This window comes from Solwaraspora sp. WMMB335 (assembly GCF_049179075.1).
Taxonomy (GTDB): domain Bacteria; phylum Actinomycetota; class Actinomycetes; order Mycobacteriales; family Micromonosporaceae; genus Micromonospora_E.
In genome coordinates, this window is sequence record NZ_JBMHMF010000001.1 from 5345039 (window position 1) to 5402104 (window position 57066).

The following is a 57066-nucleotide window of genomic DNA, read 5'->3' on the forward strand; positions in this document are numbered from 1 at the left end:
GTAGGGGGCGGCGAAGATCAGCAGCCGGCGCAGCACCAACGTGCGCACCGCCCGGCTGACGGCCGGATGGGCTCGCCGCTGGTCCGAGGCGTCGTCCTCACTCACCGGACGGTCCGCCGGCGATCAGCGCCGCGTTGGTGTCGAACAGGGGTGCCTCGATCTCGGTCCGTACCGTGGTCACCTGGAAGAGCCGGTCGCCCACCATCCAGACGGCGCGTCCGGTGGCCTGGCGGGCCCAGCCGGATACCCAGTCGCGGGCGAATTCGCCGAGCCCGACCAACTCACTCAGCTCTTCGGCGATCGCCGGGTCCTGGGCGAACATCACCTTGGTGTCGCACAGCGCCATCATGTCCTTGGCGATCGCTACCTCCTGGCTACCGGCGGCCCCGACGCTGAGCAGGTCACTCGGCTTGTGCGCGACGATGATCTGGACCTCGCCGTCGTTGCGGGACAGCCGCAGGTCCGCGTCCAGGGACTGGACCGCCCCCATGCCCAACCGCATCTGACGCCAGACCTCGTCACGGACCACGATCGTGATCTCACCCGGTCGCCGCAGGTCCGTCATCGCCCGCGCCCACGAGTTGACACACGCCAGGGCGACACCGACCACCTCGTCACCGAGGTCGTCGAGGCGGCGCAGGGACAGCGACTGGATCGGCGCCGACCAGTTGAGTTTGACGTTGGTCTCCTCGTCGAAGAGCCCGGCCAGCGTCCCACGGACCAGGGTGCCGAGCGCGTCCGTCGCCTGGCGGGTCGCGTCGACCATGTCCTGGACGTTCGCGTACCGACAGGACCGCGCGAGGTCGGCGCTGGGCCGGGAGAGCGCGTCGTGGACCTCCGGGATGGTGACGGTACGCAGCCGCCCATTGCCGCGTGACCAGCCGGACAACTCGGCGAGCACGGTGGCCAGGGCGTTCTCGTCCGACGGCGAGACATCCACCCCCCGTACACCGATGAGGGCCTTGAGCAGCACCACCCAACGCGCGAAGATCAACGCGGCCCGGGTGTGCCGCTCCCGGTCCGGTAGTCCTTCCCAGCCGGAACCGAGCGGCCCCAGGTCGAGCGGGTTGATCCGGACCGGCAGGCCGAGGCCCAGCGAGATCGGCTCGGCGCCGACCGCCCGGCTCAGCGGCTCGTACTCGCCTTTCACGTCACCCGCGACGAGCACCCGTGCGCCGAACAGCATCATCCGCAGCAGCAGGGCCTTGACCGTGGTGGACTTGCCCTGACCGGGCTTGCCGAAGAAGATCAGGTTGGGGTTGGTGACGATCTGTTTGAGCACCCAGCCGACCGGGTCGACGTAGAAGGCACCGGCGGACAACGCGTCATACCCGATCAACGCGCCGGTGGGCGGCAGGCCGTTGGCGGTCAGGAACGGGAACACGCCGCCGATCTCGGCGGTCGACGCCCGATAGACGGCCAGTGGCGCGGGCACCGGCGACCAGCCGTATCCGGGCCGTGCATGGCCGCGGGCCGGCGCGGTCGGCCGCAGCAGCGTGGCCTCGTCCCGCCAGTTCGGGCCGGGAGCGGCGCGCGGGGCGGCCGGCAGCCGGCCGCCGAAGTCGGTCACCAGGCGCGGCAGCGACCGTCCGGTAGGGCCTCGCCGACGGGCCATCAGAAGACCCCCCGGTCCGGCAGCCCGATGCCCAACGGCAGGCAGGCGGCGACGAATCCGGTGTCGTGCGCGAGATCCAGTCGTAGCAGCCGGAACAGACAGGCCCGGGCGTCCGCTTCGAACCTGGCCGCGTGGTCGTCCACCGGCCATTCGGCGGGTACGGTGACGCTGGCCGCGCCCGCCATCCGCACCATCGTGTGTCCGGCTGCCAACTGGTGCTCGTGGGCGGCCACCTCGCCGGCCCGGCGCTGGTCGGCGCGCCCGATGCGCATGCCCCGCCGGTGTCTGACGTCGGCGGCCATCTCCTGGCGCCAGATGTCCTGTTCCACCTCACGGCTGGCCTTCGCCGGATCCCGTGGCTCGTAGTGCAGCGCCAGCGTGCGCCGTTCCCCGGGTGCCGACGGGGCGAGCAGTTGCGCGAGCGCACCGACCATGGTGGGCAGCTCGGGCAGCAGCAGCGTGAAGCTGACCGTGGTGTAGCCGTCGTGGGTATAGCTGCGCGGCGCCGGGATGGGCGCGGCCACCGGTCCGGCCGCCCCGACCGGCACTCCGGTGATCGTCGGGCGGCCGCGGGCCGCCTCCTGCCGGGCCGCCTCCAACGACATGGCCTCGCCAAGGTTGTATCCGGTGCGGATCGCGGCGGCGACGTCCTCAGTGTGCAGCCACCGGACCCGGGTGGCCCCCATCCCGCGCAGATGGCCCTCGACCTCCTGCAGGTGCCGGTAGAGCACCCGGGCCCGCCCGTTGACCCCCTTGCCGATCTGCGCGGCGCTGCGGCGAATCCGTGCCTCCGACACGCCGATGGTCACGTACACCTCGTGCCGGACAGCGGCGGAGACGACCGTGTCCTCCAATTGGAGGGCGACCTGGCGGGCGAGATCGGGCGCGTCGGGGGAGACGTTGTCCAGGACCCAGGCGACCCGCTCGGCACCGTCGTCCGGCACGGTCCGGATCAGGATCGAGACCCGGGAGATGTGTTCGCCCCGCGCGGCGGCCTCCAGCAGCGATCCGAGCTGGTTGGCGTACGCGTCCCGGGTCGAGTGGTCGACGGCGCCCAGACCGGGGTGGGTGAGCTGGGCGGTGGCCGACCAGCGACCGGCCTTCGGTTCCTGGATGATGCAGACGCGGTGCAGCAGCGGCCCGTACGGTGGCCCGTCATGCAGCCGCAGTGCGGCCAGTGCGCCGGGCAGGTCCGGCGACTGGAGCTGTTTCGGTGTGGCGGTGCCGGTCGACGCCGCAGACCGCCATAGTGACCAGCCCATTGCCCTCCCCCAGGAATACATTAGAAGATCGAAGAACCACCGTGCGGCCGGACGACCCCGGATGGGTACGACGACCAGCGCCACGGTTATCGCTGATATCGGCGTGAACCGGGCGGCACTGCCCCAGTCGCTTTGGCTGCCGGCGACAAACACTGGCAGTACGGCGGCCGTCACCAGCCCGAGTTGGATGCCGTCGAGGCCCATGAACCAGCCGAATGTCTCCCGCCGCCAGCCGCTGTAGACCCGACCACGCTCGGTTGTCGTACCGGTCATTGCTCATCGCTCGAATACGTCGGATCTCGGTAATTTTGCCCGTAGAGGTGTTGATTCACTGCGTGCAGCTGGGAATCGTTCCACTCATCTAGTGGCCTGTTATTCAATTCAGCTCGGAAATGCGCGTTGTTCGGGTGATCCAGAAAGTCCCGCACATCCCGCTCCCGTGCTCTCCTGGCTCTCTTTCGGTGTTCCTCCGGCAGCTCAAACGTCTGGTCCGGTGGCGGTGGTGGCGGTGGTGGCGGTGGTAGTGGTGGTAGTGGTGGTGGTGGTAGTGGTGGTGGTGGTAGTAGTGGTGGTGGTGGTGGATCGGCCCGTCCGGCGTCATCATCGCCTGGATCGCTGCCGTTCGGCCCGCCGCTCGGGTCGTCGTCGGGATGCGGCTCGGGTGACGCGCTGCGTCGCGAGCCGCGCGCCCACGGCATCGTCGGCGAACGCTCGTCCCCGAGGTTCGGGTCTTTGTGACCGACACCGTCGACGTCGAGCATGGCGCTTCCGAGCGCTCCGGCCGCCGTCGCGAAACTGTGCGCGTTGTGTCCGGCGCGTATGGCTGCATTCGCGATCCGACCGGTCCCCGCCCATGCCTTTCCTAGTCGACTCCGCCGACTGTGGCCGCCAGCGGCGGCGAGCGTGCCGCCGAACCGCCGATGGGTGCTGTGCTCGGCTCCGCCTTCCGAACTGCCAGCGGTGTCGTGCGTTCCGCCCCAACCGGGCATCCTGAGGCGGCTGGGCACAGATCGGGCGACAGCGCCAGACATCGAGTTGGGATCGATGAATGCGAACATCTTGAAGCAGGCGAACGGTGCGGCGCATGCGATGATCATGAGGACACCGGTGCCCAGCAGTTGGGCGACGGCTGCGTCAGTCCCGGCGGCTCCCTCGACGACCCTGGCCTGCGACACCCGGATGCCGATCACGATAGCGAACGCGGCGGCAGGATGACCGGCCGCTGCCGCCAGGAACAGCTTCAGCGTGAAGTACGGCCAATGCAGCGTCTTGTCGTTGACGAATCCCGCGACCACGATGGGTATCGTGGCGGCGGCGATGGTCGCCGCCGAGTTGAGCGCCAACCCCTCGATGCCGAGGACGAACCCCGAGGGGATCAGGGCGATCAGCGCGATGATGCCGAGCGTCATTCCGCCGACACCGTCGACGATCCGCTGATCAAATGACTGTTCCCCCAGGCCTTCCCAGCCATCGACCTCGAGACCTGCTTCGATGATCCAGTGTGCCAGCGCGTAGGTGGCATCGAACAGGGCGGTGACCAAGACGATCATGCCCACCGAGGCGACCGCGTACTGCATGATGCCGATCAGGAGGCGAGCGAAGCCGCGTCCGCCGTACCACACTATCCGGCCGATCTGGATCAACGACAATACGCCGACCAGCAGGGCGCCGATATACCCCGCGATGCCGCCCATGCTTTCCTGGACGAGATTGAGGTCGGGCCTCGTGTACCGCTCCATGGCGCTGAAGACGGCGGGGTACAGTTCACCCACCGTCCACTCGAAGAGAAACGCCATGATCTCCTCGACGATGTCCGGCGCCCAAAGACTTCCCGCAGCGGTCGCCGCCGCTCCGGCTGCTCCGGCCGCCCTGCCAGGATTGCGTCTCGCGGTACCGCTCAGACGCGTGGCAAGCTGACGTAGCGGAATACCTATCTGCATGACATCCAGCAACCTTTCTGGGCTTCCGGCTCCCGACCGCTACCCGCGAACCGTCGCGTCAGTCACCGACGACGAGGTCACGCCAGCCGCCCCGGACCGCGTCCGCGCTACCCGGCCAGGCCTGCGGTGCGTCGGCCGGTGCGGCACCCGGGCCGATCCACCACCGGTCCCCGGACCAGACCATCCGTTCGCAGCGCCCGATGGCACCTTGGCCGACCGACACGATGGTGAGGGACGCCTCGCCCAGCACACACGCCAGCACGAGGTCGGCCCCGACGGTGCCTTTGATCTGTCCCTGCACCACTGTGAACTCGAGTCGCGCCACCGCCAGCTCGGCTTCGCCCAGCTCCTGCCGGAACGCGCCGACCGCGAGCCACGGAACCCATTCCTGCTCCGGGATGGCCCCGGGCAGCGCTGCCCAGTCGTACACCTCGTGCACCCGGGTCATGTCCACAGTGCTCATCGCGACCTGGTCGATGGCGGCCAGCTGGGCCAGCGCGCCCTCCGGGGTACGCGGGAAGCCGGTGGGCACCGGCGGCCCGCCCACCACGATGGTGACCTGCGGCGGCGGGATCCGGATCGGTGGGCCGGCTTTCTCCGTGACCACTGGTTGTGGGTAGGCCGCTGACTCCGGTAGCTCCAGCATCGGCTCGGCCGCCAGGGCGTCCGCACGGGTCTGGACACCGTCCGGCGCGCTGTCGGTCGCCGTCTCGGTCGCGGGATCGCCGGCAGCGGTGATCCCGCTCGGATCAGCCGTGGTCTCGCGGTCTTCGTCGTCGCGCAGCGTGCCGGTGACCGCGCTGCCCAGCCCGAATGCCGTCGCGGCCAGCACGGCCGCCGCGACGACGAGAACCGCTATCGAGCTGGCCCGGCCCTGCCTGCCTTGGTGCATCGTGCTCGCCACGATTAGCTCATCAGTTCTTCCATCAGGGGGATGGCGATGACGTACAGCACACTGGCGCCGAAGCACGTGACGAGGGCCGCGGAGCCGAGCTTGCTGTACCCGGCGATTTGGGTCACTCTGCCGGCACCGATGCCGCCGACGGCGATCAGCGCGCTCGCGCCGATGACCGTCAGGACGCCGAACCGGATGTAGCCGATGATCTTCCTTACCTTTTCCCTGACTTCGTCTGGTACATCTGGACCGGCGTCGAGCTCGTCGGGCAGTTGGGCGGGGAGAACGAGCGACGGATCCAGCCAGCCGGACAGGTCCGGCAGTTGGCTCATGGACATGTGCAGCAGGTTCGCCAGCATCGTGACGATCTGGTACGCCAACATCTCATCGGCTCCTTTCCGCCGGGTGGGCGGCGCCACGCCTGGACGGCGAATTCGTCCGGGTGGCCGGCGCGGCCGAACGGTTGACGGTCTTCAGTAGCGCGGTCGCCGCCCGGACCGAGGCCGTGGGAGCGGGATCAGTCGTCCATCCGGCCACCGCGGCCTCGGACGACGCCGGCACGAACAAGGCCCGGTGGGCCAGCCGGGCGAGTTGGAAACCCATGACGTTTCGCGTCCGGGCCGGCCAAGAGCCGGCACCGACGACCGCGACGCCATGCGGCTGGACCAGGCCGAAGGGCTCGACGCCGGCCAGATACCGGGTCAGTACCCCTTCGGCGAGGGCGACCGACGCGGCGGTCGCGCGCATCACGATCATGGGGAACACCTCTCCTGGCCGGCCGGTGGCCCAGGTCAGCGGCCCCAGCCCGGAGTCGGGGACGGTGAGCGACCAGACATCCCAGCCGATGTCGACCACCGTGAGGTCGAACTCGTTGTGGTCGGCGGCGACCCACGAGGTGAGGGTGGGCAGTTCATCGGGTCGCATCGGGGTGCCGGTGCCGAGCAGACGGCGGACCGACACGCCGATTCCGCGGGGCAGGTGGCGGCTGGCGAGGCGGATACCGGCGGCACGCCGCGTGCCGGCCACCGAACGCCCTTCGACGTCGCATGCCCCGGCCAGACCGGACCGGGCCGGGTCGGCGCAGTCGACCAGCAGGACCCGTCGGCCGGTTCTGGCGGCGGCGTCGGCGACGGCGAGCGCGATCCCGGACGTTCCGGCCTGGGAATGGGCGCCCAGCACGGGAATCACCGCGCCCAGGCCCAGCGTGGTCGGGGCGAACGTCCGGCCACCATGCGGCGGGACGGCACGACGGCGGGACGGCGCGTCCGGCACGGCCGCCGCCCCGTCCACCGATCGGCCGTCCGCCAGCAGGGACATCGCAACCACGACTCCTGTCGTATGTAGTCTTTTCAGTGTGGGTGGCCAGAATCCCAAAGTCAACACAACCAACATAGCTCGTTTCTGGTACGGTCCAGAAAGCTACCCGGACGTCTTGTCTCAGGTCGGGAGGGACGGATGAGCGCCAGTTCCGAGGACGAGTCCAAGCGGCTGCTGTACCTGGTGCTCGCGATGGCCGGCGGCTGTGGTGGGACCGGCTGGCTCTTCTGGCTCGCCGGTCAGGTCTCCGCCTTCCTCACCGGCCAGGGCTGGCCCGACTCGTCGCCAAATGACATCGTGGCCATCCTCCGAGCCCTGGTGGCAACCCCGGGTGACCCGGCGCGGGCCTGGCCCGAACCAGCCGCCGGCCTGATCGGCCCCGCCTGGCTCGTCTACTCGGTCTTCCTGGTTCTTCTCCTGATCGCATCCGTCGCCGCTGTCGCGGCGATCCGGTTCGCCTGGGACTGGCGACGCCGGCGAGGGTTCCGGTGGGCACGGCTGGGGTTCGCCTCAGGCTGGGAGATCGCGCGGACGATCGGCCGCCGGCCGATCGTCAGACGGGCCCGGTTCACCCGGCCGACGATGGCGGGCAAGCCCGGGTTGCGCCCCGAGGACGTCGGCTACTGCCTGGGGCGCGACGTCCGGTCGCTGCGAAAGGTGTACAGCTCCGTCGAGGACGCGATGCTCGTGGTGGCACCCCCTCGCCAAGGCAAGGACGTCCACTTCGTGGCACCGTTCACGATCGACGCGCCGGGTTCGTGCATCGTGCTGAGCACCGAGCTGGAGAGCTTCACCACCACCTACGCGATGCGGACTGCGGTGGGCCGGGTCACGGTGTTCGACCCCAACAACCTGACGAACTGGCCGAACCGTATCCGGATGTGCCTGGTCCGTGGCTCCGACAACCCCAACACCGCGGACGACCGGGCCACGACCCTCGCCAAGTACGCGGGATACCACCTCGGTGGGGAGACCAAGGCGAACATCGACAGCGGCTACTTCTCGCCGACCGCGGTCATCGTCATCCTCCGGTGCTATCTGCACGCCGCCGCGCTGTCCGGCGGCACCATCGCGGACGTGCTGCGATGGGTCAGGCGGCAGACCGACCCGGAGCCGCTGGACCTGCTGCGGCGGGCCGAGGCGGCGGGGGCCGCCGCGCCCGGTTGGGCGGCGGAACTGGCCTCGTTGCTCGACACCGACCAGCAGACCCGGGCCGCGATGTGGGCGTCGGCGGCGCAGAGCCTGCGGTTCCTCTCCGACCCGGCGGTGCTGGCGAACTACACCCCGGGCCCGGACGAGGAATTCGACATCAAGGAGTTCGTCTCCGGCCACAACACGCTGTACTACCTGGTCAAGGAGACCGGGGCCAACCCGCAGACACCGGCCGTGCACATCCTCATCGAGACCATCTGGTCGAAGATGGCCGCGGCCGGGGCGCAGCTGCCCGGTGGGCGTCTGGAGCCACCCGCCACGGTCGAGGTGAACGAAGCCATCTACTGCGCGCCGATGAGCAGCCTGCCCCGATACATGGCGCTGCTGGGGAAGTCGTCGATCGCGGTGCACGTCTACCTGCGGTCCATCTCCCAGGCCCGGGAGAAGTACGGCGAGTCGGCGGTGCGCACCATGTGGGACAACGCGGCCGTCCGAGTCGTCGTCGGCGGTGCCGGCAACATCACCGACCTGGAGGAGGTCTCGAAGCTGCTGGGCAACGTCCGCCGTCCGTCGGGCCTGCTCAGTGACGCCAACAACGAGGTGCTCAGCCCGGTGCTGACCGCCGAGGAGCTCCGCACCATGGAGTTCGGCCGGGCGGTGGTGGTCGGCCGGGAGGTCCGCCCGATCGAGGTCAGGCTGACGCCGTGGTGGCGACGCCGGGACGCCAAACGGATCAAGGCTGGCAAGCAGTCGACGGAGCAGTTGGTGCTGCGCTACGCCGCCCCGCCGGCGGCGCCCCGCCGGCGGGAACAGGTGCCCGCCGGCGAATGGCCACCCGACCGTCGATAGTTGTATGTAGTATTCGAGCGAAGGTCTGCTCGCCGGCCACCATCGCCTGACCGGAGGAGGGTGAGATGTCCGCGACCGAACACGGCAGCCGATCGCGCCGGCTGGGCGCGTCGATCACCGGCGGCATCGTCGGGCTGGTGCTGCTCGCCATGGCGCTGAGCGTCGCCATCGCCGCCGACCCCGACCGGGAGGTCATCACGACCGTCCCGGCAGCGTGGCTGTTCAGCCGGGCAGAGGGCGAACTGGGTCGGGTCAACGGCGAGACCGCCCGGGTCGACACCCGGGTCGATCTCGACGACTCGGCCGGGCATCAGGTCGAGGTGAGCCAGACCGACCGGCACCTGATCGTGCGCGACGTGGACACCGGCACGGTCGGCGCGCTGGACCTGCTCACCCTGCAGATCTCGGCGTACCTGGACACCGCACCGGGCGAGGGCGTCGAAGTCGCGATGCATGACGGCACCGCGTACGTGATCGACCGGGTGCGCGGCCAGGTCCGCCAGGTGGACCCGGGCACCCTGGCACCGATCGGGGCGACCCTGCAACTACCGCCGGGCCTGCGGGGCGGGGTGTTCGACGGGGCCGGGCGGTTGTGGTTCGCGCTGCCCAGGGACGGCACGGTCGTCTCGCTCGCTCCGGCCGCCGACGGGGATCCGACGCCTCAGGTCCGCACCGAGACGATCGCCGATCCGAACCACGACCTGTCCGTTTCGGCGCTGGATGGCGGTGTCGCCGTGCTGGACCAGACCACCGGCCAGTTGGTAATCGTACGTGGCGAGCAGGTGGACCGTATCCCGGTGAAGCTGCCCGGGCCGGCGGAGGTGGCCCCTCGGACCACCGGCGACCGGATCCTGCTCACCGTGCCGGACGATCGCGAGGTCCAGGTCGTCAACGACGCCGGCACGGTGACCACGTTCACGGTCCCCGGCCGTGGCGCCGAGTTGGCTGCCGCGGTGCCCTGGGCGGGCCAGGTCTACGTGCCCGACAACGCCGCCGGTGTGGTGTACGTCTTCGGTCCCGGTGGCGCGCTGGTGCGTCAGATTCCGCTGCGCGGCGGTGGTGACCTGGAACTCGAGGTCCGTGGCGACCACCTGTACATCAACGCGCTGGACGCGGCGAAGGCCCAGGTCGTCGACCGGGACCAGAAGGTGTCTCTGGTCGACAAGTACCCCGATGACGTGGTGGGCGGCGATGCCCCCGTACCGGCGCCGAGCCCGACCGCGTCGGTGCCGCCCACCACCCCGACCCCGACCGCGTCCCCCTCTCCGGCCCGGACCACGCCGGAGACACCGTCGGAGCGGCCGGCGGGGACACCGCCGGAGCCGCCCGGCGCGCCGACCGACGTACGAGCGGCGGCCGGTGCCGAGTCGGCGTTGCTGACCTGGACAGCGGCGCGCCCCGGTGGCTCCCCGGTCCGCCGGTACGTCATCGAGGTCGCCGGCCGGCGGATCGAGGTCGCGGCGGACGCGCGCACGCAGCGCGTCACCGGCCTCACCAACGGCGTCAGCTACACGTTCCAGCTGTACGCCGTCGATGCCGCAGGTCGCCGGGGCGCCGTCGGCACGGCCGGACCGGTGACACCGCGCGCCGACACGCCCGACGTCCCGGCCGAGGTGACGGCGCAGGCGCTGCCCGACGGCACGGTCAAGGTGGCCTGGGCACCGCCGTCTGACGGCGAGGGCGGCCCGGTGGCCGGCTATCAGATCACGTCCGTCACGCCGGACGCGGCGGCGCGTACCTGGCAGGTCCCAGGCGGCCAGCGGACGTACGTCGTCGCGGCCGGGGAGCTGCCGTACGGCAGCCAGGTGGCCTTCACCGTGGCGGCGCTCGACGACGCGGGCACCAGTTCGCAGCCGTCCCCGTTGTCCGCCTCGGTGACCCCGTTCACCAGGCCTGATCCGCCGGCCTACCTGCAGGCGCGCACCACGAACAACCGTGGCGAGGTCGAGGTGCTGTGGGACGCGCCGGCGAACAACGGTCGGGCGATCACCGCGTACGTGGTGAGCTACCTGGGTCGCACCGAAACGGTGACCGAGGGGACGAGCATCTCGCTCACCGGCCTTCCCGCCGGCGCCGAGGTGCCCGTCTCGGTCGTGGCGTACAACGAGGCCGGGGACAGCGAGCCGGCCGGTCCGGTCACTCCCCGGACCGTGGCCAGCCCGACTCTGACGATCACCGGACAGACCCAGGGATCCGACCACATCACGGTGGACTTCACCTTCGACGACGGCGGTGCCAGTGCCCGCTGCGGGCTGACGGTCGCGGGTCTCGCGAGGGTGGTCGAAGCGAACTGCGACAGCCACAGCATCACGTACGACGGGTTGGTCTCCGGCGTCGCCTACCTGGCGACGGTGACGATCACCAACGTGGCGGGACGCGACGAGCAGCGCACCACGGTGGTGACCGCCCAGCTGCGCGGCACGGTGCGCTGCGTCAGTACGAACGGCTACTGCGACCAGGGTGTGGGCATCTACTCGGCGCCCAGGCAGGACAGCGGCGCCCGGACCGGCCGGGTCGGGCGCAATGGCGACTCGTTCCTTGCCAACTGCCAGGTGCGGGGCGGGGACGGGGACCAGTCGCCAAGTTCGGTGATCTTCGCCGGGCAGTACAACGACAACAAGCGGAGCGACATGTGGATCAGGATCGAGGGCGGCGAACTCTACATCCCGTGGGTCTGGTTCAACCTCGACGCCGGGGACGATCCCGGCGACCTGCCGCCATGCTGATACCAGTGGTCGGCGAGCCGATCTCGCGCGAGCCCGCCCAGCGGCCCGACGGCGTGGTCTGGCGCATCGAGGAGGCGGTGGCCGGGGCGGTGCTGGGCAAGCCCGACGCGGTCCGGCTGGCGCTGACCGCGTTGCTGGCCGAGGGGCACCTGCTGATCGAGGACGTGCCCGGCGTCGGTAAGACCACGTTGGCCAGGGCGATGGCGGCCGTGGTCGAGGGAGCCTGTCGGCGGATCCAGTTCACGCCGGACCTGATGCCGTCGGACGTCACCGGGCTGACGCTGTTCGACCAGGCGGCCGGCGAGTTCGAGTTCCACCCCGGCCCGGTGTTCGCCAACGTCGTCATCGCCGATGAGATCAACCGGGCCTCAGCCAAGACCCAGTCGGCGTTACTGGAGGTGATGGAGGAGGGATCGGTCACCGTCGACGGGATCAGCCACCCGGTGCCTCGGCCCTTCCTCGTGGTCGCCACGCAGAACCCGGTGGACCTGGACGGCACCTACCGGCTGCCCGGCGCCCAGCTCGACCGGTTCCTGATGCGGATTTCCGTCGGCTATCCGGACGAGGACACCGAGGTCGAGGTGGCGCGTGGCGCGGCGGCCGGGCGGCCGGTGCGCGACTGCCCGCCGGTCGCGGACATGCGCACCCTGCGAGAACTGATCAAGCTGACCGGCCGGATCCACGTCGCCGACCCGCTCTACCGCTACGCCGTACGGCTGGCCGCGGCCACCCGCGCCCACCCGCAGGTGCGGGTGGGCGTCAGCCCGCGCGGAGTCATCGCGCTGACCCGGGCGGCCCGCGCGTACGCCCACCTCGCCGGCCGCGGGTACGTGCTGCCCGAGGACGTCAAGGCGCTGGTCGAGCCGGTCTTCGCCCACCGGCTGACGCTCACCCAGGACGCGCGGGCACGTGAGGTGTCACCAACCACGGTGTTGCGGACGGTGGCGGAGAACGTACCCGCGCCGGTGCCGGTCCGGACGTGACGGTCACCGTACGCGGAATCGGAATGCTCGCCGCCGGGGTCGTACTGGTCTCGGTGGGTTGCTGGCTCAGCCATCCGGAAGCCGCCGCGGTCGGCGTCGCTGCGGTGCTCGCCGTGCCGGCGTCGCTGGTGGTCGGGTTGCTCCGCCCACGACCAACCGCGTCGCGCACGGTCGAAGCCGACCGGGTCGCCCGCGGCGACACCTGCCGAGCCACGCTGACCGTCGGCAGCGCGAGCCGGTGGTCGACCGTCGTCTCCGTCGACGACCGTTACGCTGTGGCCGCCCGGCAGGCAACGCCGCCGGATGCCCGCCGGATGCTGTTTCCCGCAGTGCGGTTGAGCCCGGGGGTGGCTACCGTCGTGCACTACGACGTACCGACCGACCGGCGCGGCCTGGTGCGGCTCGGGCCGCTGCGGGCCGGCTGGCACGATCCGCTCGGACTGACTCGGGTCGAGGGCGTCTGCGCCGGGCAGCACCTGGTACGAGTCCATCCGCGCCGGCACACGCTGGCGGCGATGCCGGACGGGCCCGCTGACGACGACTCCCGACGGGCCGGGCCGGCGTCGTTGGCCGGATCCCTGTCGGCGAGCCTTCGCCAGTACACGCCCGGCGACGACCTGCGTCACGTGCACTGGCGGTCCAGCGTCCGGCTGGGCGAATTGATGGTGCGCGAGCGGGCGTCCGGCGAGCGTCCGGCCGTACTGCTGCTGCTCGACGATCGGGCCGGGGTCCATCACGGGGACACGTTCGAGCACGCCTGCGAGGCGACCGGCTCGCTCGCCGCGTCGGCGCTACGTGAAGGCCGCCCGCTTCACCTGCTCACCGTCGGCGGGGTCCGGTTGGGCGGGCTGGCCGAGCTGGCCCCGTACCTGGACCTGCTGGCCGAGGCGGATCCGCACGCCGTGGGGGAGCTGAGCGCTGTGCTCGCCGGGACCCGGGGGTTCGGCTTTCCGGTAGGGGAAGGGCTGCTGGTCTACGTCACCGGGCGGTCCACCGCCGCCGACCTTGACGCGTTCGCGGGGCTGTCGGGCTTGTTCGCGAAGTCCGTCGCGGTGGCCTTCGGGCCGCAGCACGAGAGGCGACCAGGCACGAGCGTGCGTCTGCTGGCCGCGCGGGACGGGGCGGATTTCGCATCCCGGTGGACAGCGCAGTGAGCCGGGGTCGGCGGATCCTGATCGCCGTGCTGATCGCCGGTGCGCTCGCGGTGGCCGCCGGAGCCGCTGGCCGGGTCTATGCCGGAGCCGGCTGCACCGTCCTGATGGGCGGTGCAGCCGTCGGGTCGGTCGGCAGCGGGCTGGTCCTGGCCGGTCGGCGACAGTGGCCGGTGCCGTTCGTGTCCATGGCGGTGCTGTTCTGCTATGTCTGCCTCGCGGTCTGGGGATCGGCCCGGGTCGCGAACGTGGCCGGCTCCTTCCCCACCGTTCTCGTCGACGCCCTGCGTGGCGGCCGGTCGTTGGTCACCGCCCGGGTACCGATCCCGGTGGAGCCGACGACCGTCGTGCTGCCGGTGGTGGTGGTCTGGCTGGCTGGACTGGTGGCGGCGGAGTTGGCCCTGCGTGCCGGCCGGGTGGCCCTGGCCGGCTGCCCTGCCGTGGTGGTGTACCTCGTCGCGCTGATCCTGGCCGGTCCGCACGGTGACGTCCAGCCGTGGCGCGCGGTCGGCTTCGTGTGCCTGGTCGGGATGACGCTGCTGGTAGCCACAGCCGGGGTGCGCACGGTCGGCGGGGTGACCGCTGTCGTCGTCGGGTCGGTGCTGGTCGTCCCGGTCGTCGCACTGAGCCTGTCGCACCAGCCGGCCGACGTGCTCCGCGGGTCGGACGACCGTGCGGTGACCGACGTGCTGGACGGCAATCCGCTGGCCCGCATCTCCGGTTGGCTGGTGAATCCGGCCCAGCCGCTGCTCGACGTCGAGCTCGCCGACGTGGGGCTTGCTGACGACGCCCGGCTGACGTTGGCGGTACTTACCGAATTCGACGGGGTGACCTGGACGATCGGCGACCGGTACCGGAGGGTCGAGTCCGTGCTGCCGCCACCCGTGCCGCCGACGGGCGGGCCGCCGCCCGGTGGCGGCACGACAGTGACGCAGGAGATCGTCGTTCGCGAGCTGTCCGGTCGGCTGGTTCCCGCGATCAGTACGCCACGTCGGGTCAGCGGGCTGCGGCTCGGGTACGGCGTGCACAGCGGCACGCTGCTGAGCGACGAGACGCTGGTCGCCGGCACCAGGTACGTGGTGGAGTCCGAGGTTCCGCGACAGCGGACACCGGAGGCGGCTGCCGCACCAACCGGACCGGCCGTCTCCCGGTACCTGGAAACAGGCGATTCCGTGCCCGACGACCTGGTCGCGCTCGCCCGCGACATCTCGGCGGACGCGACGGGCGCCGATCAGAAGGCGGAGGCACTGCGGCGGTTCCTGCGCGAGCACTACGTCCACGTGCACGACGCGCCGAGCGGCCATGCGTACCCGAATCTGCGCTTCTTCCTGCTCGGACCGCAGCCGTACGGTGGTCGTGGCACGTCGGAGCAGTTCGCGGCGGCCTACGCCGTGCTTGGCCGGCTGATGGGCCTGCCGACCCGGGTGGTGGTCGGCTTCTCGGCCCGACCGGGCCGGACCACGGTGCGCGGTGCCGACGCGCTGGCCTGGCCGGAGGTGCTCTTTCCCGGGCTCGGGTGGGTGGCGGTCGACCCGTTGCCGGCGTTGGGGGCCGTGCCCCGTCCGCTGGACCAGGAGTTGCTGTCCAGCCCGAGACCGCAGCCGCCGGTCTCGCCGCCGGTCTCGTCCGCGACCCCGGCCGTCCGGCGACCGGCGGACGCTGGCGGGGCCGACCGCGCCGTCGACCGGCGCACCGGCCCGGTCGGCGGGCCATGGCTGTGGTCGGTAGGAGCCGGCTTTCCGCTGGCCGGCCTGGTCACGATGATGCTGGTCCGCTCTCGACAGACGCGCCGTAGGCTGCGGGACGGACCACCGTCGGACCGGGCCCTGGGCGCTTGGCTGGAGGTCCTCGACGCGTTGCGGCTGGTCGACAGGCCCCCGCCGGTCGGGCTGACCGCGAGCGAGGTGGCCGAATGGGCCGCTGGCGTGGACCGGCGGCACCGCCCGTTGCCGCCGGTACGCGACGTCGCCGCGCTGGCCAGCGCGGCGAGCTTCGCCCCGCTGGTCGTCGACGGACCTGCCGCGTCCCGCGCCGGGTCGACGACCCGAGCGTACGTGCGGGCGCTGCGCCGGGGCGCGTCGCCGTGGGTGCGGGCACGCTGGCAGCTGCACCCCGGTCCGCTGTACTGGCGGCACGGGGAGCCGGCGGGCGGCGGTCGTCGGACCGCCCGCCGGGCTCCGCCCGCCCGCGACACGGCGCGGAATGCTTGATCAGCTCTGGAACGGTCGTAGTATGTGGGCTATTCTTTGTTGTATGTCGGAGGGGGAAACAGCAGGTAACGACAACCGTGGCGGGCGAGCCGGAGACAGTGCCCGCACGGTCGGAACCGACGTCGATCACGATCCACGGCGGGCGCTGCTCGACCGGGCCGCTCAGGTGGTGGAGACCCACAAGGCGGACGGGAAGGGCCGGTGCCAGGGGTGTCTGACGGAGCGGGAAATGGCGGTGGCGTACCCGTGCGGACTGTGGCGATGGGCGGTACCGATGCTCGAAACGCACGGGGTCGAGGTCTGGGACGACGACTCGGCACCGGGTGGATCGGCACCGGGTGGATCGGCACCGGGTGGATCGGCACCGGGTGGATCGGCGGCGGACGGGGACGAGGACGGCACCGTCCGAGTCTTCGATGGCATGGTGCGGGGATACTTCAGAATCCTGACCGAGCATGCCGACGACCCGACACTCGCGTGTTGCCGGATCTGCCTGCGGACCTGCTGCCAGAGCTACCGGAGGGCCCGTAGCGAGTTGGTCCGGCTGGGGGTGCTGACCGAGGAGACGTGACGGCAGGCCATGCCGCAGCGGTAGGTGATGCCTCGGGGTCGCGGCCCGGCCCGTCCCGGGCAGGCAGCATGAGTGGCGCTGGAGTCGGAGGTGCTGGTGGGCCGGTACGTGATCACGATCTCGTCGGCTGACGACAAGACACGAACCACGGTTCGGGCGGAGATCTCCGGCCATGGTGCCCGGATCACGCAGCTGGTGGTGAGTGCCGGCTCAGGTGAGGAAGTCACCGTCCGGCAGGTTCCATCGATCGACCTTTCCCTGCTGCTGCGCGCCACACCGCACAGGGCTGGATCAGCCGGCTTCGCGCCACCGCCGCCCGACAGCGTGACACGGGTGTTGTATCATAAAAGCAACTATCGACTACCGCGTCGGCGCTCGACTGCCGTTCACCTATCGATGGGAGACGCGTATGGCGGCATCGGTCCCGGACCGGGCGCCGGGGTCCGGTCCCAACCGGCGGGTGCTCATCACGGCACCGGTGGGTGACTCCACCCGTCGGATGCTCGAGCGGCTTCCGAACGTACAGCTGCGGGAGGACCTGGCTACCCGGTCCGCCGCCCTGTCCGCGGTGTTGCCGATGCTTCGCCCGCACACCCTGGTCGTTGGTGCGAACGCCGTCGATGCCGCCGCCATCGCGGCCTGGGTCGACGCGCTCCGGCAGCACGGCGAGCTGAGGAAGCCGCTGATCATCCGGCGGGGGACCTCGCTCGCCTCGATCGATACCGTAGTGGCTGGCCTGTTGGGCGTCGACGTGGTCAACACGCCCGAGGTGAACGCGCGGTACGTGGCTCAGTTCGCCGTCGCCGCGCTGCTGGACGCGGACATGAACGCGGACAGGGGCATGGACACGGGCACGGACGTGACCGGCCCGCCGCGACGGCCCACCGTCCTCGGTCTGATCGGCGCGGGAGCGATCAACGGACGGGTGGCCCGGGTCGCGGCGGCCCGGGGACACCACATCCTGGTCTACACACCGTCACTGGCGGCGGATCCGCCGGCCGTGCAGATCTGGGCGGCCCACCACCGGGTACCGGACGACGTCGTTTCCGTCGCCGGCGACGTGGCCGCCGTGGCGGCCCGCTCCGACCTGCTCAGCATCGCCGTACCGATGGTCTCCGGCGGAGATCGTCCGACCCGGCACCTGGTCGACGTTACGCACATCAAGGAGTTCGCCGGCACGCGAATCGTCTCGGTGTCGGAGCCTGGCGTGTTCACCGAGAGCGCGGTCCTGGAGGCCTACGCCCGGCGGGACCTCGACGTCGTGTTCGACAACGCGCCGGCCCTGGTCGGTCCGCTGCGGCAGCGGCTCCTCGACCAGGTCCCGCAGGACGGGGGGCTGCGTCCAGGGTTCACCCTCAGCTCCGCCGCGATGAACGCACCCGGCTGTGCCGAGGAACTCGACCAGGCCGTGCTGACCGTGATCGCGACGGCGGAACTCGCCGAACTCGCCGAGCGGACGGTGGTCGACATCCCACCGAGGCACACCCCTGTCGACCCCGCTACCCGGCGGGGCGACGGGCGGGAGATCGTCATCGTCGGCGGCGGGATCGTCGGACTGACCATCGCGCTCGTGCTGCGTACCGTGGGGTGGCGCAACCTGCGGGTGTTGGAGGCTTCCGTCGAGGACGGCGCCGGCTCGCCCGGGGTGACCTTCGGTGGTGCCGATGCCCGCCATCTGTCCCTGACCGAGACGGTGCCGTACGCGGACGGCGCACGCCGGGACGTCCTGTCCCGGGCACCTGCCGACGGCGGCTGGCAGCTGCGGGATCCGGCCACCTTGTCCGATATGGAACGCGAGTGGTCGGCGTTGTTCGAAGGGCTCACCGACCGGCCCGGTCTTTGGGCGCTCACCACCGACCTGGTGGTAGGACTCAACCAGGTCGGGATGCGCGGCTGGGATGCGCTGTTCGCCCGTCACTCCCGGGCGCTCGGTGATCTGCGTCGGGACACCCGGCTGTGCCGCTGCTACCTGACCAGGGAGGACTTCGCCACCGGCTTTTACACGCAATCACGGCTGAGCCCGACGGTCCGCGCGCTCGCGTCGGACGAGATCGCCCGGCGGTGGCCGGCGCTCGCCACCGGACTGGGCAGGCTCGTGCCAGGAGCGCCCACGCCACGGCTGTGCGTCCATGGAGCCGTCGAGGTCGACGGCTCCTCGGTCAACATCCACCAGGTCGCCGGTGCCATCGGCGGACTGCTGGCGGCAGACGGCGTCGAAGTGCACGCCGGGTCAGCGGTGAGGCGTCTGCACGATCGTCCGGACGGCGTCGAACTCGTTCTCGCCGACGGCTCGACGACCAGTGCGGCGACCGTCATCGTCACCGTCGGCGGCCGGCAGCTGAACGAGCTACTCGGCCAGACCGCGGCCTCCGCCGGCGTCGTCCAGCAGGTTCTCGGCGCGTTCATCACGCTGCCGAACCCTGGCCTGCACCACCCGCTCAAGGTGCACGCACCGGAGCCCGTCGGGGTGGTGAACATCACCCTGTCACCGGATTCGTCGAAGATCTACGCCAGCGGTGGCTTCGGATACCTCGGCCTCGCCGAGGTGGATCCACTCCAGCGGCGGGTCGCGGACCTGACAGCCGCGCTGGAGGATGTCGTCGGACGGGTGTTTCCCACGCTACGCGGGCCGGACGCTGCACTGAAAGTGCTGGACCGTCGGCTCTGCGAGCGTCCGATGACACCGGACGGGCTGCCGGTGCTCGAGCCGGTCGAGGCGTTCGGCGGCCGAGTCGTGGTGGCGACCGGTACGAATTCGGCCGGCACGGTCGAGGCTCCCGCGCTCGGCATCCTGTTGGAAGGGCTACTCACCGGGCGTCGCGATGTGATCCACCAGCTGCTGCACCCCGGACGAGCCAGCCTACACACCTCCCGGTGGTCCACGAGTTGGCTGCCCAGATGACTTGGTCGTACAGATGACCGTCCTGCCGCAGGTGCCCGAGATCGCGGGCTATCACAACCTGACCACGATCAGCCGCCGGGACACCGCGCTCGTGCTGCGGTCCGTCGAGGCGGGACTCGACGAGACCGTGGCCGTCAAGGTGCTCGCCATCGATGGACATCCTCCTGCGACCGGGTACGGCGAGCGCGAACCGCGGGAGGCGGCACTGCTGTCCAACCATCCGTACATTGTCGACATCTTCAGGTTCGGTCAGACGAGCGACGGCAACCCGTACGTCGCGATGGAGTACAGCCCCGAAGGCTGCTACGCGAACCTGCTCGGTCGGCACGGCCGGCCGCCGATCGAAGAGGTCATCGAAATGGGCTGGCGAGTCGCGGAAGCACTGCAGGCCGCGCACAATGTCGGCGTCCTGCACGGCGCGGTGAAACCGTCGAACATCCTGCGGCTACCGTCCGGCCCGGTGCTGACGGACTTCGCCTTCGCCCGGGTTCCGTACGAGCCGGTCGCGACCGGTGGCCCGGGCCCGGTGGCACCGTACCACACCGCCCCTGAGGTGATCGCGGACGGTGAGCAGAGTCCGGTGTCGGACCTCTATGGCTTGGCGGCCACGATGTGGCATCTGTTGGCCGGCCGGCCGCTGTTCGCCAACTCGTACCATCCGGTACAGGACAGCGAGGACCTGCTGCGCGCCGTGCTGTCGGAGCAGGCGCCGCCGCTGGACCGCGGCGACGTGCCGCGTTGGCTACAGGTCGCGCTCGGCCGTGCCCTGGACAAGGACCCTGCCCGCCGCTATCCGAGTCTGACGGACTTCGCCGAGGTGCTCCACGGCCGAGGGACCGACACCGGGCCGGTCCAACGCCCGCAGCCGGCGGACCCGCTGCACATCGCTGGAAGCCGACGGGGGGTCAGCGCGCCGATCAGGCCGGGCGTCCTGCCAGGTCCGTTCACCCTACGGCCCGCCGATGGCAGGGCGGACCAGGTTCCGGACTCCCGCCCGCTGCGACCGGTCGACGCCGAAGACCGGGCTTCCCGTGACGCGGCCGAGCCGCTTCCCGACGACGGGATCCTGCCACCGCCGCGTTGGTCGCCAGCCGACGACCCGCGCGACGACCAGACCGATCACTTCGACGAGGACGCAGCGCCGTGGCTCGACGAGCCGATCCACCGCCGTCGACCGCCGTTCGCCGTCCTGGTGGCGGTCCTGGTGGCGGCAGCGCTCACGCTGACCGGCGTCGTGGTGTGGCGGGTCAACGTCGACGCGACCCCACCGACCACCACGCCGGGGACGGGAACGTCGGCGACCGCGACGTTGAGTCCAGCCGTCGAAGGGTCACCTGCCGACATCAAGCTGGTCGACGGGGCCAGTGAGATTACCTTGACCTGGACCGACACCACGGGTGGCACGGCACAGTTCGCCGTCCTGGGGGGACCGCGCAGCGCCGAACCGGTGTTGTTGAAAGTGCTTCGACCGGGATCCACCACGTTGACCGTGCAGGGCCTCAACGTGGGGCAGGACTATTGCTACGTGGTTCTGGCGATTCTCGGCACCGACCAGTACGCCCGCTCGGGGACGGTCTGCACGGAGCGTTCCTGACCAGCCCCGACAAGCAATTAACCCCCGGCACAGCGGAATTTGAGGTCAGCCTGGATCGGCGGCGAAAAGCAGGGGCTTTCGATCTCAGTGGATTGACACCGAGGTCGGACGCTTCATAGCACGTGTTGTATGTCGTATGTCTGTTCTCCTGAACCGGTCGCGCGGCGTCATGGCTTGCCTGTCGCGAATGGTTCCCGGCATCGCCTTTCATTAGCCGCCATCACCATCGTCGTCGCCGGGTCTGGGGTGGGCGGCATTGCTCTCGCCTCGAACGGATCGGCCGACGGCGCGTTGATCTCCGAGGACTTCTCGTACGGGTCGTTCGACACGAAGGGAGGTCTGTGGGCCGTCGAGGACGGTGCCCTTCGCCTCACCGAACCGGCAAACGGCACTCCGATCGGCAACCTCGCGGTCGGCACAGACGTTTCTCGTCGAGGTCACCGCAACGCGCGGCGACCGGTCGCGGCGCGTGGTTGCCAGCGGGCGGGACATCTACGCGGTCTCCGCGCCGCTCGTGGTGGCCGCGGCCGGCCACATCCTCGGTGCGTCGCCTCGTCGGTCCGGTGTCGTCACCGCCGGTGCTCTGGCGGACGCGCGCGAACTCCTCACCTCGCTGGATCCCCGGCACCTGACGGTCGAACTTCCCTACTGATCCGCCCCACCACGACACCGCATTGGATCGACAACCATGCCGGACAGGATCCCGCCCCGACGGCTCGCCGCCGACAGTTGGTACACCCAGGTGAGTCTGCAAGGACGGGTGGTCCAGATGTACGACGACACCGACCTGGTCGACATCGACCGATTGTCCCGACGTTACCTGGGCAGTCCGTTCACGGTACGTGACCGGCCGAGGGTCAGTGCGCGGATCGCGATCGACCGTCGGCACCACTGGGATCGACGATGGTGGACGATTGACATCCTCTCCACCACCGAAGGAAGGTAGCAGAGCCGAATCATTGAAGGTGGAATCGGCCGTCGACCGCCAGGGCCGCCAGTTGCCGCGCGGAGAACGGCAACTCGGCCAGCTCCGGCCGCGTGCCGTCCAGCGTCGCGCCCTGCGCGACGTAGGTCACCACACCGTCCGGATGCCGGTACGCAGCCCAACAGCGCGGTTGGGTCGCCCTCGAAGAGGACATCGTCGATCGGCGACGTCAGCGAATCCTGGTGACAGACCTCGGCCACCGGGCCATGCGTGAAGGGAATCGATCTTCGACGACCTCCGACAGGCGTGGGCTGACCAGGTCGACCTGGAGGACTTCGCTCGTCTCGAAGAACAGCTCACGGCGTTCGTCGGCGACCAGACGATCCGGGTGGATTCCCGGGCTGGATCTCGACGCCCGAGGGCTTGCCGGCTAACTCGTCGTAGCCTGATGGAAGAGCTGCAAGCGCTCTATGAGCGGAACCCGCGAGCAGTACGAGCGACGCGGCTGGTTGAGTCAGCTGCCAGGCTGTCTGGCGCATATGACGGCCGTTATGCGCCGGTTGGCGCCGGTGGTGTCGAAATGTGCAGGGTCGAGGTCGATGCCCTGTTCGAGACCGAGCCATTGCCGTAGGTGGTGGTGATCGGGGTGGCGGGGGTCGGCGAGCGTGTCGAGCAGTTGCTCGTAGCCTCCGGTGCCACCGCAGTCTTCCGGTGGGCAGGCGCGGGCGCCGTCCGTGCAGGCTGGGTATTGCCCGGCCGGTTCGGCCGGCACCAGCTTCTCCAGCAGCACCTCGTGCGTCCAGCCGTCACCAAAGTCGTACTCGTAGCCGAAGGTCTCCCCTTCTTTGCCGGCCAGGTCAAGGAGGGACGCCTCACGGTCGTCCTGTATCGGCAGATCGAGGTCGGGCGTACCGTAATTGCCGGTGGGGTGGATGAACATGTGCAGGTGGGAGTTGGTCCAGCCCATCGCGGCCTGGATGACACGGTCAAGCCGGTCCAGGCGCAAAGTGGCCGGTACGAGTAGACGCCGCCATACCGGCGGCTCGGTGTCCAGCAGTGTGACCTTGATCTGAGCTATCTGGTCACCGGGCCGCACAGCACCGAACCTGGCGCGCAGGACCTGCTCGGCAGCCGGGGAGAGCCGTAGCGTTCCGGTGTCGTCGCTCAGAACGCCGAGTGCGACCAACTCGTCGACGGCACGATGTAGGTCCCGGTCGGTGGCCTTGCGGATGCGGCCCAGTTGCTCGGTGGTGGCGTGTTCCAGGTAGTAGCGGGCTGTGAGCGTGGACCAGACCTGATCCTGCGCCTCATCGAGGGTCACCGCGCCACCGCCCTCGGCGATGCCGGCGAACAGCACGGCGATCCCGTCGGCGAAGTCCTCGCCGAGCAACGCGGCGAACCAGCCGGGCGGGCAGAGTGCCGGACCGAGCTGGTCGAAGGCCGCGAACATGGCGGCCCACAGAGCCTCCGGCCGATCCGTCAGGCGTTGATTCTTTTTCACCGGGACCAGTCGGCCGTGTACGACTCGCAAGAGCCCGGTCGCCTTGGCCCAGGCCACCACGATCGCCAACCTGGGAAGTTCAGCGCTGCTGCGGGTCCGGAACATCCGGGTGCCGATCATCGGGTCGATCTCGTCGCCGGTCTCCAGAAGACCGACCAGATGCCGGGCGTCGGCCATGGTCAACTGGCCGGTCTGGGTCAATCTACGGCCGGCGCCGACCCAGCGGCTCAACGCAACCACCTGATGTAAGGCGGGCGCAGACGCGGCCGCACCCGCCAGATCCCCTTCAGACATGCTGTGCACCGATCAGTTGGCCGGCTGCCATGGATCAAGAAGGCTGATGCCGGTGTCGACGAAGTCCTTGGTGCTTCGGGTGGCTAGAGACGCCACCTGTGAGCGGCAGATGGCGGCGATCTGAGCATCGAATCCCCTGATCGGATTACCCTGTTTCTCCCGGCTCGCGATGACGTCGGCGTAGCCGCCGGCGGCCCTCCGGCAGGCACGCGATGCCGTAAACATTCAGGCCATGTTCGGCAGGTGATGGCGACAGCGGGTTGAGTGACGGGCGGCTGGTTCGGTCCTGGGCTGTCTCATGTGGTTTGATCTTGGTGTGTCGGCGCTGGAGGATCTGTCTCGTGATGAGCTGATCGTGCTGGCCCGTGCGCAGGCTGAACGGATCGCTGAGCAGGACGCGCGGATCGCCGAGTTGACCGACCGGCTGGCCCGGTTGGAGCATCTGTTGTCGCGGAACTCGTCGAACTCGTCGTTGTCGCCGTCGCGGGACGATGACGCGGGTCGCACGCCGCCCCGGCCCCGATCCGGTGGTGGGTCGAAGCGGTCGCGGGGTAAGCAGCCGGGTGCGCCCGGGGTGAACCTGACCTGGCGTGAGGTGCCCGACGAGCGTCGTGATCGGTTCCCGGAGGGTTCGTGTGGGTGTGGCGCGGATCTGACCGCCGGCCGGGATCTGGGTGTGGTCGACCGTTACCAGCAGCACGAGATCCCGCTGGTGGCGGTGAGGGTCACCCAGTACGACCAGCACGCGGTGGCCTGCCGGTGCGGCATCGTGCACACCGCGACCCGGCCCGAGGGGTCCAGGTCCGGGCCGGTCGGGTACGGCCCGAACCTGCAGGCGTGGTGTGTCTACCTGATGGTGGTGCACTTCGTGCCGGTGCAGCGATGCCGGCAACTGGTGGAGTCGTTGACCGGGACCGCGCCGTCGGTCGGGTTCGTGCACGGCATGCTGACCCGTGCCGCCGTCCTGTTGGACGAGGCGGACAAGCGGATCCGAGCCCTGCTGACCGCCGCCTGTGTGGTGTGCGCCGACGAGACCCCGCTGCGTGTCGGGCCCGCCGCCGCGCCGGCGGGTCGGAAGAAGGCGGTGCGGTACCTGCTGGTCGCCTGCACGAGGTGGGTCACCCACTACCTGGTCGGCGGTCGGGACCTGGATACGTTCAAGGCGATGGTCATCGCCGACATGGCCGCCGGTTCGGTGATCGTGCACGACCGCTACCAGAACTACGACGCCGGGCCGTTCGCTCACCTGCTGCACCAACTGTGCTGTGCCCATCTGCTGCGGGATCTCGCCGGAGCCGGGGAGGTCTACCCCGGCGAGCACTGGCCCGCGCAGATCGCCGACGCGTTGCGGGGCCTGATCCACCAGGCGAACCTGGCCCGCGACGCGGGCGCCACCACGATCGGGCAGACGGTCACCGACGACCTGGTCCGTCTGTTCCGGCAGGGTGTCCTGGTCGGGTTGAAGGCCACGGACGCGCACGGCTCGCGGCCGGGTGAGCGCAAGGCCCGGCTGCTGCTGGAGACCCTGCACGACCGGCAGGCAGACGTGCTGCGGTTCACCACCGACCTACGAATACCGGCCACCTCGAACCAGGCCGAACGTGACCTGCGACCGGCGAAGATCCAGCAGAACATCTCCGGCCGGCTGACCAGCGAGGACCGCACCCGAGACCGGTACAAGATCCTCGGCTACGTATCGACCGCCGCGAAACACGGCCTCAACCAGATGACCGTCCTCCGCGACGTGTTCCTCGGCCGGCTCTGGATACCCGACCCAACACCCGCCACCGGCTGAAACGCCACCGCGATCACACGCGGCAATCACGCATGCCATCTCCGCATACCCGCTGAATGTTTACGCGATGCCGTGCCGGATCTCGGCGACGGTGACTGCGGTCGTGTACAACCCGTCACCGGAACTCCGCTGAATCCAGGCGAGCACCGCCGGAGCCGGCTCGGGTCGCATGAGTTCGGAGACCACGCTGGTGTCCGAGGACGATCATCACTGCGGCAGACTCGTAGCCCTGGGCATGGTGGTACGTGCCGGCAGGTCGAGTTCGGCGCCGCTGAGATGGGCGAACCGTTGCGTGAGAGCGCTGAACAGGTCGGTTCGTGGCGCGTCCTCGGTCACGGCTGTGGTCAGGATGGGGCGGATCTCGGCCTCCATGGAACGGCCGTTCCGGGCGGCGCGAAGACGTAGCTTCTCTTTCACTGCATCGTCGAGATCTCTGATGCTGAGAGCCGCCATGGATCCTCCCTTGCTGGCAGAACCTGCTAGCGATGCTAGCGCACCGCCGCTTCTGGCTCTGCCCGCATGCGCAGTCGTGCACTGGCAAACGTCCTGGTAGCGGGGGTGTCGGGGCGGTTGGCATGGGGTGCATCGTCCGGCCCACCCGGAACGGCGGAAGCTTTCGCTCAGGGACGCTACTGAAAGCCAGACTTTAGTTTTTTAACTCTATCAACCGTTATGCCCGATCCGCAGTTGGTGCGCGACCAGGTCGATGCCGCGTGCCGCCGTGCCGCCTGGCTTCGGCCCACTTCAGCGTCCCGCTTGATTTCCCTCAAATACATCTTCAACGACTCCGCAGAACTTCCTCAGGTTTCGGCGGGTGCCGGCGCTGGACGATGTATGGCGATCCGGATCGACGGATCGCAGCCGGGTGGGGAGTTTCCGACCCGCTGGTTGACCTCCTGGCTCACCGACCGGCCGTCGTGGCTGCTCGGTGAGTCGTCGGTGGAGCTGCTGCCAGCCGCGCCGATCGCTCCGTGGCTCGGTGAGAGGGGACTGGGCGTGCAGTACTACCTGCCGGTGAGTATCCAGGATCTGTTGGACGCCGGCTACCTGACCAGGGTGGGGTGATCCGGTGATAAATCTGGCGGAGCTGACGTCACATCTGCAGACGGTGGATGTTCCCGCCGACGCGTACAGCATCGGTCGTGACCGTGACGAGGCGTACTGCCTGGTCCGTGAGGTCGGCCGGTGGAGTGTCTTCTACAGCGAGCGAGGTCGCCGTACCGGCGAGGTGCGGCACACCAACGAAGCCGACGCCTGCGCGGATCTTCTCGGGCGGCTGGTACGCGACCATGTCGTGCAGAGTCAACTGCTGAAGGGTCATTTTTGGTGACCCGGACCGCGATCAGCGCGCCCCGCCGACCGGGCTCGACTCGTCGACCCGGTCCGTCCGTACGTCGGTGGGCAGCAGGGTGCGTAGGCAGTCGACGGCCGCGGGCGCGAGCGTGTTCGTGGCTGCCACCCAGACCAGGCACGACGCGCACACCGGACGGTGGCTGAGGTTCCAACCGGACGGCACCGTAGCGCCGGTCGGGTCCCGCTTCCCACGACCGGCTTGGGAGGACGCGGCCAGTGCGGCGACCAGGCAAGGCTCGGCGTTCCTGGAGATCCCGGCGGGGCTGTGGTGGCTCGGCGATCCGGCCGCGCCGCTGCCCCCGCTGAGCGACCTGGCGTTCGCCGCACCGGCCGACCCGCCGTGGTGCGCGGTCGTGACAGGCGCGGCCGGGGTGCCCGGCCCGCCTCGGCGCTGATCGTCGACGCGCTGGTGGGGCTGCCCGCGCCGGTGCGCGACCGGGTGCTCGTGGTGCCGGTCAGCAACGGCGAGATCTCGGTGCACCTGGCCAACCGTGGCAGCAACCCGAACGGTGAACGAATCGGCGCGGCGCAGGTACGGCTGAGCTGCACCGCGACCTGACCGAACAGCGCCGGCGGAAGGACGGATCGCCCGTGCCGGGCGGGTCGTTTCGAGCCGGCCGGTCACGTGGACCTGCGCAGGGTCCGGTCACATCCGGAGCTGTCGTCGTCCGGGGCTGTCGCGGTCGACGACCGCCGATAGCCTCGGCTGAGGCGCTCGTTTCGCCTCGGTCGCACTCGGCGACAATGGACGCAATCGAGGATTCTGGTGGCTGACGAAGGAAATCAGTGGCCGGGTGACAGCTTCATCGGTGGACTCGCCCCGACAGCACGGACGGCGATCACCGGGTCCGGCCGGGCCCGACGGTTCCGACCCGGCGAGGTCCTCGTCAACGAGGGCGACCATCGGCACGACGTTTACGTGCTCCTCGGCGGATATGTCAAGATCGTGAGCAACAGCCACGACGGCCGCACCAACCTGCTGGCCATCCGGGGTCGCGGTGACCTGATCGGCGAGCTCTCCGCGATCGACATGAGCCCGCGTACCGCGACGGTTGTGGCCGCGACCACCGTCGACGCCCGGGTCGTCGATCACCTGGCGTTCACCGCGTTTCGCCGGGGCCACTCGGCGGCCGAGGAGGTGCTGCAGCGTTCGGTGTTGACAAAGCTGCGCCAGGCCACCCGGATGCGCGGTGCGCTCAACGGCGCCTCGGTGAGCCAGCGGTTGGCGGGTATCCTGTACTACCTCGCTGTCCGCTATGGCCACCCGGCCGGCTCGGCCACGGTCATCGATATCCCGCTCAGCCAACTGGAGTTGGCGGCCTTCGTCGGTGCGGCCGAGGCCAGCGTGCACCGCGCGCTGACCGCCCTGCGACGCAGCGGGCTCGTCGTGACCGGGTACCGGCAGATCGAAATCCAGGATCTCGCGGCCCTCGCCGAGGTCGCCACCGGTAGTTGACCGTGCCACAAGCGGGAGGTGCCCCGTGTCGTCGTCTCCGCCAGCCGGGCTGACGAGCATGCCCGGCATCGTCCTCGACGAACTGTCGCGGGCGCGCCATGGCGTGGTCATGCTCGCTGTCGATGGTCTGTCCTACGCCGCGGCGCTGGCGGCAGGCTGGCAGACCGCCGAGCTCACCGCGCTGGCGAGCACGTTCCCCAGCACGTCGACGACCGCCTGGCTGACCGCGATGACAGGCGTCGGACCGGACCGTCACGGTGTGCCCGGGACGGTCTACCGTGTCCCTGGCCGTGGCTGCCTGGTGTACGCGGTCACCGGCCAGGTGCTCGCGCGAGGCCCGGCCGACCCGGCCGGCGACCCGCGGCTCGTGATCCCACATCCGACCATTTTCGAGCGGGCCACGAACGACGGCGTGCGGTGTCGGGCGGTGGCCCGGGAGATCGGCCACCTGCCCGGCCCGTGGGCTCAGGCGCTGCTACGCGGTGCGACCATGGCCCCACCTGCGCCGACGCGAACGCTCGCCGGGCAGGCCGACAACCCCGTGCTACTTGCCGAGGCCGTCGTGACGCAGGTCGACGAGGAGACCGGCGACGCCCCGCCGCCGCGGCCGATGCTCCTGTGGGTCTATGTCAACCTGGACGATCACGTGCACCGGCACGGCTACGATCAGCCTGCGGTGGCAGCGATGGCGACGCTGGCGGCCAGCGCGGCTCGATGGGCGGAGGCCGGCTGGACGGTCGTCGCCCACTCCGACCACGGCCAGGTCCGTTGCGTGCCCGACGACGACCTGGTACGGGCCTGGACCGCCCTGGACGATCCGGCACGGCGGATGCTCCCGCCGGGTGGGGCGGGCCGCGTCCGGTGGCTGTACCCGGTCCCCGGCGACGACGATGTCGCCGGGCGCCTGGCCGAGACGCTCGGTGCCACGGCACGGATCGTCGCCGCCGACGAAGGACTGCGGGACCGGGTCGGCCCGGTGATCGCGATCGCCGCCAACGACCGATTTCCGGTACCGGACACCAGCCTGAGGTGGGAGCACGGGGCCGACTCGCCCGGCGAGACGATGGTGCCGTTGGCGATCTGGCGTAGTCGGTAGCCGGGCCGCTACGGGCGGGGCCCGACCGCCGACACCTGCGCTTCGACGGGTCGGCGCGGTCGGGTCCGCGCCCGTACCGGCAGCAGTGCCAAGCCCACCAGGGTGAACGTGGCGGCCACCGCCAGGTAGATGGCGCGGTAACCGAACACGCCGATCACGATCGTGCCGGCACCGATGGCCACGGCGTACGGCGTGTTGATGATCGCCTCCGACGCCATGATCGCGCGACCCTGCAGGTCGGCCGGGGTACGTCGCTGCACCAGCGTCACCTGGGCGACGAGGATGAGCGGCAGTCCCAGACCGACCAGCGCGGCGCCGATGGCGACTCCCACCAGGGTGGCGGTGCTGGACGCGGCGAGGCCGACCCCGTTGAGCAGGAAGCCGACGCAGGCGACGGTGTACTCGCCGTAGCGACGCATGGCCGACCCGACCAGCAGGCCGGCGAGCACGCTGCCGGCGCCCTGAATGCCGCCGAGAAACCCGATGGTGGCGGTCGGGCGTTGCAGCCCTTCGCTGACCAGAGAGAACAGGGCTACGTTGATCATGCCGGCACCGCAGAACGCGATCGCGCTGGCCAGTACGAGTCGTCGGATGATCGGGTTGCCGGCCACGTGCCTGGCTCCTGCGGCGACCTGCGCCGCGAACGAGCCACGGTCACCGGCGGCGTTCGGGCTGGTCAGGTCCTGAGGCTGGCGCAGCAGCGTGAGCGACACGGCGGACAGGACGAAGGTCACGGCATCGACGATGACGATCGCCTCGATGCCGCGGGTGGTGTAGAGCGCGGCACCCACGACCGGACCGATCACCCGCATGCCCTGACCGAGGCTGCTGAGGACACCGTTGGCGTCGCCGAGGCTGTCGTCGGGAAGCATCGAGTGCAGCAGCCCACCCCGGGCCGCCCGGTAGATCTGCCCGGAGCAGCCGTACAGGAACGTGACGACGTACACCAGCCAGACCTCGGCGACGTCGTCCACCGTCAGTAGCAGCAGGATCAACAGCCCCATGGTGCCGTCGTTGGCGACCAGCAGCCATCGGCGGGGAACCCGGTCCACCAGCAGGCCGGTCAATGGTGACAGCAGTACGGCGATCGCCAGGAGCAGGAAGATCAGGCCGGCGGCGCCGGTGGATCCGGTGAGGTCCTTCATCCAGATCGCCAGCACGATGATCATCATCGTGCTGCCGAACATGTTGAACGCCTGGCCAGCGAGCAGCAGCCGCATGTTGCGTTCACGCAGGATGACAGCCCGCATCGGGATCCTCCCCTGGATTCGTGACCGGGACGACCCAGCCGGCCCGGTGCAGCATGTCGAAGACCCGCTCGGCGAAGGCCACCGAGATCGGGAGTTCGCAGGCCAACGCCGCCCACCAGGCCGCACTGCCGCGCTCGCGCCGGCCGTCCAGCGCACGCAGCAACGTCAGCATCCGGGCGTGCGTGCCACCCCGATCCGCCGCCAGGCGGGCGGCCAACCATCCGCGATCAGCGGCGCCGGCCAGCGCCCGGGGATTGGCCGGGCCGACCGCGGCCCGAGCCAGTACCGTACGCCCGACTTCGTCGGGCGCCGGTCCGGTGGCCGGTTCGGTGGCCGGGGCGCCGAGCCGGCCGGCGGCTGTCGCGGACACCGCGTCCAGCCACCGTGCCGTGCGGGCGATCTCCCCGGCAGGTACCCCGGCGTGCACCAGCGTGGCCAGACCCTCTCGGACGGTCTCGCCACGGTGCGCTATCCGCCGGGCGGCCTCGGCATCGCTGTTCGGGTCCAGCACCGGGCCGTCGTCGCCGTAGTGCCAGGACGCCGGCACCGGGTGCCGGCCGGGCAGCGCGGCAAGGACGTGCTGGGCGGACCAGCCGGCGCACGCGTCCGCGACGTCGGCGGCGAGTCGGTCGTCGGCCCGTGCGCGCACTGCGGCCACCACCGAGATCGCCACCGTGCAGGTGCGATGCAACTCGGTCGGGTCGACCGCGGTGAGCGTGTCGGCCGAGGAGTGGTTCGTCCGGTCCGGCCAGTGCCCGAACGAGACGATGGGGCACCGGGTCGGTGCGTCCGACACGAGCGCGTGGTCGGATCCCCCGGCGAACGGGGCCATCCGTACCTGCCACGGGTCGCACGACACGGCGCCGCTGTACGAGCGGGCGGCGGCGGGTACCAGGTCGGCGCAGCGCCCGGCGAGAGCCGGCAGGAACGACGGTACGTCGTCGGGCCCGCGTTCGATCACCAGCGGACCGCCGCAGCGCGACCGGTCCTGCCCGGCCATGTCCACGTTGACGGCCAGCACCGGTCGGGCGACGTCCCCGGCGGCGACCAGGTCGTGCAGGTACGCGGCGACGCCGACGAATTCCGGAGCCCACAGGAAACGCACGGCCGGGCCGGCATCGGGGCGGGTGGCGAGCAGCCGGGCCGCCGTGAGGAGCGTGGCCACTCCGGAGGCGTTGTCGTTGGCGCTCGGCCGTGGGTGGCACAGATGCGCCGAGAGCAGGATCTCGCCGTCGTCGCCACCGCTACCGGGCAGCAGTCCGGTCACCACCGGCATCCCGGCGGCGGCTCCGGCCACCGCCACCTCGACGGTGACCGCCTCACCCCGGTCGGCCGCCGCGATCAGCCTGGCGAGTTGCGCGGCGGTGAGGCTGAAGCCGGCCAGCGTCGCGCCGGGCAGCAACTCCAACCGGCCGACCTGGTCGGCGAGGCGATCGGTGCGTGCGCCGAGCGGGTCCGCCGCGACAGCGACGGCGCCGGCTGCCGCCGCCCGCAGGGCGAACTCCGGAAACGGCACGCGGTCGTCGTCGAGCAGCACCAGCCCACCGGCCGCCCCGGCACCGTCGCGCAGCGACGACCAGCGCCGCAGCGGAGCGACGGTGCCGCCGGCGGGGGTGGGCGCCGAGTACGCCGCGAGCGTGTACGGCTGGGCCGGATAGCGGACCAGTGACTCGCCGCCGTGAACGAGCCGGGCGCGCACCGGGGTCCACGACAGGGGCGCCCGGTAGGTCCACCACCGCTCGGCTCCGTCGGCCGGGAACATGTGCACCGTCACGTCCCGTAGTCCGGCGTCGCGCGCCCGCTGCGCGACGTACCCGGCCGCCGTGTTGATCCCGGCCGAGGCCTGATACCGGTCGTGTCGGGCCACTTCGGCGACGTCCCGCATCGCGGCCGCGATGTCGACGTCGCCGTGCACCGCCTCGACCAGGTGCGCCAGCCGCATCAGTGGCCCGCCGACGTGGGCCGGGGGACGGCCGTGGCGCAAGCGGCTGCGGCGGAAGCGGCCGCGGCGGAAGGGTGCGCGGGAGAAGGGTGCGCGGCGGCGGTGGACATGGCCGCGACGAACGCGGTCAGCCGGGCCTGCGACAGCGGCACCGACATCCGCAGCAGTGCGCCGCACCCGTCGCCGGGTGCCAGCGGCGGCACCGGTTTGGCGAGCACCCGACGGGTGGCCAGGATCTCGCGTACGGTGGGCTCGTCGGGCAGGGCCAGCCACGGCACCTGCGGATCGGTCGGCAGCAGGGGCAGACCGGCGGCGGTGATGTGCCGCTCGACCATCGGTTTGACCTGCGCGATCCGCTCCCGCAGCGGGGCCAGCGAATCGTGCTGCGTCAGCAGCGCGGTCGTGACGTCCAGGGCGAGCGCGCTGCCGGCCAACGGCGGGACCACCGCCCGGACGGCGTCCGCCAGATCCGGCGCGGCGATCGCGAAGCCGACCCGCAGCCCACCGGCGCAGAACCCCTTGGACATGCTGCGGATCACGACCGTGCCGGGCAGGTCGTCGGTGAGCGGTGCGGCGCTGTCGCCGGGCGGCAGGTAGGCACCGAGTGTCTCGTCGACGACCAGGACGCCGCCGACCGCGGCACAGGCCTGCGCGACCTGCCGAAGCTGCGCTGTCGTCCACGAAGGACCAAGTAGGCCCGGCCGGTCGATGACGGTCAGCGCCGGCCGGTGGTGCACCACGGCCGCGACCGCCGCCGCCGCATCGCGCAGCGACGTGACCCGGAGCTGGCTGGCGGCGGCACCGATGGCGCCGGGCAGCTCCGGGTGGCCGGCGGCGTCAGCCAGGACCGTGCCCCCGTCGGCGAGCCGCGCGAGGGCGTGCAGCAGCCCGGTGGCGCCGGCGCCGGCGGTGACCCGCCCGGGTGGCAGGTGCCGGCCTGCCGGCCAGCGCAGATAGGCCGCGACCAACGGCGCGAGCCGCATCCCGGCGTACGGGTCGGCGAGGTCGTAGCGGCGTGAGCGCACCGCGGCGGGCGGCCCCGCCGACAACGACGCCCACGCCGCGTCCAACGCGGGTGCGACCGGTTCGGCCTCGTCCGGTGCCGAACGCAGGTCGAGCGTGCCCGGGGACGCCGGCTCTCGGTGGCCGTCCAGCGCCGAGGCCACCACCGGTGCCCGCCTGGCGACGAACTGCACGTAGCGGGTGTCCATGGTGATCGCGCCACCGGGGCTGAAGTCCGCGTCGGTGCGGGCCACGGCGAACCCGGCACGGGTCAGCAAGGTGTCCACCTCGGTCGGATGGTAGAGACGGACGTCGTCGGGCAGGGTGGCCGTGCTGCCGTCGGACCGACGTACGTGGACCCGGCCGCTGCTGCGGCCGGTGGCCGGGTCGTAGCGGCGCTGGAAGTGAAACGTGGTGCCGCCGATGTCCGCGCATGCCTCGTCGCGGTAGTGGCGGGCGATCGCGAGCACGTTGGAATGGTCGAGCACCAGGACCCCGTCGGCGGGCAGCAGACGGTGAACCGCCCGCAGCAGCCGGAGCTGATCGGCGTCGGTTCCCCAGCCGAACGCCTGCACACAGATGGCCGCGTCGACGCCAGCGACACCCCAGCCGGGCGGCTGCGCGCCGAGCAGGTCCGCCCGGTGCAGTTCCAGGTCGACGCCAGCGGCGGCGGCGGCGGCCGCCGCCCGGTCGAGCGCGTACTCCGAGACGTCCACACCGACGACGTCGAAGCCCCGCCGGGCCAGGCCGACGGCGTGGCGGCCGACGCCGCAGCCCAGGTCGAGGACCCGTCGGCCGGGTGCGTACGCGGCGAGAACGTCCGCCAGGTACGCGACCTCGGCGCTGGTCCGTTCGGCGGTGTACTCGTCGTCGGCGAACGTCCAGTAGTCGGCGGTGAAGTACCGCTCGTACCAGGGGGTGGGCATGCCGGTCAGGACACGGTGGTGAGCTCACGACGGGCGAAGAAGTCGCACACGTCGCACAGGTCGGTCGCGTTGGCGACACCTTCCTGCTGCAGATAGACCCCGCCGCAGATCCGACAGGTCGCCTCCATGAAGGGGAACATGTACCGCTGCATGTTCTCGAACGCGGAGAACATGTAGTAGTCGATGCCCGGCCACAGGTCGAGCAGGTGGTCGGTCATGCCGTAGGACAGCGACCGCTCGTCCGGCCCGGTGGTGAACCGTCCCGGGGTGCCCTGCCGGTTGAGCTCGGGGGCGACCAGTTCCAGGTACAACGTCAGCTCTTTCTTGGTGATCCGGTACAGCGGGAAGATGTACCGCAGCCCGCCGATTTCCCGGACCGGGATGCCACCCATCCGGAATCCGCTGGTCATCCAGGTGACCATGCTGGCCAGCAGATCGTCGGCGTTGAACCCGAACGCGACCACACCGGCGTCGCGCGAGCGGGCCTCCTCCTCCAGCATCCGCCGCAGCACCTGGTGGCCGATCACCATCGTCAGGTGGCTGCCATCGTCGCTGACGATCTCGTTCATCGAGTCGACGAACGTACCCCGTAGCCGGAACACCCGCTCGACGTCATCCGCGGTCACGATGACCTGCTCGATGCCCAGCCGTTCGCCGGAGGCGCGGGCGGCGGCGAACGTCGCCGGCTCCTCCCAGTCCGGCAGGCCGGTGATCGTCACGGCGGTCATGTTCAGCGGCGGCAGCCGGTCCCTGGTCCGTTCCAACAGGGTCAGGTAGGCGACGCTGTCCCGCCCGCCGGACAGCCCGACGATCACATGGTCACCGTCGCGCATCACCTCCCGCGACAGGACACTGTCGACGAACGCCTCCTCGACGTACTGGATGAAGGCGGGCGCGTCGAACTGCTCGCCCCGGACCTCGATGGCGCCCTTGTCGTCGAAGACCACGCTCTTGGTGTAGACCGGATCGGGTACGCCGTAGACCTGCCGTTTCGGCCGGCGCAGCACGTCCAGATCGTAGTGTCGGACCTGCCGAACCTCGATGATGTCGTCGGCGCCGACAACCGTCGTGTCCTCCGACACGACCTGACCCGCGCGCCAGCTCAGCACGGAGTTGACGGGGATTCCGTTGCGGCGCAGGACGTCGACCAGCGGCTGCCCCGCCGTCGCCGCCAATTCCTCGGTCGTTCCGAGCTTCGTGCGGTAATAGACTGACGCCATTGACCAACAATAGGGGGCCGTCGCTGCGCGGTACAGTACGCAAATGGCCCGTACCGTCATCGTCGATCACTACGACGATCCCCGGGCGGCGGCACGCGCCGGCTGGGACGAGGTGGCCGGCGACGGGGACACCCCGATCTTCTATCAGGACGGCTACCTCTCGGCCTACCACGACGCGCCGCTGGCCCCGTTGGAGCAGCTGGGCTACCTGGTGGCGCGGGAACCGGCCGGGCGCCCGCTGGCGGTCCTGCCGGTCGCGCTGCACCGGTTCGCCGATCCGATCGGTGGGCTACGTCGCCTGCACCCCGGCATCGAGCGGGATCCCGCGTTGCTCAGCCATGTCTGGCACTGCTACGACACCCGGTTGCTCGGTGCCGCCGGCCGGGCCGACGTGGTCACCGAGTTGCTGGACACCCTGCGTCGGCTCGCCCGGAGCTGGCGGGCCCGCTGGTACGGCCTGGTCAATGTGGAGCACGAAAGCGCGACGGCGATTGCGCTCACCGCCGCCGGGTTGACCGGGGGACACCTGGTCGACCGGTTCACCACCGACCTGACCGGTCTCACCTCGTTCGACGACTACCTCGCCCGACTGGCCCCGCGGCCCCGGGCCAATCTGCGTCGCAACGAACGCCGGGCGGCCGATTCAGGGTTCGTCTGCGCCGTCGACCCACCGACCGCCGTCGATCTGACGGAAATCGCCGACCTGTGTGACCGGACCGCCGCCCGGTTTGGCAACGCCGGTTTCTACCCGGCGCAGACGTTCACCCGGTTCGTCACCGCGCTCGGTTCCGCCGCGCACGTGCTGCGAATCCGCCAGGGCGGCAGGCTCGTCGCGGCCGGGGTGTGCCTGACCGACCAGCAGCGCTTCCACACCTGGACCTGCGGCGTCGACTACCACGTCGACGGCAACGCCAGCCCGTACGCGGCGCTGTTCGCCGAGTCGGTCCGGCTGGCGATACGGCTGGGCCGTCCGATCCTGGAAGGCGGGCGCAGCAACGACGTGTTCAAACGTCGACACGGGCTCACGGCCCGCCGGCTGGACGCCTACGTGGTACGGCTGTGACCTACCGGCTGCGCGTATCTCCGGGTGTCGCCCCAGAATGGACGCGACTGGCCGCCGACGGCCCGCTGCTGACCTCTCCCGGCTGGCTGCGCGCGATGGCGGGCCGGCTCGGCGAGAGCACTCGGACCTTCGCCGCCGGGCCGGGCGGCGAGGCAGGCGTGGCGGTGCTCGGCACCGTACAGTCCGCTCCTCGGCCCGGTGAAGTCTTCGACCTGCACCAGGTGCTGGTCGGCGAGGCGCCCGCGTTGCCGTTGACCGACGCGGCACGGGCCGCGCGCAGCGCGCTGTCCGCACCCGGTCCGCGACGGTGGACACCGAACCTGCTGGTGATGCTACCCGGCTACGAATGCGTCCCGGTCGGACCGGCGGCGGCCGACCCGACCGCGCTCGCCGTTGTCGTCCACGGGGTGCTGGACTGGGCCGCTGACGCCGGTATCGCCACCGTCGCGTTCCTCTACACCCGACCGGACGCGACGGCACTGACCGTCGCCCTGTCCACGGCCGGCTTCGTGGCGATGCCGCTGTCGCTCACCTGGGATCTACCAATCCCGGACGGCGGATTCGACGCCTATCTGGGGTCACTGCCCCGCAAACGCGCCGCCGAGGCCGAGCGGGAACTCGCCCGGCTCGCCGCCAACGGCGTACGCCTGCGCCACCTGACCGGCGACGCGATCGACCCGCTCGTGCCGGTGCTGGCCCGGTTACGTGGCCACCTGGTCGGCAAGTACCGGGGGCGGGCCGACGAGTCGACCGAGCGGCGTCGGCTCGAATCGCTGCTGTACGACGTCGCCGCCGGGCACGCCCAGCTGGTCCTCGCCGACGCGGGGGACACTGCGGTCGGGTTCGCGCTGTTCGCGCCGTACGGTGACGCTTGGCATTGCCTGGCACTCGGCTACGACTACACCGATCCCCGATCCCGGTTCGCGTACTTCGCCACCGCGTTCTACGCCGCGGTCCCGATCGCCGCGGCCGGCGGTGCCCGGTCGATCGGGTACGGCCAGGGCTCGGCGCGGGCCAAGCGGGATCGGGGCTGTGTCGGTACGCCGCTGACGGGCTGGCTGCACTCGACCGACCCCGAGCTGATGGCTGCGGCACGCGCCGCCGCCGCGGTGACCGAACTCATCCCGGCGCGCGCTGCGTCACCTGCGCGGCGGAAACCGGCGTGAGGTGGCGAGCACCAGAAGCTCCCACGGATCGAGCCGGGTGCCGTGGACGGCGAGCAGGTCCTGCAGCCGGGCCGGGTCCGGGCCTGGCTGATCCGGCGTGAAATCGCTGGCCACGATCGGGGCGAGTGGGTGCCCGCCAGGCAGCAGCCCGGCGACCTTCTCGCCCATTCCGGCGGTGGCGAGATCGGTCGGGCCGCCGGTGAGCAGGTCGTCGACTACCCGGCGGCCAGGGTCGGACAGGTCGGGCCAGGCGATGGTGAGGACGCGGGCACGCAGGCCGGCGAGCACCTCCGGATAGCCGCGACGTTCGGCCGGGGCGGACCGGCCCAGCAGGTCGAGCAGGGTCCGCAGGCTGGCCGGGTCGCCACCGTCGGTGCCGATGTCGAAGCCACCGTCGGTGAAGACGGCACTCTCCCGGTGGGAATCGGCGGGACTGTCAGCACTGTGCATCAGGGCCAGCATGATGTTGATGGAACCCAGGTCGCCACGGATCGAGCCAGCGCTTGCCGCTGCCGGGTCACTCGCCCCTTTGGCCAGACGTAACCGCTCGTGACTGGGGTGTCGCGGATCGGGCCGATTGTCGCGGACCAGGAGCGCCACGGTCGGGCCGAAAGCGAAGAGCTGATCGACCAGCCGGTAGAGGTAAGCCTTCCAGACCTGGGTGATGTTGCGTTCGTGGAACGCGTCGAGATTGGTCGGCCGGTGCCATAGCAGCCGCCAGGCCACCGGCTCGAATCCCTCGCCACGCACCCGGTCCACGATCCGCCCGCCCAGCTGACGGGCCAACGCGTCCGGCGCGAGCAGCATGAAGACGGTGTGCTCCCAGTCGACCGCTTCACTCAACGGCCTTCTCCCTCCGGCGTACAGTGCCGGGTGCGGCACCGGCCTTGCCTCCTGCCGCACCCGCCGCTGCGTTGGTGTCACCTCTTCTTCTTGCCCGCGTTCTTCTTCTTCACGACCGGGCGCCGTGTGTTTACAGCTCTGCGGTTCATCCTGGCCTCCTTCCGGTTGCGGGTGACGGGGTGACCCGCCGGTCGGCAGGGTCAGCTAGCGGGTGTGGTCCCTACCGGAACCGGTCACTTGCGGTTGGTGGCCTTCTTCTTGACCCGCGGCCGGCGGCTGAACCTCATCTTCCGGTTCACCGTTGTTCCCTCCCTTCATCGGTGTGTGATCTACCGGCGTGGGCCGCTGTGAGGTTTCACCCGCCAGCGGTCGCCACTACCAGACGGTCGGTCATGGACACGGCGGCCTCATGGACCTGCTGAGAGTTCACGGCCATGATCCGCTCGGCATGTGCGGCGATGGACCAGCCGGCACTGCCGCCCAGCAGCGCGTGCCGACCCAGCAGGAAAGTCTCTTCGAGCGACGTCTCGGCATCGAGCCTGACCAGTCCGGCGGCGCGTCGGCGGGCGACGGTCACGTCGGCGTCGGTCCAGCCGCGCCCGACCGCCGAACGCAGCAGGCCGAGGGACAGGTCGACCACTTCGTCGCGGTTCTCGACGGCGGTCGTGACCGCGACCCGCCAGACTCCGGTGTCATGGTAGCCGGCGAGGTCACCCCAAATGTCGTAGGACAGTCCCAGATCGGTACGGAGTCGTTCGACGAGAACGGACGCATTGCCTCCGGCGAACAGCTCCATCACCACCTCCGCGGCGGCGAGCCGCGGGTCGGCCAGCGGGAACGCGGGCCCGCCGAGCACGACCGCCGCGGTGTCCCCGGGCAGCGGGTGATCCAGCCGGTGCGCCGTGACGGTCGGGACGGTGTGCGCTCGCAGCGGGTCGGCGCCGGGCAGCTGAGCGAGTGCGCTGCGGCCGGTCGCGGCGGACACTTCGGCGGGAGCGAGACCGCCGGTGACCACGACGGCCGTGCGGCCGGCGTGGACATGCCGGCGGGACCAGGCGGCGACATCCGCGGTGGTCAGCCGTAGGACATCGGCCGGGGTGCCGCCGACCGGCCGGCTCATCGGGTGATCGCCGTAGGCAGCGGCGTAGAACACGTCGTGCACGATGTCGGTGGGATCGGCTTCGGCCAGGCGCAGCTCTTCGAGAACCACCCGCCGTTCGGCTTCCACCAGGTCCGCGTCGAAGGCCGTCATGGTCGCGGCGTCTGCGAGCAGGCCGAGCACGGCCGGCGCGTCGACGGTGGGCACCCGCGCGTACAGGACGACGCAGTCGCGAGCGGTGGAGGCGTTGGCCTCGCCACCGTACGATTCGATCTCGTCGATGACCCGCATCCGCCGACCGGGCGGGGTCGCCTGCATGACCAGATGTTCGAACAGGTGGGCGGTGCCGGGTCGGCTCTCGTCGCGCGCTCCGGCGAGAATCCATACCGACACCGTGGTGATCTCGGCGCCTGGCCGGTGGCGGGTCAGCACCCGCGTGCTGTTGCGCAACGCGTCGCTGGCGACGTCGGCGGCGGCGGTCATGGCCGGACTCCGGCGGTCGCGGGCCCGGCCATGTTGGACAGTTCCGCCACGATGTCGGCGTCGACGTCGTCGCCGACGGTCAACAGGAACCGGCCGACGGGGGTGTCGGCCCAGGCCAGTCGGCCCCGCTCGTGCAGTATCGCGGTCGGCGCGGTGCCTGGCGGAGCCCCGTCCAGCGGTAGGCCGAATGCCAACACCCCGGCCCGCAGGGCCGGACCGACGGCGATCCGGTCCGCCGCCGCCGCCCAGGAGCGTTGCTCAATCCGGGCAGCGGCGCCTCTGATGAGCCGGCGTTGCAGATGGCGGGCCGTGCCGGTGAGGGGACGGCGCAGCATGGCCGCGCCGCGGGTGGCCCGGCGGGCACGGGTGACCAGCCGGTGACGTCGTGGCGGCAGCGGCAGTGTCGGCAGGCTCGTGCCCTCGACGAGGGCGGCGAGCTCGGCGTACTCCGGCCACAACCCGAGCGCGGTCATCGCCTGCGTGAGGGTGCTGCGTTCGGCCTCGGTGGCGGATCCGATCAGGAGGCTGGCGTCGACCAGGTCCCGGGCTCGGAAGGGCTGCTCGAAACGCTCGAACAGGAGCATCAAGGTGTTCTTGACCGTCGGGATCCGCCACGGCTGGGGCATGGTGATCAGCGGGGGGACACCGGCCAGGTCGCCCAAAGACCACCAGGTCGCGATCTCCACCCCGTACGGCAGGACGAAGCTGGACTCGTGCGGGCGCCGCAGGCTCACCATGACGTGGAGACGCTGCTCATGGCAGGTGAACGTGGCGGTGTGCAGCTCCCAACCGGTGTCGATGAGCAACCTCGCCGCCTGCCACAGATCGGCTTCGGTCCGCGCGACGTAGTCGAGATCGTTCATCGACCGACCGAGCCCGGCCGGGTAGCGATCGGCCACCTCCAACCCCTTGATCGGGGTGAGGCCGGTAGCGTGCTCGGCGAGCTCGGCGGCGACCCTGCGGAAGTACGAGACCCGCGAGGTGGCCAGCTCCAGGTCGTAGGCGAGGCCTGGATCGAGGGTGACACCACTCGTCGCCCAGGCGGAGTACAACGTGGCGGTCAGCGCGGGCTGGCTCCGGCGCAGCAGCGCGACCGCCTCGGCCGGATCCTCGAGCGCCTCACCGCAGCAGACGCTCAGGGCGCTCAGCACATCGTCCGCGGTCAGCTGGATGGTCACGGCACGATGCTCCTCGCGGCTCGGCGACGCCGGCGTTCGCACCGCTCGGCGACGCCGAGCGCCCAACGGCGGTGCTCAGTAGTTGGGGAGGCAATCGGTGCAGGTGGTGCGGAACTTGACCACCTGGACTGCCTGGCGGCGGGCGAGCATCTTCTCGACCCGGGTCGGAGTGAGCAGGGTCGGCGCGACGACGGTGTCTTTCCTGAGGCTCGTGGAACTCTTCATTCCATCCCCTTGCTAGGAAAAGTGACGGGCGATTCAGCTGATGGTACGAAGCGCGCCACCCACCGTCAATATATGGGTCTCAATAACTGATCAGTTGGATGGCGGTGGCTGGTAGGAAACGAGCGAAACACCAGACATGCGGGTGAGTCACGCAATCCTGACCAACCGTCTGCAGTCGACCGTCGAATGTAACCGACGCGTTGCGTACGACGGCATGACCGGAACCCAGCGGGCGGCGTCGGCGATGACGTAGCCGTCGGTGTCGTCGGTGCGGAGGAACCCGCCGAAGTTGTTGGAGCCGGTCTTGTCCCGCCGACGATGTGGGTGGAGAAGAACGGCCCGTCGCGCCCGCTTCGATGTGAGGCAGCAGCAGCTCGTACCGGGACGGGTCGTAGCCGGCAGGGCGCGGCAACGGGATCCGGTCCGCGGCCTGGGTCAGGCACATCCGGTAGTCGTACGCCTGGATGAGCTCGTCACCGGAACCCGCCGGCGCCGGCTGCTGCGAAGACGGAGCGGGCGACGCTGCGCTCGAAGGTGAACCGGGCCGGTGAGTTCGGCATGACCTCGGTGCCGCTGTCGGTGTTGCCGAGACCGCTGGTGCTCAGCCCACCGAGGCGGTTGGAGGCCTCCGGCACGATGGCGGTCCGGCCCATCCGCCGGGCCTGGATGGCGGCGACCAGCCCGCCCGCCGTGGCACCGTAGACGACCAGGTCGGCGGTGACCAGTGGGTGGGGCGGCAGCGTACGGCGGGACGGAGCCGGTGTCATGCGAACACTCCTCGGATCGCGGGACGGGCCAGGGCAGGCCTCCCTGCTTTCGTCGTCGCAGACTCTAACGACGGGTGCGGAGCAATTTGTTGGAGAGTCCCGGAGTTTCCGGTGAGTCAAGAGGATCGGTTGGTGAAGTAGTCAGCGTGGATGGTTCATCCACTCGGACTTTTTCGCGCGGTATTTCGGGTCGCCGACCGTGCCCGTCGGTCGACCCGACCCTCGATCGCCTCGAAGGCGCTCCCGGTGTGTTCGCCACTCCGACAACGTGGTGCAAGATTGTGGTGCAAGATTGCGGTGAGGTGACAGAAGTAGCGAACAACCCGGAATTGACCACCGGTTCGCGATTAATCGTAACATCCCGGATGATACTTTTTGTCCATAATTGTGTAGCCGGCGAAAAGCATTTTCGCTGCTCAATTGAGGTGTGTGGTATTCGCGGTTGATTGAAGATCAGCGCTTGCTGATAACTGTTCGTGTTGCTACCATTACCCGGGTCCCCGGCTCGGGAGCTGCGAGGCGAACGCCTATTCGCGCGAATGCATGGCCGAACACCATCACCAGCAGACCGTCGAAAAGTCGATCGGATCCATCCAACTGAGTGAGGTGCGTGTCAATGCCCGATACGACCGTGACTTGTGACCTGCCGGTTCCCGAATGCTGGACACGGCAGGCCGGCAGGAGATCTGAACGGCACCTCGTCGTCTCACCCGGCAGCAGGTGTTCGGTGGGCGTCGCGTGACTGCCGCAGAAACCATGGTCGCACTACGGTACGGCGTCCTCGGCCCGCTACAGGTGCTCCGCAACCAGCAGCCGTGCGCCCCCACCGCGCGGATGCAACGGATCCTGCTGAGCCTCCTGCTGCTGCACGGCAACGAGACCCTACCGGTGTCCCGGCTCGTGGACGGCCTGTGGGGCGACCGTCCACCGAGGTCCGCCATCGCGGCACTGCAGATGTACGTGTCGGCGGTCCGCCGATCGCTGATACCCACCTGGTCCGCCAGGGACGGCACCCACCAACACCCGATTCTGGTCACCGAGCCGAGCGGGTACCGCCTACAGGTCACCGCTGACCAGGTTGACCTGTTGCGGTTCAGGTCACTGGCCGCCGCCGGACGAGGGCTGCTCGCCGAGGGCAGGTGCGGGCCGGGCGCCGAGACGATCAGCCGGGCACTCGAGGTCTGGCGGGGGCCGGTGCTGCCCGACGAGGCACGGTCCGGCGAGATCGAGCGGTACGCCGTACGACTGGAAGCAGAGCGGCTGGCCCTGCTCCAGGAACGGATCGCGGCTCAGCTGTGCCAGGGCCAGCGACTCGAGCTGGTCGGCGAGCTGACCGACCTGTGCGCGCGACATCCGTTGCGGGAGGCGTTCCAGCAGCAGCTGATGCTCGTTCACTACCTGTCGGGCAGCCGCGCCGAAGCGTTAAGTGTCTACCAGCGGGCACACCGCCGGATGGTGGACGAGGCGGGCATCGAGCCCGGCCCGGGAATGCGGGCCCTGCAACAGGTGATCCTGCACGGGGCACCCGCCCCGCACCCCCACTACTCGGCGACCTGGTGCCTCAGTTGCGCCGATCCGACGCATACCGGTGAGCCGGCCGGCGAGTGCGAGTGCCGCGTCAGCGGCTGTCGGCGAAACCGCCAGAAGACGCCGTCGGCCCGATCGTCGAATGCAGCCCACGTCGGTGGTACACCAACGGATCGCCGGGGAACACCTGACCGTGCGTCACTTCGCCGATGACGATCGCATGGTCGCCGTGCTCGAACACCCGACTTCGGCGGCACCGCAGGTAGACCGGCACGTGCCGCAACCGGGGCACCTCGTCGTCCCATACCCAGTCCAGGCCGGCGAACTTGTCGTCGCCACGGGCGGCGAACGTCCGCGCGGTCGACAGGTCCGTCGCCCCGAGCAGGTGGACACCGAAGCCGACATGCCCGGTCACCGCCGGATACGACCGGGCTTCCCGCGCCACCGAAATCAGCACCGACGGCGGCCGGAGACTATACGAGCACAGGGACGAGACCAGCAGACCACACGGAGCGCCGTCGGGCTGGCGGCTGCTGATCACCGCGACCCCGGACACCAGCCGGGCCATCGCCTCGGTGAAGGTGGCCGCCAGCCCGGCGGCCTGCTGCTGGACCGTCACAGCCGACGTCCTCACCCCCCGACCTGCTCAGCCATCATCGACAGGCAACGGTCCAGTTCCTCCGCCGCCTCGTCGTCGTCGCCGACCGCGAGCACCGCCCGGTAGTCGGCGACGGCGGCCTCCAGCCGCCCGGCGCTCTGGCAGACCATCGCCCGGTTGTACCGGAACTCCAGACTGTCGCCGATCTCGATGGCCCGGTCGAAGTCGGCGATCGCACCGGCGAGATCACCTGCCTGGTACCGCAGCCCGCCGCGGATCGCCCACGCTTCCGCCAGCTCGACATCGGCGTCGAGGGCGTGGCTGACGGCCTGGTACGCCGCCGTCGTGTCCCCCCGTTCGGTCAGTATCCGGGCCCGCAGACAGAACAGGTACGGATTGGCGGGTGCCAGTGCCAGTCCGGATTCGACGTCATCCCAGGCACCGTCGAGGTCGCCGAGTTCGCAGCGGATCGCCGCCCGGTTCGACCGTGCGTCGACGTGCTCGGGATCCAGTTCGAGCACCCGGTCGAAGTCGGCCAGCGCACCCGCGACGTCGCCGAGTTCCAGACGTACGTCGCCACGGTTGTAGTAGGCCTCGGGAAATGGCGGCGACAGCAGCAGCGCCTGCTCGTAGTCGGCCACCGCCTCCTCGTTGCGCCCCAACCGCCGCAGGATGTTGCCCCGGTTGAAGTAGTGGTCGGCGAAATTGGGATCGACATCGATAACCGAGGTGAAGTCGGCCAGCGCCTCGGTCAGGCGGCCCAGCATGCCGTACACCTGGGCCCGGTTGTAGCGCAGGCCGGTGCGGTGCAGCAGTTGCTCGTCCGGCGCGAGCTCCCGGTCCAGCCACGCCATGCCCTCGTTCAGCAGGCGCAGCGCCTCCTCCGGCCGCCCCTGCCGGGTCTCGACCAGCGCGATGCCGTTGCGTTGGAAGACCGACTGGAAGGCCCGCTCCTTCGGGTCGGGCAGCAGCGAAGCGATGGCGACCGCCTGGTTGAGCCAGCGCCGGGCGCGTACCGAATCCCGCCGGCCGTCGCCGTAGTGCCGGGCGAACAGCATCGCCGTGCCGTACGCGGCATGCATGTGCACCGCCGGGTCGATGGAGATCGCACGAGCCTCGTCATACCACTGCTCAGCCTCGTCGGCACGCCCGGCCGCGGACAGCGAGGTCGTCACGTCGCCGGTGATCTCCCACCACAGATCGGGATCGGTGCTGCGGTCGATCACCGCACGGGCCCGTTCGCCGAACTCCACCGCGGCGTGGTAAAGGCCACGGTTCTTGCAGTGCAACTGGGCGTGCCGCAGAACCTGGGCGACCTCGGCGGGCGGCAGTCCGGCCCGCTCGGCGTGGAACGGCACAGCACCGAGCAGCAGGGACGGCTCGTCGATGCCGAGCAACTGGCGGCGGCGTTCGTCGTGCAATCTGGCGCGTTCGGCGTCGGTGACGGACCCGTACGCGGCCTGGTGCCAGGGATCGCCGGACAGACACTCGGTCCCGACGAACGCGCCGGCGTACTCGGCGATCGCGGTGGCGTCCAGCCCGTCCAGCCCGTCCAGCCCGTCCAGCCCCGTACCGTGGGACGCTGGCCGGTCGGCGTACCCCGTCAACCGTCGGGTCCGTTCGGCGAGCGTCGTCGGCAGTGACACGCTGACCGGCCCGGGCGGCTCAGCCAGCGGCCCGGCCCCGGTGGCCACCACCACGGTCAACTGTTCGGGCGCCAGCCGGCGCAGGACGACCGCGATGAACTCCTGGTCGGTGGGGTCGGCGTCGGCGACATCGTCGATCAGCAAGGTACGCGGGCCGTCGTCCAGCGCGGTCAGATAGTCCCGCAGGATGTCGGCCAGGCCGTGCGAGATCCGCATCGTGTGCAGCCGTGCCTGGTACCGGGTGCGGGCGTCGGAGGTGTCGCGGTGTTCGAGCGTCGTGCGCATCGGCGGCACCGCCCCGGCGAACTCGGGTGCGGCGAACTCGGGCGCCGCAGTGAGGATCTCCACGTGGTGGCGGGGTCCAAGCTCGCTGCGGCGGGCGAGCGCATCCGGCAGGACCGCCCGCAACACGGCACCGGCCGCGGTGTACGGGCCGCGTAGCCTGCGATGGGCGCTGACCCGGGCCAGCACGGGCGGCAGCCGAAGTTCGGCTATCGCCCGGTCACGGCTGCGCCGGTCGGCTGCGGCGATCCAGAAATGGCTGTCCACTGCGGCTGCTCCTTAGGCGATGACATGCTGGAACTGCTGTGCTCTGCGTTGCCGGCGCTCTCGGACGGCCAGCCATACGGTCAGCAGGATCTGACCCAGATTGAGGACGAGGAACACCACCGAGTCGGCCAACTCCCCGGTGGTCGCCTCGCCGCCCAGCCGGCCGATCGCGTTGGCGAACATCAGATAGACCGCCGGCGCGACCCCGAAGACGAACACCGCGATCGAGAACGTGTAGCCCGCGACGATCAACCAGGAGTACCAGGTGGCGACGCGCCGGTCGACCGGGTGCCACTGGTCCTCGTCGACCAGCCGGTCGCGGCGGCCCAACAACCGCCAGACGCGGTTGCGCAGCAGCCGCTTCGCCGTCGTGTGCAGATCGACGCAGCCGAGCAGGGTCGACATGAGGACGTACAGATCGGTGCGGAGGTAGAAGAAGAACTGCCAGGCGATTCGCAGCAGTGTCGCGAACGCCAGCGCCAGGCACAACCGGCCGACGGCGGACAGCCCACCGTCCGGTGTCCGCGTCAGGTCGGCGATCAGGGTGAGAAGCGACAGGATCAGGACGTCGAGCAGCATCCCCGCCAGAATCGGCAGGTAGCGCTGCCGGCGTGGGACGGTGACCAACCCGTCGAGACTGGTCTCCAGAACTACGTAGTAGAGCCGGCGCCCAATGCTGATCCGTGAGCGGATGCCGAGCCGCCGTGCCGCGAGCAGATGGAACGCCTCGTGCAGTAGGACCAGCGGCACCGCACCGACAGCGAGCGCCGCCTCGATGATCGTGAGGTAGTCGGTGAAGAACAGGTTGCTGTAGTGCGGCACGAGGTCAGGGGATCGCGCCATGGCGATCAACGACGCGATGATCACCACCGCGTACAGGATCGTCGCCACGGGGGAGAACATCACCGCGCCGAGACGCTGTCCCCGGATCGGCCGCTGCCGCTGCGGCACCTGACCGCCGTCGACGATGAAGTCCAGTTCGGCGAGGGCCCCGAGGACATGCTCGATGTCGGCGCTCTCGCCGTACGCCCGCTGGTACCACAGGTCGACCTCACGAGGGGTCTCACCGGCGGCGAGCCGGCGGACCATCTCCGCGCCGTCCGGTGGGAAGATGCCGTACGAGTCGATGTCGCGGCGGCCGATGGTGACCTCGTCGCCGTCGGCGAGATAGACGAGAGGATGCAGGACGACCCTGCTGTCCTGGTCGAAGCGCGTCGCGGTGTCCACCGTCCGGCTCCCTTCGCCGGCCCGGTGTGCCGGCTGCGCCCGATTGACCGCCGGTTGGGCGGGCGGCGGATTCCGCCCGACTGCCAACCACGATGGGAGAATGGGTACGCCGGGCGTGGGCGCCCACTCCGCGCCCACGCCCCGCGCCGCACCGTCAGAGCTTGCTCGGGTACGTGGGGCAGGCAGCGGCGGTCAGCCGGACCGGACCCGCCTTGCGGATCTTGATCCTCTTGAGCGCCTTCTTCTCCACCTTCTCCATGTGGAACACCTCCTCTCGATCATCTCGACGATTGATCGACCGTAGAACGGCCCGCCAAAGCCCGGCCATAAAAGCACCAACGCCCGGATTCTGCTGTGGATCGTCGGGCCAGGGCCGGCCAGTGTCCAAGCCAGAGCGGGCCTAAGGCAGGGGGCGTTCGGTGGTGGCGGTGAACCAGTCCTTGCGGGTGCTGATGTCCAGCTGCGCGACGCCAAGCCCTACCTTGCGGCACAGCGTGGCGAATTCCTCCGGCTCGTAGTAGGTGAACCAGCGGGGGGCGGGAAAGTCGTCGGTGGTGCGCCATCCGTCGCGGCCACCGTGTTTCATGCTGACCAGTGCCCTGCCGCCGGGAATCAGGACCCGCCGGATGTTGTCGAGCGCGGTGACCGTGTACTGCCTGGGCAGGTGCAGCAGCACCCCGCTGGCGATGACCCAGGCGAAGGCGTCGGAGCGCAGCGGCAGGGCGAGCGCGTCGCAGCAGAGCGCGCCACCGACAGCGAGGCGTGCCGTGGTGGCGCGGAGCAACTCGGGGGTGACGTCGGCGAGGACGACGGTCCGCCCGGTGGCGGCGGCCAGGCCGGCGTCCCGGCCCGCGCCGCAGCCGAGGTCCAGCACCGGCCCTGGCGCGAGCCCGGCGAGGAAGGCCGCCAACTCCTGCCGAAGCCCGGGAAACCGGCCGTAGTCGATTGTCATCGCCGTGTAGTGCTCGACCAGGGCGGCATAGGAACGGCGTACCTGCGCGGTGCCGGGCCAGCCGGCTGCGACGGCGGTCACCGCGCCGGGGTGGCCGTGCCAGGGGCAGCGCCGGTGCCGGTGCCGTCGGTGACGAGGGTGCTGACGTCGGTGGCCTGGTGTCTCCAGGCGACACCGGGCAGGTCGTGTCGGGTGCCGTCGCGGGTGACGAGGGTGACTCCGGCGTCGGGCGGGGTGGCGCGGCCGATGACGTCGAAGGTGAGGCCGTTGCGGTCGAACGCGTCCCGGCAGGCGTCGAGCCGGTCCGGCGGGACGGTGAAGGCGAGGTGGAAGTCGGCTGAGGCGCTCATGGCGAGGGTGACGTCGTCGGTGCCGACGAGTTTCGCGACGGCGCTGACGGCGGGGTGGACGGCGATGTCGTCCTCGGCGACGTCGAAGCCGACGCCGCTGGCGGCGGCGAGTTGTTCGATGGTGGCGCGCAGTCCGTCGGAGGTGTCCTGGCAGGCGGTGGCGTACCCGCCGGTGGACAGTAGCCGGCCCTCGGCGACCCGGGCGCGGGGGCGTCGCCAGCCGGTGAGCAGGTCGGATTCGAGGATGTCGGGCAGGGTCCAGCCGTTGGCGGACCGCTTGGGGAAGTAGGCGACGGCCGCGCCGAGGAGCCCGCAGGGTCCGGTGACGCAGAGGTGGTCGCCGGGTCGGGCACCACGGCGGGTGAGGGCGGTGCCGGTACGGCAGACGCCGAACGCCGAGGCGGACAGCACGATGCGTTCGGCGTTGCCGATGTCACCGCCGACGGTGAGGGTGCCGAAGTCGGTGCAGGCCTGGTGGATGCCGGCCATGATGTTGAGGAAGCCGGTGTCGTCGAGGTCGTGTGGGTAGCGCACGACGGTGAGGACGCCGATGGGTGCGGCGCCCATCGCGGCGATGTCGCTGACGTTGGCGGCGACCAGGTAGTAGCCGATGTCGACGTTGGTGAGCAGGCCGTGTTCGTACAGGGTGAACTTGGGGCCGCGTACGTAGTCGGATCCGGCGACGAGGGTGACGGGTGTGTCGAGGTCGTAGATCGCGCAGTCGTCCCGGGCGTCGGCGCCGGCGCGCAGGGTGACGTGCGGGCCGTGGTCGTCGCCGAGGATCGCACCGGACTGGCCGGTAAGGAAGGCACCGACGAGCGCGGCGACCCGGGTCGGTTCGTCGGAGAAGCTGGCTTGCGAGGTCATCGGCGCGCTCCCAGGTGGTGAACGACTGCCCGCAGCACGGCGACCGCCGGCAGGAACGTGGTGTCCAGTACGAGGCCGTCTGGGTGACGGCCGATGTGCTCGCGAACGGTGTCGTCGAGCCGGGTGGGTGGCCCGACGTGCACCGCACGTCCCGGCTGTGCCCGGTGCTGGGCGCGGCGGCGTTCCCGCCGGATCGCCTCAGTGGCGGTGAGGAAGACGTGGCAGTCGGCGTCCGTCATGATCGTCGTGGCGCAGTCCCGGCCAACCATGATCATTCGTCGGTGGCCGTCGACTATCGCGTGGTGGTATTCGGTGATGTCGTGGCGCCATGCCGGGTCGGCCGACACGGTTCGTAGGCGTTGCTCCACTTCCGACGACCAGAGGTCGTCGGTGATGTTTTCCTGGTGGTAAACGATGGTGGGGGAGGCCAGTCGCGTCCCCGGGGCCGCCGGCTCGTGCCGCAGCATCTCGAACAGCCGCCCACCGGGTGACACCCTCGTACGGGAGACGGCGTAGGCGACGGCACGGTAGGTCAGCCCGGTGTCGAGGACGCGCGCATTCATCCGCACCGCGAGCGCGTACGCAAGGGTGGTCTTGCCGCTGGCGGTGGGGCCGTCAACAGATATCGCGAGTTCGTGACGCATTCGGAGCGCGCCTTCTGTCGAAGAGGGACTGCCGTCACCGTAGGCCATGGACGCGAGCACCGGGCGGCACGGCGGCGACACCTTGGCTGCCTGGCGTGGTGAGGTGTTCGTGCCATCCGGCGGTCGCGATCATCGTCGCCCGCAGCAGGTTCTTGCGGACCACCAGCGACCAGTCCCACTCCGGATCCGCGATGCCGAGCAGCGCACCGGCCACCGAACGAAGATACTGGGGCCGGATGCGGCGCTGCGCGTCGAATGCGACGTGGCTGTCACCGTCGCCGCAGTAGTAGTAGGGCCGGTCGGCATCCGCGAAGCGCCGTAGCGCGGTGAAATCGGGCAGTCGGATGGCCGAGCTCCATGACGGCCATCTGGCCGAAGGTGGCGACATAGCGCGGCCGGAGACGACCGACGATGTCCCGGACACGGCCGATCCGTACCGCATCGAGATGACCGAAGCTGAGACGGTGCTCCTCCGGCAGGAGCAGCAGATGTCCCACGACCAGCGGCGACAGGTCGGCGACGAGCCGGAAGCCCGGCATGGACGCGATCGTCCGGCTCGGCGGGTCTCCCCGGTACACGGCGGCGAACGTGTCGCCGTCACCCGGGCGGAGTTCGTCGCACAGCTCATCGCCGTCGCACGCCGATATCCCGGCCATGCAGACCTCCACGCTAGACGATGAAGCGTAGGCATACAGTATCAAAGATTCGACAAACGTCACTGCGTGCCGAATTGATCGACATCCCGGTGATGGCATTACGATTTACCGTTGACGGCATGCGGCCCCTCACGGCAAAGATCCTTGATCGTGCGATCATGCTTGCCGCAACATGCGTGCTTGTCGCGGAACAGTACTCCGTGCCGTCGGAGCCGTTCTGGGACGGCATCGCGGGCGGCCGCGGCCATATCGTCGGCGTCGCCGTGACGGCCATCGCGACGTTCGGCGCGCTCACCCCGGCCCAGATCTGGGCGGAACGGTCCCAGATGGCCCGCCGCACCGCGATCCGCCACCAGATCCTGCACCACTTCGGCCGGCTGCTGACGATCGCCGCCCGGGTGGACCCGCCGCCGCCCGCCGCCGACCTCGGCCTGCACGTGTGGCGGGTCGCCTGGTCGCTGCGCCGCCCGCACCGCCGGCTGGTGCGGATGGCCACGTACCGGCTGGGCAGCACGCCGACCACCCGGGCGTTCGCGCCGGGCCGGGGCGTCGGCGTCGTCGGGCTGTGCTGGCAGCGCAACGAGGAGGTCGCCGTCGACGTCGAGGCGCTGGCCGCGAAGTCGACCACCCGGGCCGCGTACGAGGCGCACGTCGCGTCGTACGGCGGCGACGCGGTCATGAATCTCACCTGGCCGGAGTTCCTGCGAGTACGCCACCGGGGCGCCGTGTTCGCCAGCCCGGTCCGCGACGGCGAGGGTGAGTTCGTCGGCTGCGTCAGCGTGGACAGCAGCCGTGGCTTCGTCACCCTCGTCGGCGACGAGCTGTGGCACGAGATCAACGCGCTCTGCGTGCTGCTGGGCAACGACGGCCTCGCCCATGTCTGAGCGGTCCGTGCGGGTGGGCGCGGTCAGCGCAGCAGCGGATCGGGCTTGTCGAACGCTGCGGCCGTCGCGGCCGTCCAGGCCTGCGGATCGCAGTTGGGCAGCACCTGTCGAATGCCGCCGGCTGGGTCCTCGACGTCGCCGAATCTGCGCGGGATCACGTGGATGTGCAGGTGGTCGATGCTGCGCCCGGCCGCACGACCTTCGTTGATCCCGATCGTGTAGCCCTGCGGACGCAGCCGTCGGGCCAGGTCGGTGCGCACCGTCAGGATCAGCGCGTACGCGTCCTGCAACTCCTGCGGGGTGAGGTCGAAGAACGATTCGACGTGGCGCTTCGGAACGATCTCGGTGTGGCCTTCCGTGGCCGGAAAGTTGTCCAGCCGGGCGAAGCAGGTCAGGTTCTGATGCGAGATCCGGTTGAGCTGCGGATCGTCGCGTCGGCAGAACAGGCAGTCCACCGACGGGTCATCAGAAACGTCCATGTCGCGGCCTTCCGGTCACCCGTCGCCTCACCGCCGACCCTGTCGTCTGCCTCCGCATCCGCAGCCCGTCGGGTGACGTTCCGACGGCCATCGTACAAGCGATGACCGTCGATCATGGTGCATCGCCGAATCCGGGTGCGTCGGGCCACCCCAGCGGCCGCCGTCCCACTGTCGCTGTCGGCTGCCCCGGATTTCCGTGAAGCTGCGCCGCAGGTAGTCGACCAGGGTGGGAAGGCGCGCAGGGTGACTGTGACGATCTTGCCAGTTTCCCGTTTCCCGGGACAGCGCCTGGGCGAGCTGCTCGGACTTGGCGCCGTACTTCTCGTCGATCTTGACGACGAGCCCGGCGGTCTGTTCGAAGCTGCCGACGGTGGCGCGCAGCTGTGCGTCGAGGTTGCGCCAGCCAGGCGATGGTGTCGACTTGCCGGAGCCGGCGGAGGCCATCACCAGGTAGTTGTGGCCGGCGCCGTGCCGGGCGGCGTGCGCGGTCAACTGCTTGACCGCGTGCCACTGGTGATAGCGCGGGAAGATCAACACTTTTCGGGTACGCACTGCCGGTGTTGAACGGCAGGAAGTGGGTCTTCGCCCCGCGCAGCGCGGTGCTGACGAAGACCAGGTCGGGGTCGACGGCGAAGTTGGCGAGGACCCGGCGGGCGAAGATCAGCTCGGTGGGGTCGCGGTCGCTGCGGTACTGCGCCTTGGCGTGTTCGACGCCGGAGCCGGTGAGCGGGTTCTTCAGCTCGGCGGTGGCGACCGGGATGCCGTTGAGAAACAGGGTCAGATCGAGCCGGTTGCCGCGGTCGGCCTGCTTGGTGGCGTACGCCAACTCGCGGACCACGGTGAGTCGGTTGCTGCGGTAGTCGTCCAGGATCGCGTCAGACTCCACGAACGACGGACGGAAGTAGGCGAGCCGGATCCGTACCCCGTGGTCCCTGACTCCTTTGCGGAGCACGTCGAGCAGGCCGTCGTCGGCGATCGCCTTGTCGAGTCGCTTCGCGAAGCCGCGCTGGGCCTCGTTGCGGTCGCCGCCGTAGTAGGTGACGAGTTCTTCCCACTCGTCAGGCTGGGACGCCCCGATGAACGTGAACAGCTGTCGGGTGTCGAGCCCCAACTCGGGCCGGTAGTCGGCCGGCTCTCCCTCGATCCAGCCGCCGGCGCACATCGCCGCGACGATCGCGTCGCCGAAGACCTTCTCGTGGTGGACCGCCGTGCCGCCTCCCGCGCCGGACCCACCGCCGGAGCGTACCGGCGTACGCGGTTACCGCACAGTCACCGAGCGGGCCGCGCTGCCATCGCCTCCGTGCAGGCTCGGCATGTAGCAACACCGTGAGCAGGACGTTCCGCCAGCAGCCAAATGTAACTCCCGGCCAGGTGCATTCCACAACTCTGGTTACATTTGGAGTTACATTTGACCGGTGCTGCCCTGCCGCTGGGTGAGTTCGGCGACGTAGGCCGCCAGGTTGCTCAGTGTCTGCTGGCCGCCCTCGATCGCGTGGTACTTCTCCACGGCCTGGTCGCGCAGCTCGCGGGTGGGGAAGACGGTACGCATCACGATCCGGGTCGCCGCGCCCTCCGGCGCGAAGGCCAGGGTCGGCTCGAAGGCGTCCGGGTCGTCACGGGACTCACCGTGCAGCAGCGCGATCCGCTGCGGTGGGACGATCTCGGTCCAGGTGATCCATTCGGAGTAGTCGGTGCCGTCCGGGCCGTGCATCACGAAGTCCCACTCGTCGCCATACCTCTCAAACAGGTAGAGCGCTTTCTGCTGCATCTTGTCGCGTGTGGAGGAAACACATGGAAACCATGTCACCTATGTTAGTAACTAACATAGGCTAGCGCAAAGACAGTTCCTCGGTTCCTGCGCTCGCACGACACACTCCGGAACGCTCGCAGTCCGGGCGACAGACCAGCCGCCCAGGAGAGCCACCGTCTTCTTGTCCGGGAAAGGGGAACTCGGCCCTCCGCCCCTCTCACGTCACCGCGCGTTGGGCGCAAAGCGCTGACCGAGGAAGGCCTCAACACGACGCTGGAGCCCCTGCGTCACTTCAGGATCGCCCCACCAAATGAGGTGGCCAAACTGATCAACCGTCACCAGCTCTGAGCCGGCAAGACGCCGGTGGGCATTGGTCGAGTTGCCGTATCCAATGTCGCCATCGTGGCGACTCCCAACAATGAGCGCGGGGCTCGTTACTTGGTCGAAGGGGAGGTCTTCAAGCTCCTGCTGCACTCGCAAATCGTTCATGACGCCTTCGAAGCGCGGTAGAGCTGGAACCATCGCATCACTCATGGCCAGCACTTGACGGCGCTGATCGGGATCGCCAAGGATCTGGTCAATCATGCGACGCCCCGTTGTCGAGTCGTACGTGGTCTCCGTCTTGACGAAGTCCCGCATGCTGAGTCCCGTCGCAAGGTGCATTGCGCGATTGATGAGGTAGTAGGCGACGTTCTGAGCTTTGGGAGTCATCACGAGCTTGCCCAGCGAGCTGTTGAGTTGATCATCCGAGAGCCCCGTGCGCTGCGAGATGGCCGACAGCAGCACGAGGGCGGCGGTGCGATCGCGGTGGCGCGCGGAGAACTCGATCGCGGATGGCCCGCCCGCCGATATCCCCACGACCGCCACGCGTTCAAGGCCGAGAGTGTCCAGCAGAGCGGCCGCCATGTCAGCCTGCTCGTCGGGATTCGCGCCGTTGCTCAGGGGCGTTCCCAAGTAGCCCGGACGATCGGGAGTGAGGACGCTGTAACCAGCTTCCACGAGATGCTCGAGGAAAAACGCCCCGTTGTGCCCCACGTTGCCACCGTGGAAGTGCAACACGACCGGACCCGACCCCCGCAGGCCGTATTGCACAGGACCCCGGGGGGTCTCGACTCGGTAGCTATCTTCCGACGCGCGCCGGGTGGCGGCGGCGAGCCACCGGCGATAACGCCACCACAGCACCAACCACAGCGCCGCAAGAGCTGCCACCGCGACAACAATCCACCAGGCCCAGGTCATGAGATCTCCTCGAGGTCATTGAGGGCGCGCAGAAGGCGCGCCTTGAGGTCAGGAAGCGCGCCTGCGCCGTGCCACGCTGCGATCGCATGGTGAAGCACCGCGGCGATGGCCGCGCCATGCGTCATCGAAGCCTCGGCGACGACGCGGTGACCTTCGCGCCCACGTACGCCAGCAATGACGCGACCGAGGCGGAGACCCATTGCTTGGGTGGCGGTTGCAGAGGCGCTCGCCAACTCGGGCTCCTTGAGTGTGAGGGAGAGCCTGCGCGCGCCGTCCCCTGCAAGGACCGCGTCGAAGTCCACTTCCTCAAGCGCAGCGCGCATGGCGGCAACTGGAGTAAGCCTCGCAGCATGCTTCGAGAACGCAACCACGATGCCCTCATCGACATCATCGCGAAGAACGATCTGCTCCTTGGAGCCGAAGTAGCGGAAGATGCTCGCCGGGGCTACCTCGGCGGCGTGGGCTATCTGGTCAATGGTGGTTGCCCGGTATCCCCCCTCCTCGAAGAGGTCTAGCGCCACGTTTCGGATCCGGGCCATGGCAGCGCGGCGCTTGATCACAGTCAAAGAGTCCCGCCGGGATGCGCTGAAGTCGGTGGTGGTCACAGAAAAAGTGTAGAGCGGCTCTCACATGAGAGCAACTCTCACCGCATCAGTCCGCAAGATCCGTGAGCGATGGCCGCGGCCCGAAGACCCGCCGCCAGTCGCAAGCACATGAGTCGCCAATGAGGTCATGAGCATCCGTGCCTCAGCAGGGCAAGATCTCCGGGCGGGACGTGGTGGCCCGCTACGCCGCCGCGCTCGGTGGCCGTCTGCACCAGGCCATCTACTTCGATACGGCGACATCGCCGCGATCGCCTGACCTGCGCCCCACCGGCTGGTCAGGGTGGGGTGAGGCCGATGGTGGTGGCGAGGCGGGTGAGGTCGGGGGTGGGGCTCGTCCGTAGG

The 57066-nt window shown here is 70.0% G+C and carries 53 protein-coding genes and 3 pseudogenes (2 of these 56 only partly in view); 22 read left to right on the plus strand and 34 right to left on the minus strand.

Annotated features, from left to right (window positions below; all coding sequences use genetic code 11):
* The 7 genes in view from ACN27F_RS23320 to ACN27F_RS23350 are tightly spaced (at most 58 nt apart) and all read right to left on the minus strand, a layout consistent with a single transcriptional unit that may run on beyond the window.
* On the minus strand, positions 1-105 hold the 5' end (the start) of the coding sequence (locus ACN27F_RS23320; protein WP_421436876.1) for a transglycosylase SLT domain-containing protein. It extends 1197 nt beyond the left edge of the window; the window shows 105 of its 1302 coding nt (coding positions 1-105); the start codon lies at positions 103-105; its stop codon lies beyond the left edge, outside the window.
* Positions 98-1615 (minus strand): ATP-binding protein, encoded by a 1518-nt coding sequence (locus tag ACN27F_RS23325; protein ID WP_421436879.1) that lies wholly within the window; start codon positions 1613-1615, stop codon positions 98-100. Before ACN27F_RS23325 ends, ACN27F_RS23320 begins: the two co-directional genes overlap by 8 nt.
* A complete protein-coding gene (locus ACN27F_RS23330) occupies positions 1615-3150 on the minus strand; it encodes an SCO6880 family protein (RefSeq protein ID WP_421436882.1) in 1536 nt (511 codons plus the stop codon). Before ACN27F_RS23330 ends, ACN27F_RS23325 begins: the two co-directional genes overlap by 1 nt.
* Positions 3147-4817 (minus strand): hypothetical protein, encoded by a 1671-nt coding sequence (locus tag ACN27F_RS23335; RefSeq protein WP_421436883.1) that lies wholly within the window; start codon positions 4815-4817, stop codon positions 3147-3149. Before ACN27F_RS23335 ends, ACN27F_RS23330 begins: the two co-directional genes overlap by 4 nt.
* Before the next feature lie 58 nt (positions 4818-4875).
* On the minus strand, positions 4876-5721 hold the full coding sequence (locus ACN27F_RS23340) for a hypothetical protein (RefSeq protein WP_421436884.1): 846 nt from the start codon (positions 5719-5721) through the stop codon (positions 4876-4878).
* A 2-nt stretch (positions 5722-5723) separates the two neighbouring features.
* Entirely contained in the window at positions 5724-6095 is a 372-nt protein-coding gene (locus tag ACN27F_RS23345; protein ID WP_421436885.1) for a hypothetical protein, read from the minus strand.
* 1 nt (position 6096) lies between these two features.
* Positions 6097-7029: a hypothetical protein gene (locus ACN27F_RS23350; protein ID WP_421436886.1), complete on the minus strand. Its 933-nt coding sequence runs from the start codon at positions 7027-7029 to the stop codon at positions 6097-6099.
* A gap of 138 nt (positions 7030-7167) precedes the next feature.
* Between ACN27F_RS23350 and ACN27F_RS23355 the strand changes: the two genes are divergently transcribed.
* The 10 genes from ACN27F_RS23355 to ACN27F_RS23400 all read left to right on the plus strand — a co-directional run bounded on the left by ACN27F_RS23355 (position 7168) and on the right by ACN27F_RS23400 (position 22113).
* Entirely contained in the window at positions 7168-9030 is a 1863-nt protein-coding gene (locus ACN27F_RS23355) for a type IV secretory system conjugative DNA transfer family protein (protein ID WP_421436888.1), read from the plus strand.
* Positions 9031-9095: 65 nt separating this feature from the next.
* The gene (locus tag ACN27F_RS23360) at positions 9096-11756 is read left to right on the plus strand and encodes a fibronectin type III domain-containing protein (protein ID WP_421436890.1); all 2661 of its coding nucleotides are present in this window, start codon (positions 9096-9098) and stop codon (positions 11754-11756) included.
* Positions 11750-12739 (plus strand): AAA family ATPase, encoded by a 990-nt coding sequence (locus tag ACN27F_RS23365; RefSeq protein WP_421436893.1) that lies wholly within the window; start codon positions 11750-11752, stop codon positions 12737-12739. Before ACN27F_RS23360 ends, ACN27F_RS23365 begins: the two co-directional genes overlap by 7 nt.
* Entirely contained in the window at positions 12736-13893 is a 1158-nt protein-coding gene (locus ACN27F_RS23370) for a DUF58 domain-containing protein (RefSeq protein ID WP_421436896.1), read from the plus strand. The genes ACN27F_RS23365 and ACN27F_RS23370 overlap by 4 nt, the downstream gene beginning before the upstream one ends.
* Entirely contained in the window at positions 13878-16100 is a 2223-nt protein-coding gene (locus tag ACN27F_RS23375) for a DUF3488 and transglutaminase-like domain-containing protein (RefSeq protein WP_421436898.1), read from the plus strand. The genes ACN27F_RS23370 and ACN27F_RS23375 overlap by 16 nt, the downstream gene beginning before the upstream one ends.
* A gap of 43 nt (positions 16101-16143) precedes the next feature.
* A complete protein-coding gene (locus ACN27F_RS23380) occupies positions 16144-16671 on the plus strand; it encodes a hypothetical protein (protein ID WP_421436901.1) in 528 nt (175 codons plus the stop codon).
* Between the two features lie 409 nt (positions 16672-17080).
* On the plus strand, positions 17081-19573 hold the full coding sequence (locus tag ACN27F_RS23385) for an FAD-dependent oxidoreductase (RefSeq protein ID WP_421436902.1): 2493 nt from the start codon (positions 17081-17083) through the stop codon (positions 19571-19573).
* Between the two features lie 13 nt (positions 19574-19586).
* The gene (locus ACN27F_RS23390; protein ID WP_421436904.1) at positions 19587-21167 is read left to right on the plus strand and encodes a serine/threonine protein kinase; all 1581 of its coding nucleotides are present in this window, start codon (positions 19587-19589) and stop codon (positions 21165-21167) included.
* A gap of 469 nt (positions 21168-21636) precedes the next feature.
* Positions 21637-21819 (plus strand): hypothetical protein, encoded by a 183-nt coding sequence (locus ACN27F_RS23395; protein WP_421436906.1) that lies wholly within the window; start codon positions 21637-21639, stop codon positions 21817-21819.
* A gap of 36 nt (positions 21820-21855) precedes the next feature.
* A complete protein-coding gene (locus ACN27F_RS23400; RefSeq protein WP_421436907.1) occupies positions 21856-22113 on the plus strand; it encodes a hypothetical protein in 258 nt (85 codons plus the stop codon).
* Between the two features lie 493 nt (positions 22114-22606).
* Here ACN27F_RS23400 and ACN27F_RS23405 read toward each other — a convergent pair whose 3' ends face one another.
* Together ACN27F_RS23405 and ACN27F_RS23410 are read right to left on the minus strand one after the other, a co-directional pair.
* Positions 22607-23887: a plasmid pRiA4b ORF-3 family protein gene (locus tag ACN27F_RS23405; protein ID WP_421436909.1), complete on the minus strand. Its 1281-nt coding sequence runs from the start codon at positions 23885-23887 to the stop codon at positions 22607-22609.
* A gap of 12 nt (positions 23888-23899) precedes the next feature.
* Positions 23900-24112 (minus strand): hypothetical protein, encoded by a 213-nt coding sequence (locus tag ACN27F_RS23410; protein WP_421436911.1) that lies wholly within the window; start codon positions 24110-24112, stop codon positions 23900-23902.
* A 91-nt stretch (positions 24113-24203) separates the two neighbouring features.
* On the opposite strand from ACN27F_RS23410, the gene tnpC reads away from it, so the two are divergent.
* Positions 24204-25682 (plus strand): IS66 family transposase, encoded by a 1479-nt coding sequence (tnpC, locus tag ACN27F_RS23415; RefSeq protein ID WP_421436913.1) that lies wholly within the window; start codon positions 24204-24206, stop codon positions 25680-25682.
* Between the two features lie 60 nt (positions 25683-25742).
* Here tnpC and ACN27F_RS23420 read toward each other — a convergent pair whose 3' ends face one another.
* Positions 25743-25868 (minus strand): hypothetical protein, encoded by a 126-nt coding sequence (locus ACN27F_RS23420; RefSeq protein ID WP_421436915.1) that lies wholly within the window; start codon positions 25866-25868, stop codon positions 25743-25745.
* Positions 25869-25889: 21 nt separating this feature from the next.
* Positions 25890-26135 carry a FitA-like ribbon-helix-helix domain-containing protein gene (locus tag ACN27F_RS23425; RefSeq protein ID WP_421436916.1) on the minus strand — a complete coding sequence of 82 codons (246 nt, stop codon included), beginning with the start codon at positions 26133-26135 and terminating at the stop codon, positions 25890-25892.
* 381 nt (positions 26136-26516) lie between these two features.
* Here ACN27F_RS23425 and ACN27F_RS23430 point away from each other — a divergent pair, with 381 nt between their 5' ends.
* From ACN27F_RS23430 to ACN27F_RS23455, 6 genes are all read left to right on the plus strand, one after another.
* The gene (locus ACN27F_RS23430; RefSeq protein ID WP_421436919.1) at positions 26517-26747 is read left to right on the plus strand and encodes a glycohydrolase toxin TNT-related protein; all 231 of its coding nucleotides are present in this window, start codon (positions 26517-26519) and stop codon (positions 26745-26747) included.
* Positions 26748-26751: 4 nt separating this feature from the next.
* Complete coding sequence (locus ACN27F_RS23435; protein ID WP_421436921.1) at positions 26752-27012, plus strand: hypothetical protein; 261 nt, start codon at positions 26752-26754, stop codon at positions 27010-27012.
* Positions 27013-27130: 118 nt separating this feature from the next.
* The gene (locus ACN27F_RS23440) at positions 27131-27430 is read left to right on the plus strand and encodes a hypothetical protein (RefSeq protein ID WP_421436923.1); all 300 of its coding nucleotides are present in this window, start codon (positions 27131-27133) and stop codon (positions 27428-27430) included.
* Positions 27431-27444: 14 nt separating this feature from the next.
* On the plus strand, positions 27445-27594 hold the full coding sequence (locus ACN27F_RS23445; RefSeq protein WP_421436925.1) for a hypothetical protein: 150 nt from the start codon (positions 27445-27447) through the stop codon (positions 27592-27594).
* Positions 27595-27801: 207 nt separating this feature from the next.
* A complete protein-coding gene (locus tag ACN27F_RS23450; RefSeq protein ID WP_421436927.1) occupies positions 27802-28491 on the plus strand; it encodes a Crp/Fnr family transcriptional regulator in 690 nt (229 codons plus the stop codon).
* 25 nt (positions 28492-28516) lie between these two features.
* Complete coding sequence (locus ACN27F_RS23455; RefSeq protein ID WP_421436928.1) at positions 28517-29587, plus strand: alkaline phosphatase family protein; 1071 nt, start codon at positions 28517-28519, stop codon at positions 29585-29587.
* 8 nt (positions 29588-29595) lie between these two features.
* Here ACN27F_RS23455 and ACN27F_RS23460 read toward each other — a convergent pair whose 3' ends face one another.
* Genes ACN27F_RS23460 through ACN27F_RS23475 form a run of 4 tightly spaced genes read right to left on the minus strand, consistent with a single transcriptional unit; the run spans position 29596 to position 35927 of the window.
* The gene (locus tag ACN27F_RS23460; RefSeq protein ID WP_421436931.1) at positions 29596-30837 is read right to left on the minus strand and encodes an MFS transporter; all 1242 of its coding nucleotides are present in this window, start codon (positions 30835-30837) and stop codon (positions 29596-29598) included.
* Complete coding sequence (locus tag ACN27F_RS23465; protein WP_421436934.1) at positions 30815-32779, minus strand: DUF4910 domain-containing protein; 1965 nt, start codon at positions 32777-32779, stop codon at positions 30815-30817. The genes ACN27F_RS23460 and ACN27F_RS23465 overlap by 23 nt, the downstream gene beginning before the upstream one ends.
* Positions 32779-34707 carry an aminotransferase class I/II-fold pyridoxal phosphate-dependent enzyme gene (locus ACN27F_RS23470; protein ID WP_421436936.1) on the minus strand — a complete coding sequence of 643 codons (1929 nt, stop codon included), beginning with the start codon at positions 34705-34707 and terminating at the stop codon, positions 32779-32781. The genes ACN27F_RS23465 and ACN27F_RS23470 overlap by 1 nt, the downstream gene beginning before the upstream one ends.
* Positions 34708-34712: 5 nt before the next feature.
* On the minus strand, positions 34713-35927 hold the full coding sequence (locus ACN27F_RS23475) for a hypothetical protein (RefSeq protein WP_421436938.1): 1215 nt from the start codon (positions 35925-35927) through the stop codon (positions 34713-34715).
* Between the two features lie 43 nt (positions 35928-35970).
* Here ACN27F_RS23475 and ACN27F_RS23480 point away from each other — a divergent pair, with 43 nt between their 5' ends.
* Positions 35971-36990: a GNAT family N-acetyltransferase gene (locus ACN27F_RS23480; RefSeq protein ID WP_421436940.1), complete on the plus strand. Its 1020-nt coding sequence runs from the start codon at positions 35971-35973 to the stop codon at positions 36988-36990.
* Complete coding sequence (locus tag ACN27F_RS23485) at positions 36987-38156, plus strand: hypothetical protein (RefSeq protein ID WP_421436942.1); 1170 nt, start codon at positions 36987-36989, stop codon at positions 38154-38156. The genes ACN27F_RS23480 and ACN27F_RS23485 overlap by 4 nt, the downstream gene beginning before the upstream one ends.
* Here ACN27F_RS23485 and ACN27F_RS23490 read toward each other — a convergent pair.
* The 5 genes from ACN27F_RS23490 to ACN27F_RS23510 form a co-directional block, all read right to left on the minus strand.
* The gene (locus ACN27F_RS23490; protein WP_421436944.1) at positions 38130-38999 is read right to left on the minus strand and encodes a nucleoside-diphosphate kinase; all 870 of its coding nucleotides are present in this window, start codon (positions 38997-38999) and stop codon (positions 38130-38132) included. The genes ACN27F_RS23485 and ACN27F_RS23490 overlap by 27 nt on opposite strands.
* A gap of 355 nt (positions 39000-39354) precedes the next feature.
* A complete protein-coding gene (locus ACN27F_RS23495) occupies positions 39355-40581 on the minus strand; it encodes a M16 family metallopeptidase (RefSeq protein WP_421436946.1) in 1227 nt (408 codons plus the stop codon).
* Positions 40578-41759 carry a nucleotidyltransferase family protein gene (locus ACN27F_RS23500; RefSeq protein ID WP_421436948.1) on the minus strand — a complete coding sequence of 394 codons (1182 nt, stop codon included), beginning with the start codon at positions 41757-41759 and terminating at the stop codon, positions 40578-40580. Before ACN27F_RS23500 ends, ACN27F_RS23495 begins: the two co-directional genes overlap by 4 nt.
* Before the next feature lie 75 nt (positions 41760-41834).
* On the minus strand, positions 41835-41984 hold the full coding sequence (locus ACN27F_RS23505; RefSeq protein WP_421436950.1) for a hypothetical protein: 150 nt from the start codon (positions 41982-41984) through the stop codon (positions 41835-41837).
* A gap of 473 nt (positions 41985-42457) precedes the next feature.
* Entirely contained in the window at positions 42458-42751 is a 294-nt protein-coding gene (locus ACN27F_RS23510; protein WP_421436952.1) for an FAD-dependent oxidoreductase, read from the minus strand.
* A gap of 954 nt (positions 42752-43705) precedes the next feature.
* Between ACN27F_RS23510 and ACN27F_RS23515 the strand changes: the two are divergent.
* Positions 43706-44254 (plus strand): annotated as a pseudogene (locus tag ACN27F_RS23515) (AfsR/SARP family transcriptional regulator); the annotation flags it as partial.
* Between the two features lie 115 nt (positions 44255-44369).
* Here ACN27F_RS23515 and ACN27F_RS23520 read toward each other — a convergent pair.
* From ACN27F_RS23520 to ACN27F_RS23555, 8 genes are all read right to left on the minus strand, one after another.
* Complete coding sequence (locus ACN27F_RS23520) at positions 44370-44897, minus strand: flavin reductase family protein (protein WP_421436954.1); 528 nt, start codon at positions 44895-44897, stop codon at positions 44370-44372.
* 11 nt (positions 44898-44908) lie between these two features.
* Positions 44909-47071 carry a tetratricopeptide repeat protein gene (locus ACN27F_RS23525; protein ID WP_421436957.1) on the minus strand — a complete coding sequence of 721 codons (2163 nt, stop codon included), beginning with the start codon at positions 47069-47071 and terminating at the stop codon, positions 44909-44911.
* A gap of 12 nt (positions 47072-47083) precedes the next feature.
* Entirely contained in the window at positions 47084-48298 is a 1215-nt protein-coding gene (locus ACN27F_RS23530; protein WP_421436958.1) for a hypothetical protein, read from the minus strand.
* A gap of 400 nt (positions 48299-48698) precedes the next feature.
* The gene (locus ACN27F_RS23535; RefSeq protein ID WP_421436959.1) at positions 48699-49331 is read right to left on the minus strand and encodes a class I SAM-dependent methyltransferase; all 633 of its coding nucleotides are present in this window, start codon (positions 49329-49331) and stop codon (positions 48699-48701) included.
* Positions 49328-50467 (minus strand): thiamine-phosphate kinase, encoded by a 1140-nt coding sequence (gene thiL / locus ACN27F_RS23540; RefSeq protein ID WP_421436962.1) that lies wholly within the window; start codon positions 50465-50467, stop codon positions 49328-49330. Before thiL ends, ACN27F_RS23535 begins: the two co-directional genes overlap by 4 nt.
* A complete protein-coding gene (locus ACN27F_RS23545) occupies positions 50464-51111 on the minus strand; it encodes a (d)CMP kinase (RefSeq protein ID WP_421436964.1) in 648 nt (215 codons plus the stop codon). The genes thiL and ACN27F_RS23545 overlap by 4 nt, the downstream gene beginning before the upstream one ends.
* A 34-nt stretch (positions 51112-51145) precedes the next feature.
* A complete protein-coding gene (locus ACN27F_RS23550; RefSeq protein ID WP_421436965.1) occupies positions 51146-51325 on the minus strand; it encodes a hypothetical protein in 180 nt (59 codons plus the stop codon).
* Between the two features lie 55 nt (positions 51326-51380).
* Positions 51381-51767 carry a hypothetical protein gene (locus ACN27F_RS23555; protein ID WP_421436967.1) on the minus strand — a complete coding sequence of 129 codons (387 nt, stop codon included), beginning with the start codon at positions 51765-51767 and terminating at the stop codon, positions 51381-51383.
* Between the two features lie 158 nt (positions 51768-51925).
* On the opposite strand from ACN27F_RS23555, the gene ACN27F_RS23560 reads away from it, so the two are divergent.
* Positions 51926-52651, plus strand: a complete 726-nt coding sequence (locus ACN27F_RS23560) for a hypothetical protein (RefSeq protein ID WP_421436970.1) — start codon at positions 51926-51928, stop codon at positions 52649-52651.
* Between the two features lie 23 nt (positions 52652-52674).
* Here the strand turns inward: ACN27F_RS23560 and ACN27F_RS23565 are convergent, their stop codons facing one another.
* The 5 genes and pseudogenes from ACN27F_RS23565 to ACN27F_RS23585 form a co-directional block, all read right to left on the minus strand.
* A complete protein-coding gene (locus ACN27F_RS23565; RefSeq protein WP_421436973.1) occupies positions 52675-53130 on the minus strand; it encodes an HIT family protein in 456 nt (151 codons plus the stop codon).
* A 112-nt stretch (positions 53131-53242) separates the two neighbouring features.
* Entirely contained in the window at positions 53243-54292 is a 1050-nt protein-coding gene (locus ACN27F_RS23570; RefSeq protein ID WP_421436976.1) for a type I restriction endonuclease, read from the minus strand.
* A 240-nt stretch (positions 54293-54532) separates the two neighbouring features.
* Positions 54533-54868, minus strand: a pseudogene (locus tag ACN27F_RS23575) (SRPBCC domain-containing protein); the annotation flags it as partial.
* Between the two features lie 234 nt (positions 54869-55102).
* The gene (locus ACN27F_RS23580; RefSeq protein WP_421436978.1) at positions 55103-56119 is read right to left on the minus strand and encodes an alpha/beta fold hydrolase; all 1017 of its coding nucleotides are present in this window, start codon (positions 56117-56119) and stop codon (positions 55103-55105) included.
* Positions 56116-56724, minus strand: a complete 609-nt coding sequence (locus ACN27F_RS23585) for a TetR/AcrR family transcriptional regulator (protein ID WP_421436980.1) — start codon at positions 56722-56724, stop codon at positions 56116-56118. Before ACN27F_RS23585 ends, ACN27F_RS23580 begins: the two co-directional genes overlap by 4 nt.
* A 143-nt stretch (positions 56725-56867) precedes the next feature.
* Here ACN27F_RS23585 and ACN27F_RS23590 point away from each other — a divergent pair.
* Positions 56868-56980: pseudogene (locus ACN27F_RS23590) on the plus strand (transcriptional regulator); the annotation flags it as partial.
* Between the two features lie 19 nt (positions 56981-56999).
* On the opposite strand, the gene ACN27F_RS23595 reads toward ACN27F_RS23590, so the two are convergent.
* Positions 57000-57066: the end of a helix-turn-helix domain-containing protein gene (locus ACN27F_RS23595; protein ID WP_421436983.1), read on the minus strand. The gene runs 1166 nt beyond the window's last position; the window shows 67 of its 1233 coding nt (coding positions 1167-1233); its start codon lies off the right edge, out of view; its stop codon occupies positions 57000-57002.

What these genes read in the sequence shown, in the direction of transcription:
- ACN27F_RS23325 (WP_421436879.1), bottom strand. Translation starts at nt 1,615, where the DNA reads ATGGCCCGTCGGCGAGGCCCTACCGGACGGTCGCTGCCGCGCCTGGTG.
- ACN27F_RS23330 (WP_421436882.1), bottom strand. Translation starts at nt 3,150, where the DNA reads ATGACCGGTACGACAACCGAGCGTGGTCGGGTCTACAGCGGCTGGCGG.
- ACN27F_RS23335 (WP_421436883.1), bottom strand. Translation starts at nt 4,817, where the DNA reads ATGCAGATAGGTATTCCGCTACGTCAGCTTGCCACGCGTCTGAGCGGT.
- ACN27F_RS23345 (WP_421436885.1), bottom strand. Translation starts at nt 6,095, where the DNA reads ATGTTGGCGTACCAGATCGTCACGATGCTGGCGAACCTGCTGCACATG.
- ACN27F_RS23350 (WP_421436886.1), bottom strand. Translation starts at nt 7,029, where the DNA reads ATGTCCCTGCTGGCGGACGGCCGATCGGTGGACGGGGCGGCGGCCGTG.
- ACN27F_RS23355 (WP_421436888.1), top strand. Translation starts at nt 7,168, where the DNA reads ATGAGCGCCAGTTCCGAGGACGAGTCCAAGCGGCTGCTGTACCTGGTG.
- ACN27F_RS23360 (WP_421436890.1), top strand. Translation starts at nt 9,096, where the DNA reads ATGTCCGCGACCGAACACGGCAGCCGATCGCGCCGGCTGGGCGCGTCG.
- ACN27F_RS23365 (WP_421436893.1), top strand. Translation starts at nt 11,750, where the DNA reads ATGCTGATACCAGTGGTCGGCGAGCCGATCTCGCGCGAGCCCGCCCAG.
- ACN27F_RS23380 (WP_421436901.1), top strand. Translation starts at nt 16,144, where the DNA reads ATGTCGGAGGGGGAAACAGCAGGTAACGACAACCGTGGCGGGCGAGCC.
- ACN27F_RS23385 (WP_421436902.1), top strand. Translation starts at nt 17,081, where the DNA reads ATGGCGGCATCGGTCCCGGACCGGGCGCCGGGGTCCGGTCCCAACCGG.
- ACN27F_RS23390 (WP_421436904.1), top strand. Translation starts at nt 19,587, where the DNA reads ATGACCGTCCTGCCGCAGGTGCCCGAGATCGCGGGCTATCACAACCTG.
- ACN27F_RS23400 (WP_421436907.1), top strand. Translation starts at nt 21,856, where the DNA reads ATGCCGGACAGGATCCCGCCCCGACGGCTCGCCGCCGACAGTTGGTAC.
- ACN27F_RS23405 (WP_421436909.1), bottom strand. Translation starts at nt 23,887, where the DNA reads ATGTCTGAAGGGGATCTGGCGGGTGCGGCCGCGTCTGCGCCCGCCTTA.
- ACN27F_RS23410 (WP_421436911.1), bottom strand. Translation starts at nt 24,112, where the DNA reads ATGTTTACGGCATCGCGTGCCTGCCGGAGGGCCGCCGGCGGCTACGCC.
- ACN27F_RS23425 (WP_421436916.1), bottom strand. Translation starts at nt 26,135, where the DNA reads ATGGCGGCTCTCAGCATCAGAGATCTCGACGATGCAGTGAAAGAGAAG.
- ACN27F_RS23430 (WP_421436919.1), top strand. Translation starts at nt 26,517, where the DNA reads ATGGCGATCCGGATCGACGGATCGCAGCCGGGTGGGGAGTTTCCGACC.
- ACN27F_RS23460 (WP_421436931.1), bottom strand. Translation starts at nt 30,837, where the DNA reads ATGCGGGCTGTCATCCTGCGTGAACGCAACATGCGGCTGCTGCTCGCT.
- ACN27F_RS23465 (WP_421436934.1), bottom strand. Translation starts at nt 32,779, where the DNA reads ATGCGGCTGGCGCACCTGGTCGAGGCGGTGCACGGCGACGTCGACATC.
- ACN27F_RS23470 (WP_421436936.1), bottom strand. Translation starts at nt 34,707, where the DNA reads ATGCCCACCCCCTGGTACGAGCGGTACTTCACCGCCGACTACTGGACG.
- ACN27F_RS23475 (WP_421436938.1), bottom strand. Translation starts at nt 35,927, where the DNA reads ATGGCGTCAGTCTATTACCGCACGAAGCTCGGAACGACCGAGGAATTG.
- ACN27F_RS23480 (WP_421436940.1), top strand. Translation starts at nt 35,971, where the DNA reads ATGGCCCGTACCGTCATCGTCGATCACTACGACGATCCCCGGGCGGCG.
- ACN27F_RS23495 (WP_421436946.1), bottom strand. Translation starts at nt 40,581, where the DNA reads ATGACCGCCGCCGCCGACGTCGCCAGCGACGCGTTGCGCAACAGCACG.
- ACN27F_RS23505 (WP_421436950.1), bottom strand. Translation starts at nt 41,984, where the DNA reads ATGAAGAGTTCCACGAGCCTCAGGAAAGACACCGTCGTCGCGCCGACC.
- ACN27F_RS23510 (WP_421436952.1), bottom strand. Translation starts at nt 42,751, where the DNA reads ATGACACCGGCTCCGTCCCGCCGTACGCTGCCGCCCCACCCACTGGTC.
- thiL (WP_421436962.1), bottom strand. Translation starts at nt 50,467, where the DNA reads ATGACCTCGCAAGCCAGCTTCTCCGACGAACCGACCCGGGTCGCCGCG.
- ACN27F_RS23545 (WP_421436964.1), bottom strand. Translation starts at nt 51,111, where the DNA reads ATGCGTCACGAACTCGCGATATCTGTTGACGGCCCCACCGCCAGCGGC.
- ACN27F_RS23555 (WP_421436967.1), bottom strand. Translation starts at nt 51,767, where the DNA reads ATGGCCGGGATATCGGCGTGCGACGGCGATGAGCTGTGCGACGAACTC.
- ACN27F_RS23560 (WP_421436970.1), top strand. Translation starts at nt 51,926, where the DNA reads ATGCTTGCCGCAACATGCGTGCTTGTCGCGGAACAGTACTCCGTGCCG.
- ACN27F_RS23565 (WP_421436973.1), bottom strand. Translation starts at nt 53,130, where the DNA reads ATGGACGTTTCTGATGACCCGTCGGTGGACTGCCTGTTCTGCCGACGC.
- ACN27F_RS23570 (WP_421436976.1), bottom strand. Translation starts at nt 54,292, where the DNA reads ATGTGCGCCGGCGGCTGGATCGAGGGAGAGCCGGCCGACTACCGGCCC.
- ACN27F_RS23580 (WP_421436978.1), bottom strand. Translation starts at nt 56,119, where the DNA reads ATGACCTGGGCCTGGTGGATTGTTGTCGCGGTGGCAGCTCTTGCGGCG.